The organism is Actinoplanes sp. URMC 104 (assembly GCF_051386375.1).
In the GTDB taxonomy this organism is placed as follows: Bacteria; Actinomycetota; Actinomycetes; order Mycobacteriales; family Micromonosporaceae; genus Actinoplanes.
The window spans coordinates 617,035-673,331 of record NZ_JBPQTO010000002.1; the positions used below are offsets into that span (position 1 = coordinate 617,035).

Genomic DNA, 56,297 nt, shown 5'->3' on the forward strand with positions numbered 1-56,297 from the left:
ACCGAGATGGGAATGCCGCAGTGACCGACCCCGCCGCCCTCGACGCAGCCGATCCGCTCGCCGCGTATCGGGACCGGTTCCTCACCCCACCCGACTTCGACGTCGTGTCCTACCTGGACGGCAACTCCCTGGGTCGTCCGCTCGTCGCCACCGCCGCGCTGATGGCGTCGTTCATCGAGAAGCAGTGGGCCGGGCGGCTGATCCGCGGCTGGACCGACGAGTGGATGGAGTGGCCGCTCACGCTCGGCGACCGGCTCGGGTCGGTCGCGCTGGGCGCCGCGGCCGACCAGGTGGTCGTGGCCGACTCCACCACCGTGCTGCTCTACAAGCTGGCGCGGGCGGCGGTCGACGCGCGGCCCGGGCGGCGCAAGGTGCTGCTCGACACCGACAACTTCCCGACCGACCGGTACGTCCTGGAGGGCATCGCGGCCGAGCGCGGGCTCGAGCTCTCGTGGATCACGACGGACCCCGCCGCCGGCATCGAGCCCGCCCAGGTCGCCGACGCGGTTGACGAGGACACCGCGCTGGTGCTGTTCAGCCACGTGGCGTACCGGTCGGGGTGGCTCGCGGACGTCGCCGGGATCAACCGGATCGCGCACGCGGCCGGGGCGCTGACGATGTGGGACCTGAGCCATTCGGCCGGCTCGGTGCCGATCCGGCTCGACGAGTGGGGTGTGGACCTGGCCGTCGGCTGCACCTACAAGTACCTCAACGGCGGGCCCGGCGCGCCGGCCTTCGCCTATCTGCGTGCGGACCTGCAGGGCGAGCTGCGCCAGCCGATCCAGGGGTGGATGGGCCACCGGGCGTCGTTCGAGATGGGCCCCGGATACGAGCCGGCCAAGGGCGCGCGGGCCCTGCTGAGCGGCACGCCGCCGATCCTGGCGATGGTGCCGCTGCACGCCAACCTCGACATGCTGGCCGCCGCGGGCATCGAGGCGGTCCGCGAGAAGTCGCTGGCGCTGACGACGTACGCCCTCTCGCTGGCCGACGAGTGGCTGGTGCCCCGCGGCGTCGCCGTCGTGAGCCCCCGCGACCCCGCCCGCCGCGGCGGCCACGTGACGCTGCGCCGGCCCGGCTTCGAGTCGCTGCTCGAGCCCCTCTGGGACCGCGGCGTGATCCCCGACTACCGCCGCCCCGACGGCCTGCGGATCGGGCCCGCGCCGCTGAGCACGAGTTTCGCCGAGGTCCACCGGGGCCTCTCCGTCCTGCGCGACCTGCTGTGACCGAGTACCTCCTGGCCGACATGGTGTGGTGGGAGGGCCACCTCCGCCCGGGTGCGCCCTCCCCCGGCTCTGCCGTCTCCTCCGCCCCGCTCACTTCCCCGCCCGGGCCCGCCGTCGATGCTCCTGCACCGGACCCCTTCACCCGCGTCGCCATCCGCGTCGACGACGCCGGCCACCCCTCCCTCGTGCCCATTTCGGAGGTTTCGGAACCTTCTGGTGTCCGGCGCCTTCCCGGGACGCTGCTGCCGGGGCTGGTCGACGCCCATGTGCACTCGGCGCTGGTCGATCTGGGCACGCTGCGCGCGGGCGGGTTGGCCGGCGTGTGGGACCTGGGCGGCGTACCGGCGCAGCTCCGAGCCCTCGCCGGACAACCCGGACTCCCCCGGATGCGGTATGCGGGGCCGTTCCTGATCCCGCCGGGCGGCTATCCGAGCGACCGCGCCTGGGCGCCGCGCGGCAGCTGGCGCGAGGTGCAGTCGGAGGCGGACGCCGCGGAGGCGGTCGGCGAGGTGCAGGCGTGCGGGGCGTCGCTGGTCAAGGTCACCGCGCACGCCGGTGGGCCCTTGCTGGCGCAGTCGACGCTGTCCGCGGTGGTGGACGCCGCGCACTCGGCGGGGCTGCCGGTGGTCGTCCACGCCGAAGGGCCCGGGACCGTCGCCGCCGCGTTGGCCGCCGGCGCCGACTGGCTGGCGCACACGCCGTGGACCGAGGAGCTCGACGCGGGGCTGGTCCGCGACTGCGCCGCGCGGATGGGCTGGATCAGCACGCTCGACATCCACGGCTGGGGCACGCCGACGCCCGCCCAGCAGACCGCCCTGCACAACCTCCGGCTGTTCCTGGGCGCGGGCGGCCGGGTGCGCTACGGCACCGACCTGGGCAACGGTCCCCTGCCACCGGCGATCAACCCCCGGGAGGTACGGGCGTTGCAGGCGGCCGGCCTCTCCCCGCACGACGTGCTGGCCGCCATGACCGAGCCGGGCGCCGTCTCGTGGATCCCCGGCGGGCTCGACCTCGACCCGGGCCGGTTCGCCGACGTGCTCGCGACCGCCCGGGTGCTCGACGACGCCGTACGGCCGCGGCCGCACGGCTGAGGCTGTCGCGCTGCGTGATATCGCGCCGCCTTTTGTCGCGCAGCGTTATGCCGCCGGCTTCAGCAACGCCCGCAGGGAGGGCAGGAGTTCGTCGAAATCGGCTTTTCGGCCGGTGAAGAACTCCGAGTAGAGAAACGGCCCCACCATCCGGACGTAGAGATACGCGAGACGACCCAGATCAGCGTCGGGCGGCAGCTGCGCGGCCAAGCCGGTCTCCCGGAAGATCTCGACCTGCCTCGCGACCGCGTTGTCGTGAACCGCACCCGATGGAGTGAACAGAATGCGCGCCGCCGCCTCCGCGTCGTCCCGCAGGAAACGCTCCAGGATCGGGGTGCGCAATTGCTCGCCGAAGTAGCGCGAGATCTCGATCACGCCCTCGAAACCGGGCCGCGTGCGCGCCGCCCGGGCGCGGTCGAAGATGACGTTCGCGATCACCACCATGACGTCCTCGAGCAGGGCGTCCCGGCTGCCCGCGACCCGGTAGAGGGTCGCCCGGCTGATCGCCATCTCGCCGGCCAGCGCCTCCATGTCCAGCGTGGAGTTCTTCACGAAATGATCGACCCCGGCGCGTACCACCTGATCATGATTGACGACACGCCGACTGGCCGCGCCGCCGTCCGCGGACGCTTTTCCGTCACTCATGTACCGCCGCCACTACGTGATCTAGAACCGGCGCTCACTGTAGCAATCTCCTGACGCAATGTGCAGACCCCTCTTTAGCCTGTTTCCCATCTCCTCGAAGCGTGATGCCCGGATCGCCCGTACGTATCGAAACGCTTCTCTGCGACCGCCGTCTCACGATTCCCGTCCGTCTTGAACACGGATCAGCCGTCGCTCAGGATCGATTCCGGCACGCGCCAAGCAATTCCCCTCGTGCTTCACGAAAGGCCTTCCATGTCCCAGACGCAGACCTCCCCGGCCGTCCGGCGCCGGCGGCGTCCCCTCCGCGCCCGCCTCATCGTCGGCGCCACCGCCGCGGTGGCGACCGCGGTCGGCGGGGTCACCCTCGTGCCGTCCGCCGAGGCCGCGACCAACCCGTTCGAGCGGGGCCCCGCGCCCACCGTCTCCAGCATCCAGGCCACCCGCGGCTCGTTCGCGGTCTCCCAGACGAGCGTGTCGTCGCTGAGCGTCAGCGGCTTCGGCGGCGGCGACATCTACTACCCGACCAGCACCAGCGCGGGCACCTTCGGCGCGGTCGCGATCGCCCCCGGCTACACGGCCAGCAAGTCGAGCATGGCCTGGCTGGCGCCGCGCATCGCGTCGCAGGGCTTCGTCGTCTTCAACATCGACACGCTGACCCGCTCGGACCAGCCCGCCAGCCGGGGCCGCCAGCTGCTCGCCGCGCTGGACTACCTGACCCAGCGCAGCAGCGTGCGCACCCGCATCGACCCCGACCGGCTCGCCGTCGTGGGCCACTCCATGGGCGGCGGCGGCACGCTCGAGGCCGCGAAGAGCCGCCCGAGCCTGCAGGCCGCGGTGCCGCTGACCGCGTGGAACACCGACAAGACCTGGCCCGAGATCCGGACCCCCACGCTCGTGGTCGGCGCCGAGAGCGACACGGTGGCGCCGGTGTCCTCGCACTCGATCCCGTTCTACAACAGCCTGCCGAGCTCGCTCGACAAGGCGTACCTCGAGCTCAACAACGCGTCGCACTTCGCGCCGAACAGCAGCAACACCACGATCGCGCAGTACACCATCACGTGGCTCAAGCGCTTCGTCGACGACGACCTGCGGTACGAGCAGTTCCTCTGCCCGGCCCCGCGCGTCTCCACGACGATTTCCGACTACCGCAACACCTGCCCGCACTCCTGAGCCGTCGCCCGCGGAACCCCACCCCTTCGAGGGTGGGGTTTTCCGTAGCGACCTCCACCGCGCTCGACCCCGAGGTCGTCCGCCGGCTCGCGCTGGGCGTCGCCGCCGGATGCAGCCGCCGCGTGCCGGCCGTGCTGCGCTACCTGGGCAGTTGAGCGACGTTCAGCCGATGCGCGTCCAGGTGGCGCAGCGGCTCGTCTGGAACACGCCGCCCGGCCCGATGGTGACGACGAGCTGGCCCTTCGAGATGTCGTTGGCGATGATGCTGCTCGACGCGCCGTCCGCGGAACGGGACCGCTCCCAGTAACAGAAGTCGGCGTTGCCGGTGGAACGGTAGGTCCCCGGCACGAAGTCCGAGCCGACGAAGTACACGCCGTTGCCCGGGATCGCCGTCCTCTTCGACTTGGAGTTGATGACCGCGCTCGTCACCCGCGTCCACGTCTTGCAGCCGCTCGTGCGGAACACCTTGTCCGTCGGCTTGACGTAGACCAGCCGCTGCCCGCTGCCGATGTCGTTGGCGATGACGCTGCCGATCGACCCGCCGGCGTCACTGGCGCGCGCCCAGTAGCAGGAGCTGTTGCCCACCGACCGATACACGCCCGCGTTGAAGTCCTTGCCGACCAGATAGGTCCCCGCCCCCGGGATCGTGTTCCTCGGAGCCGCGCCCTTCAGCGCCGCCACCACCGCCCCGGCGGCCATCGGCTCAGCGGCCACCGCCCTGACCCCCACCGCCCTGACCCCCACCGGCGCGGCACCCGACGGCTCGGCGACTGCCGGCCTCACTGAAGCTGACGGCTCGGCGGCCACCTGGCTCGCCGCTACTGCCGCGGTGAGCATCGGCTGAGCCGTTACCGAGCGGGCCGCCGGCGACGGCGCGCTGAGCATCGGCTGGGCTGCTACCGAGCGGTCAGGCAGCGACGGCGCGCTGAGCATCGGCCCGGCGGCGGCCGGCCCGGCCATCGACTGCGCGGCCACCACGCCCGCGACGGTGAGCACCAAGATCGCACCCGGCCGTCGCCGCGGCAGAGAACCCGTCATGTGACTCCTTCCTCCAGCAGGGCCCGACGCCCAAGTGCTCCAACACAGCGGCCCACCATCCGCGAACCCCGCGGAACGGCGGCCGACCGACCTACGCCCGCGGCGCCTGCGGGTCGTTGGTCGACACTCCCGAGCGCCCGGAACAACGGGCCGCCTGCGGGAGCCGCGAAACAACCCGCCAGCACGGGCGCCCGGACCACGACGCGGCTGTCGAGCCCGCCTCCGAGCACCCGACGTCCGCAGGTACGAGTGCGTCCCGGCGCCCAAGCGCGCCGAGCACCTCAGCACGCCCCGCGGCCGGCGCCCAACGCACCTCGAGCACCCGGCGCCGGGCACCCACCACGTCCAACCCTCGAACCACCCAGACGCCCGATCTCCGCACCCGCCGGGACTCCCGCCCAGCCAGCTCTCGACGAACAACCCGACGCCCGGAGAAGCCCGCCGCGGCGGCCCGGCGCTCGCGATCGCGCCGAGGCTGCGTCCCCGACACCGCAAGTGCCCTGAGTATGCCGCCACTCGGGCCTTACCGGTCAATCCCGACAAAGAGTGATTCGGGGGTGGGCCCGCCCATACCCCCGCCCACCCGGGGCGGTGGTGAGCCTACGCCGCTGACGATGGGGCGAGCGGGTTATCCACAGGCGGCGCGGGCGGACGGCGCGACGGGCCTGTGGGGAAAACGCGCGGCCGAGGGGGCGTACAACTGGGGTATGGGTTTGATCGTGATCTCGGGGGCCGGCGGGCGCCTCGGTGGCCGGGTGGCTCGGCGAATCGGTGGGGAACCGCGGCTGCTGGTGCGGGATGCGAAGCGGGCGCCGGAGATCGCCGGGGCGGAAGTGGCGGTGGCGGAGTACGGCGACGGCGAGGCGATGCGGTGGGCGCTGGACGGGGCGGAGACCGTACTCATGGTGTCGGCCTCGGAATCGCCGGACCGGGTGGAACGGCACCGCAGCTTCGTGGACGCGGCGGCGGCCGCGGGGGTGCGGCATCTGGTCTACACGTCGTTCGTGGGGGCGGGGGCGGATGCGACGTTCACGCTGGCCCGCGATCACGGGGCCACCGAGGAGCACATCCGGCGCAGCGGTCTGGCGTTCACGTTTCTGCGGGACAACCTGTACGCCGACTTCCTGCCGGGCATGGTGGGCGCGGACGGCGTGATCCGCGGGCCGGCGGGTGACGGGCGGGCGGCCGTGGTGGCGCAGGACGACATCGCGGACGCGGCGGTGGCGGTGCTGCGGGAGCCGGCGGCGCACGCGGGGAGGACGTACGACCTGACGGGTCCGGCGGCGATCAGCATGGCCGAGGCGGCCGCGATCATCGGCGCGGCGATCGGGCGGGAGGTGCGCTATCACGACGAGACCCTGCCGGAGGCGTACGCGTCGAGGTCCTCGTACGGGGCCCCGCAGTGGCAGGTCGAGGCGTGGGTGAGCACCTACACCGCGATCGCGGCGGGCGAGCTCGCGGCGGTCAGCACGGCCGTTCCGGAGCTGACGGGCCGTCCCGCCACCACGCTGGCCGAGGTTCTGTCCTGACACCACGAGCCTCGATATGACATCATTGTTGTCATGTTATCGAGGCGAGGACAGCAGCTGTACGAGGTGTTGCGGAACGTCCGGCCGCTCGTGCTCAACTCCGCACGGGTGGTGGAGGCGTCGCTCGCGGCCGACGGGGTGAGCGTGGGCATGCGCGCCGTGCTCGAGGTCCTCGCCGAGGCGGGGCCGGCGACCGTACCGGCCATAGCGGAGCGGCTCGACCTCGCGCGGCAGGGCATTCAGCGCCACGTCAACGACCTGGCGGCGCTCGGGTTCGTCGATTCGCGCGCCAACCCGGCGCACCGGCGGTCCGTGCTGATCGACCTGACGCCGGCGGGGCGCGACCGGTTCGACCGCATCCGCGGGTACGAGCTCGCTTCGCTCGACCGGATGGCGGCGGAGTGCACCGACGGCGAGATCGACGCGGCGATCCGGGTGCTGCGGGCGCTCAACCGCGACGTACGCCGAAGGGTGGTGGGCGCATGACGACCGATCCGGAGATCTACCGGCTGACCACCGCGAACCGGCTCATGATCGCGGACGTGCTCGACGGGCTGGGCGACGCCGAGTGGGAGCACGCGACGCTGTGCCGAGGGTGGACCGTACGCCATCTGGCCGCGCACTTCGTGCAGCCCATGCTGATCGGGTTCGGGCAGTTCTTTCTGGCCGCGCTGCGGTTCCGGGGCGACACCGACCGGACCGTCGACCACTTCACCCGGCGCCTCGCCCGGCGCCCACGGGCGGAGCTGATCGGGTTGCTGCGCGCGCACGCCGCCGACGAGGTGAACCCCCGGCGCGTCGGGCCGATGGGGCCGTTCGCCGAGACGTGCATCCACCTGCGGGACATCGCGCGGCCGCTCGGCCTGGCCGCCGACGTGCCGGTCGAGCACTGGCGGATCCTGCTCGACTACCTCACCTCGCCCGCGGTCGCCCCGGCACTGGTGCCACCCGGCCGGCTCGACGGGCTGCGGCTGGTCGCCACGGACGTCGAGCTGAGCCGGCAGGGCGATGCCGGAGCCCTGGTGAGCGGGCCGGCGGAGGCTGTCGGCATGGCCGTCACCGGGCGCCGGGCCGCCCTCGCCGACCTCGACGGGCCGGGCGTGGCGCAGCTCGCCGCCCGGCTGCCGCCGCCGTGAGGCGCGTCCGGCTGACGCCTCGGCCGGTGGCGGGACGGATCAGGGCTTCCAGACGTCCTGGTTGGCCTCGTACATCTCGCGCAGGATGGCGGGCACGTCGTAGGTCAGCTTCCAGTCGGGGTAGTGCTGCTCGAACCGGGCCGTGCTGCTGATCCACCACTGGTGGTCGCCGGTGCGGGCCTGGTCGACGTAGTCGGTGCGGGCCTCCAGCCCGGTGATCTCCGACGCGATCGCGAACGCCTCGATGTGGCTGCAGTTGGAGTAGCGGCCGCCGCCCATGTTGTAGACCTCGGCGACCCGCGGCGCGCGGTGGAACGCCTCGAACGCGGACACCAGGTCGTGCGAGTGGATGGCGTCGCGGACCATTTTCCCCTTGTAGCCGTAGATGTGGTATAGCCGCTGCTCCATCACGCAGCGCATCACGTACGCCAGGAAGCCGTGCAGCTCGGCCGCCGAGTGGCCCGGACCGGTGAGCGTGCCACCGCGGAACACCGCCGTGGGCATGTCGAAGTAGCGGCCGTACTCCTGCACCAGCACGTCGGCGGCGACCTTGGACGCGCCGAACACCGAGTGCAGCGTCTGGTCGATCGACATCTGCTCGTCGATGCCGCCGTACCACTGGTGGTCCTCGGGCAGCTCGTACCGCGTCTCGTGCTCGACCAGCGGAAGCCGGTTGGGCGTGTCGCCGTACACCTTATTGGTCGAGGTGAAGATGAACGGCGCGTCCGGGGCGGACCGGCGCGCGGCCTCGAGCATGTTGAGCGTGCCGACCGCGTTCACGTCGAAGTCGGTGAACGGCTCCTTGGCGGCCCAGTCGTGCGAGGGCTGCGCCGCGGCGTGGATGACCAGGCCGATGTTCCTGCCGTACTGGGCGAACAGCGCCGCGAGGCCGTCCCGGTCGCGGATGTCGAGCTCGTGGTGGGTGTAGCGGTCGCCGACCTCCTTGGTCAGGCGGTCCAGGTTCCACCGGGTGGAGCCGTCCTTGCCGAAGAAGTAGCTGCGCATGTCGTTGTCGATGCCGACGACGTCCATGCCCAGGCCGGCGAAGTGCCTCACCGATTCGGAGCCGATCAGCCCGGCCGATCCGGTCACCACGACGACATTGCTCATCAAACAACCTCCCGGTGAGAGTCCGGCCCGAGGCTACAGGGTGTGCGCATGCCGCCCGTCCACCGGCCGACATGTCGTCACAGTCATGCATGGCGCAGACGTGAAACGGGCACGTGACAGGTTCGGCACATGCGATGGCAAGGCTCCGACAAGGCAGTTCGGGCCATGAGGAGGGCGGTCCCATGACGGAGTCTCTGAGCGTCACGTCGGACGGTGCTACGGCGAGCAACGGTCTCGACCTCGGCGTCGAGGAGGAGTTGCACGTCGTCGATCTGACGACCAGGGAGTTGGTGCCCAGGGCGCAGGAGATCCTCGACCAGCTGGATCCGCAGCACTTCTCGGCCGAGCTGCATCGCTCGGTGGTCGAGACCAACACACCGGTGGCGGGCACGCTGGACGGCCTGCGCGACGCCATCGTCGAGCGGCGGCGCACCGCGATCACCGTCGCGGAGTCGCTCGGGCTCGGCCTGGTGGCCGCCGGCACGGTGCCGCTGGTCGACCTCGAATCGCTGCCCGTGACCCCCACCTCGCGCTACCGGCGCATGCTGGACGACTACCAGCTGCTGGCGCGCGAGCAGCTCATCTGCGGCGCCCAGGTGCACGTCGGCGTCCCCGACCGCGACGAGGCCGTCGCGGTCGCCCAGCGGGTCGCGTCGGCGCTGCCCACGCTGCTCGCGCTGAGCACCTCCTCGCCGTACTGGATGGGTGAGGACTCCGGCTACGCCAGCGTGCGCTCGCTGGTCTGGATGCGCTGGCCCACCGCCGGCGACCCGGGCGCGCTGAGCAGCGCCGCGGAGTTCGACGCGCTGGTCGGCGACCTCATCTCGTCGGGCACCATCACCGATCCCAAGATGGTCTACTTCGACGTACGGCCCTCGGCCCACCTGCCGACCGTGGAGCTGCGCGTCACCGACTCCAGCCCGGACGTCGACACGGTCGTGCTGCTCGCGGGCCTGTTCCGCGGTCTGGTGCTGCGCGCCCAGCAGGACCACCGCGCCGGCCGCCCGCACGTGCCCACCCGGCCGCCGCTGCACCGGGCCGCGATGTGGCGCGCCGCCCGCTCGGGCCTCGAGGGCGACCTCCTCGACCTTCCCCGCTCGCCGGAGCCCGTGCCCGCCGCGGTCGCCGTGGAGCGGCTCGTCGGCGACCTGCGCCCGCAGTTGGAGGAGCTGGGCGACTGGGAGCAGGTGTTCGACCTGTCGGTGCGGGCGCTCAGCCGGGGCAGCTCGGCCGCCCGCCAGCGCCGGGCCATGGCGCGGCGCGGCCGCATCAGCGACGTGGTCGACCTGGTCGTGGCCGACACGCGCGGCGGCGCGACGGGCATCGGCCCCGAGGGGCAGACGGTTCCGGGCGGCCTGTTCCCGTACGCCCGGGCCGGCGACGAGGCCTTCCCGGACGGCGAGACCACACCGGCGTACGCGGGGATCGTCAACGTCCTGACGGCGCTCGGCTCGGCCGGTCTGCGCCGCCGCGAGGACGCTCGCGACGACGAGCAGCGCCAGCGCGGCATCACGTTCAGCGTGGCCGGCGAGGCCGCGACCCGGCTGTTCCCGTTCGACCTGGTGCCGCGCGTCGTGCCCGCCCGGGACTGGTCGTCGCTGGCAGGCGGGCTGGTGCAGCGGGTGCGCGCGCTCGACCTGTTCATCCGGGACGTGTACGGCGAGCGCGAGGTGGTCCGCGACGGCATCGTGCCCGAGTGGGTGATCGACGGGTCGCCGGAGCTGCGGCCCAGCGGCGCCCTGGTCGCCCACGAGGGCGTACGGGCGCAGGTGGCCGGCGTCGACCTGGTGCGCGACGCCGACGGCAGGTGGTGCGTGCTCGAGGACAACCTGCGCGTCCCGTCCGGCATCGCGTACGCCATGCAGAACCGGCGCCTCACCGAGGCCGTGCTGCCGGAGCTGCCCGAACCGGCCGGGCTCATCCCGGTCGAGCGCACGCCCGAGCTGCTCAAGCGCGCGCTGCTCGACGCGGCGCGCCCGGCCGCCGGCGACGACCCGCGGATCGTGGTGCTCAGCCAGGGCCCTGACGACTCGGCGTGGTTCGAGCACCGGATGCTCGCCGAGGAGATGGGCGTGCCGGTGGTGCGCAGCACCGAGCTGTTCGTCGACGGCGACCGGGTGTACCGGCTGCGCGACGGCAAGCGCCACCCGGTCGACGTGATCTACCTGCGGATGGGCGAGGACAGCCTGGTGCACTCCCCCGGCGCCGACGGGATGCCGCTGGGGCCCAACCTGGTCACCGCGCTGCACGCCGACACGGTGGTGCTGGCCAACGCGCTCGGCAACGGCATCGGCGACGACAAGGCCGTGTACGCGTACGTGCCCAAGCTGATCGAGTACTACCTGGGCGAGAAGCCGCTGCTCGCCGACGTGCCCACCTATCTGTGCGGGATCCCCGAGCAGCGCGCCGAGGTGCTCGACCGGCTCGACCAGCTGGTCTGCAAGCCGGTGGACGGCTACGGCGGCGACCGCATCGTGATCGGCCCGCACGCGACGCCGGAGGACCTGGCGGCCGTACGGCGGCAGATCCGCACCGCCCCGCACCGGTGGGTGGCGCAGGAGGTCGTCCAGCTGTCGACCGCGCCGGTCTTCGACGGCCACCAGCTCACGCCGCGCCACGTCGACCTGCGCGCGTTCGTCTTCACCGGTACGGAGTCGGTGGTCGCCCCGGCCGCGCTCACCCGGGTCGCGCCGGCCGGCTCGATGATCGTCAACTCGTCGCGCGGCGGCGGTTCCAAGGACACCTGGCTGCTGAGCTGATTCCAGCCAGGACAAGAGCGTTACGGCGCGGTTACCCGATCGAAACCGACGACAGGGAGGTTCGAACAATCATGTGCGGAATCGCGGGCGAACTGCGGTACGACGGACGGCCGGCGGACACCGAGGCCGTCCGCCGCATGCTGCCCTGCCTGGAGTCGCGCGGCCCGGACGGCGAGGGGCTGTGGTCCCGCGGCCCGGTCGCCCTGGGCCACCGCCGCCTGAAGATCATCGACCTGTCCGAGGCCGGCGGCCAGCCGATGACCGACGACGAGCTGGGCCTGTCCATGGTGTTCAACGGCTGCGTCTACAACTACAAGCAGCTGCGCGAGGAGCTCCAGGGGTACGGCTACCGGTTCTTCTCCACGTCGGACACCGAGGTCATCATCAAGGCGTACCACCGCTGGGGCGCCGACTGCGTGCAGCACTTCCTCGGCATGTTCGCGTTCGTGATCGTCGAGCACGACACCGGCACGGTGACGATGGCCCGCGACCGGCTCGGCATCAAGCCGCTCTACCTGGCCGAGACGCCCGGGCGGGTGCGCTTCGCGTCGACGCTGCCCGCGCTGCTCGCCGCGGGCGACGTGGACAAGTCGATCGACCGGGTGGCGCTGCAGCACTACATGACGTTCCACTCGGTCGTGCCGGCCCCGCGCACGATCATCAACGGCGTCCGGAAGCTGCCACCGGCCACCGTGCGGGTCATCCGCACCGACGGCACCTCGTCCGAGCACGTGTACTGGGAGGCCTCGTTCACCCGCCGGCCGGACATCGCGGACGCGGAGTGGCCCGAGCTGGTGCACGAGAAGCTCAAGCTCGCGGTGGAGCGCCGGATGGTCGCGGACGTGCCGGTCGGCGTGCTGCTCTCGGGCGGCATCGACTCCAGCTACATCGTGGCGCTGCTCGCCGAGCAGGGGCAGCGCGGCCTCACCACGTTCAGCATCGGGTTCGAGGCGGCCGGCGGCGAGACCGGCGACGAGTTCGCGTACTCGGACATCGTGGCCAAGCAGTTCGACACCGTGCACCACCAGATCCGGATCGGCCGGGACAGGTTCCTGCCGGCCGTCGACCGTACGGTCGCCGCGATGAGCGAGCCGATGGTTTCGCACGACTGCATCGCGTTCAACCTTCTGAGTGAAGACGTGTCAAAGCACGTCAAGGTCGTACAATCGGGCCAGGGCGCGGACGAGATCCTGGCGGGCTACAGCTGGTACCCGCCGCTCGCGGACGTGCCCCTCGACGGGGCCGTGGACGCGTACGCGAAGGAGTTCTTCGACCGCCCGCACAGCCGCCTCGCCCAGCAGCTCAACCCCGAGTGGCTGGTCGACGCGGACGTCAGCCGGGACTTCGTCGCCGCGAGCTTCGGCCGGCCCGGCGCCGAGACAGCGGTGGACGCGGCGTTGCGGCTGGACTCCCAGGTGATGCTGGTCGACGATCCGGTCAAGCGGGTCGACAACATGACTATGGCGTGGGGCCTCGAAGCTCGCGTACCGTTCCTCGACCACGAGTTGGTGGAGCTGGCCGCGGCCTGCCCGCCCGCTCTGAAACTGGCGCACGGCGGCAAGGGGGTGCTCAAGGAGGCCGCCCGCGGCGTCGTGCCCGACGAGGTGATCGACCGGACCAAGGGATACTTCCCGGTTCCCGGCATCCGGCACCTCGAGGGAACGATGCTCGACAAGGTTCGCGACGCGCTCACGGCGCCCGCCGCGCGCCAACGAGGGCTGTTCCGGCAGGAGTACGTCGACTTCCTGCTGGCCGACCCGAACACGCCGCGCACCACGCTCGGCGCGAACCAGCTCTGGCAGCTCGCGCTGCTGGAGATGTGGTTGCAGGACAAGGGGATCTAGCTATCGAGGGAGGACCCGTATGACCGGTCAGTTCAACCGTGTCGATGTCACCGTCTTGCCGATCGGCTGGACGAATCGGGATACGGGCACCTTCCCCTCCGAGGTCTCCGGAAGCTGGTCGCCGGCGTTGTCGCCGGACGGCCGCCACGCCGCGTACGTCTCCGACCGCAGCGGCCGGCCCCAGGTGTGGGTGCAGCCGGTCGGCAGCGACCTGACGTTCCTGGTCGACACCGGCGAGGCGCCGGTCGCCGCCGTGCAGTGGTCGAGCGGCGGCGGCTGGCTGGCCTGCCTGGTGGCGCCGGGCGGCGCGCCCCGCCACGAGGTGTGGCTGGTGCGCCCGGACGGCTCCGAGCTGCACCAGGTCGCGGGCTTCGGCGCAGACACCGCCGACAACATGCGCTGGCTGCCGGGCCGGTCGCTGCTCGCGCTCACCGAGAACCTGAGCACCGCGCTACTGATCGACCCGGTCACCGGCGACCGCTCGATCGTGGCCCGCGGCGAACTGATCTCGCTGCTCGACGTGTCGCCCGGCCGCGACCGCGCGCTGCTGCGCATCGGCCCGCGCGGCGACCGGCACATCGTCGTGCGCGACCTGCTCACCGGCGTCGACGAGTTCGTCACCGCGGGCGAACAGGCGGTCTTCGGGGCGGACGGCACGACGGTGTACGCCCGCAGCGAGTCCGGCGAGCTGCCGGTGCTCATCCGCGTGGTCAAGGGCGCCGTGGACGTCCTCGCCTCCTCCGAGACCGATGAGGTCGAGTCGTTCACCGTCACCGCGGACGGGCGTACGGCCGCGGTGCTGTGGAACGTGCGCGGCGGCGAGTCGGACGTCACGCTGCTCGACCTCGACTCGGGCGCCCGGCGCAAGCTGAGCCCGCTCCCCGGCTCGGTCGTCAGCGGCCTCGCGTGGTGTCACGACGGTTCGGCGCTGGCCTTCACCGCCGAGGGTCCCGGCCAGCCGCACGGCGTCTGGGTGTCCACGGCCGCCGGCATCGAGGCGGTCGCGGCCGACCCCGCCGCGCCGGGCGCGGTGCGCCCCACGCTCGAGACGTTCGCCGCGCACGACGGGCTCACGCTGACCGGGTGGCTGTTCCGGCCGCCGACCCCCGGCCCGCACCCGACCGTGTTGTGGTTCCACGGTGGACCCGAGGCGCAGGAACGGCCGGGGCACGGCCCGCTGTTCCAGTCACTGACCGACCGCGGCATCGCCGTGTTCGCGCCCAACGTGCGCGGGTCGTCCGGCTTCGGCCGCAGCTTCGTCAACGCCGACAACCTGGCGCTGCGCTACGCCGCGATCGAGGACGTCCGCAGCTGCGCGTCCTACCTCGTCGAGTCGGGCATCTCCTCCCGGCTGGGCATCATGGGCCGCTCGTACGGCGGGTATCTGACGCTCGCGGCGCTCACCACCTTCCCCGACCTGTTCGCGGTCGGCATCGACGTGTGCGGCATGTCCAACTTCGCCACCTTCTACGAGCACACCGAGCCGTGGATCGCCGCGGCGGCCGTCTCCAAGTACGGCGACCCGGTCGCCGACCGGGAGCTGCTCGCCGACCTGTCCCCGATCACCCGGATCGACCGGCTGCGGACGCCGCTGATGGTCGTGCACGGCGAGAACGACAGCAACGTGCCCGTGATCGAGGCCGAGCAGGTCGTCGCCGCGCTGGCCGAGCGGGGCGTGCCGCACCGGTATCTGCTCTTCCCCGGCGAGGGGCACGAACTGCTGAACCGGTCGTCGCGCGCCGACTATCTGCGCGAGACGGTGGACTGGCTGACCACGTACCTGTGACGCGGCCGGCGGCAACCTGTCCGGGCCGGCCTACCGCCGCGGGTGGTAGAGGTTGCGGCGGGGTCGCCGGCCCGGGTCGACGCTCGGCGGCGGGATGAAGTCGGGTTGCCGGTCGGCGCCGAGGCGGATCTGCCAGCCCGCGGCGGGCTGGTGGATCAGCCGGTGGTGGTGGCGGCAGAGCAGCACGAGGTTGTCCAGGCACGTCCGCCCGCCGGCGGTCCAGGCGGTGATGTGGTGCGCGTCCGTCCAGCGCGGCGGGCGGTCGCAGTCGGGGAACGCGCACCCGCGGTCGCGCAGGGTCAGCGCCCGGCGCAGGGGGCCGGTGACGAGCCGGTTGGTGCGGCCGACGTCGAGGATCTGCCCCGCGCCGCCGAGGACCGCGGGCAGCAGGCGGGCGTCGCACGCGAGCCGGCGGGCGGTGTCGCCCGACAGCCGCTGGCCGGTGTCGGTGGTGGCGCCGCCCAATGTCTGCGTGAGCGGGTCGTACGCGACGGTCACCGCCAGCTGCGGCGCTTCGCCACCGGACTCGGGCAGCTCACCGGTGCGCAGCGCGAGCCGGCAGACGTCGACCAGGGCGTCGGCCCGGCGCTGAGCGGGGCGGCGTTGGTCGTCGGGGGTAGGGGCGCACAGTGGCTGCAGGGCGGCATGCACGACGGCGGCGTCCTCGAGGCCCAGCGTCCCCGACAGGCGCACCTGCCCGTTGACCGGGTAGGACAGCGTGAAGCCGCGCGCCTGGTGGGCACGGGCCTCCTGACGCGCCAGCGCAGCCTCGTCGGCGCGCTCCGCGATCTCGGGGGCGACGTGGGCGAGGATGCGGTCGCCGACCCGGCGCAGCTGGTTGGCGGACAGCCGGGCGGCCATCTCGATCAGCGTGTTCTCCGCCTGCTCCACGATCCGGGCCGTCTCGGCCGGGCCCACGTCGGGCAGGTCGTCCGGCAGCTCCTCGACGACGTTCGCGATCACCGAGGCCTGGCGCCCGTCGACGTGGCCGTCGAGCAGCGCCTGTTCCACCACCGGCCGCCTGCGTAGCGCCTCGGCGCGTTCGGCTAGCTCCCGCGCGGGCAGCGGATCGAGCAGCAGCCGCGACCGCAGCCAGCCTGCAGTGGTGCGGTGACCCTGCGCGGCGGGCAGCCCTCGGCTGTCGGCCTGCTGCACCAGCCGCATCTGCAGGGCGGCGGCCGCCTGCTCCACCCGGTACGCCGTCTGCAGGCAGTCGACGATCTCCCCGTCGGCGAGCGTCCACAGCGCGGCCGCGGCGAGCTTCGCCGCGTCCTCGCTGAGTTGCTGCACCTCTGCCAACACGGGAGCGAGTATCGAACACCCGTACGACAACTTCGAACGCCCGATGGCGCACCAGAAGATCCATGTGCACCATCTGCAAAGCCGAACCGGCCCCTACTTGGTGACGTACTCGTTGAGCAGCAGATATAGATAGCGATCGGAGACGGTCGTGGCGATCGTGTCGCCGGACCCGAGCGGGATGACGTTCGGGCACCGCACCACGTCGCCGTTGATCTGCCGCTGCGCCAGCTTGCGGCCGGTCGCCACCTCGTAGACCGCGAGCGCGTGGACACCCCGCTTCAACGTGACCTTGCCGCAGGTCTTCACGACGTCGGTGGTCCTGGTCAGCGTCAGGCAGGCGACCAGTTCGGACTTGGCGGGATCGCTGGGCATCCAGGCCTCGCGGGTGTCGGCGCCCAGGTTGTGCGGCACGTCGAGCGCCGCCTTGATGCGGTGGGTGACGGGCTCGGGCTGGTCGCTGACGCCGATGCTGATCGGGTGCGGCCCCCGGCCGGAGTAGCGGGGCGAGGCCGGGTAGTACCAGCCCTCGCAGACGCGGCTCAGATCGTCGCTGACGCGCACCGGCGTCCGGCTGGCTCGCGGTCCGGCCTGCACGGCTGCGCTGGGACGCGAGGACGGCTGTCCTTCGGCCCAGCCGGCGGTCGTGCCGGAATCGTCGCCGCCGAGGATCTGCGCGAGCGCCGCCCCGAGGCAGGCCACCAGCACGACGGCGAGCCCCCCGGTCAACGCCCATCGGGGTAAGGCCGGAAGCGCCGGCCGCCGCGGGGTCCCCTCCCCCTGCGGCTCGGCCGGCGCTCCCGTCTGAGGCACCCGGCGACTGTATCGAATCGCCGGAGCCTTCTGTTACCGGTGAGTTCGCGCAGAACAGCCCGGGCGGCTAGAACGGCGTCATCGTGATGCCGGCGGTCCGCGGGTCCCCGCTGTGCACCAGCGACTCCTGGTTCTGCACGTCGTCGAAGGCGAACGCGTACGCCTTGCCGTCCACCATGTTCTCGTGGATCACCTTGGCGTACAGGTTGGCCGGGTTGCCCTGGTAGAAGTCGGCCGCCGTGCCGCTGGGCTGGGTGTCGAGCCGGCCCAGGGTCGTACGGGTCAGGGCCGCGCAGAGGGTGCGGGCGATCGGGCCGACCACCAGGTCGTTGGGCGCACCGAGCGCGCCGTCGCAGCCCCACACGTTCGCGGTCGTCGGCTTGGTGAACGACGCGACCGTCTTGCCGCTGCCGTCGGTGAAGTTCATGACGTTGCCCGACGTACGGCCCAGGTACTTCGTGTTCGGCTGGTCGGTGAACGGCACGACGGTCAGCGTCTTGGTGGCGTACGCGTTCCAGGCGCTGCTGATGTACGGGTCCAGGTACGTCGGGCTCATCAGCCCCGCGTCGGCCGCCTTGCCCGGGGCCAGCACCCGCAGCACCGTGCCGTCGGCCCGGGTGACCACGCTCTTCGCGAAGTCCGGCGACGCCTTGACCGCGTCGATGACCCGCTGCCGTCCGCCCGCCTTGACCTCACCGGTCCGGCTGGTGGCGCCGTTGCCGCCAGTGACGCTCACGACGTGCGGCACCGCGAACATGTCCACCTGGGAGCTGTTGAGCCACAGCCCCGAGTCGTTGAGCGTGAACTCGCTCCAGTCGAACAGGATGTCGTGGTTGGGGTCGCCGCCCGCCCACGGCGCCGGCTGCACCAGGCCGTCGGTGCTCAGCCGGAAGTCGAGCTTCTTGCCGAACGACATGTAGAGCCGGCCGGACAGGTTCTTCGGCAGCCTCAGGGTGGTGCTGCCGCCGTTGGCCGGTCCGGGGATCGACACGTCCGGGGCCGGTACGGGCACCGCCGCGCCGCCGGTCCACGCGGTGAACGCGCCGCCCGCGTCGACGTAGCCGAGCTTGCCCGTCGTCAGGTTCACGCCCAGCACGTACAGGAAGACGTTGTCGTTACGGCCGGTGTTGTTGGTGACCGTCACCGGCAGCACGTTGCTCGCGGGCGGCACCTCGACGGGGGCCGCCGGGCGGGTCGTCGTGGGGGCCGGAGCGGGCGGGTTCGTCGTCGGCTTGCTCGTGGGCACGGCCGTGGGCACCTTTGTGGGCACGGCCGTCGGCACCTTGGTCGTGGCCGTCACGGCCGGCGCGACCGTCGCCTCTCCCCCGCTGCAGGGGACGCCGTTGAGCTTGCAGTTGCCCGGCTTGCCCCCTCCGCCGACGAAACCGAACGTGACGGTCCCGCCGACCGGAACGCTGCCGTTCCAGGGCCGGTTCGAGAACGTACGGTGACTGCCCGCGGCGACCATGTCCGCGTCCCAGAAGCTGCCGACCGTGCCACCCGCGGGCAGGTCGAACTCCACCTTCCAGGAGCTCATCGCATTAGCGCCGGTGTTCTTGATCGTCACCTCGCTCTGCCGGCCCGAGCCCCAGTCGGAGACCGTCCGCACCGTGGCGGTGGGCGCGGCCGCCGACGCCGGCAGGGCGATCCAGGTGGTGGCCCCCACGACCACCGCGGCCACGGCGGACAGGACGAACGTTCTCTTGCGACGCATCAGGTGAAGCCTCCGTAGTGAGCGAGCCAGCCCATCCTCGGCAGGCCCACCGGCGATCCGCCCACCCCGGGTTGATCTTTAAGGTCGCTTTAAGCTCGTTTTGCCCCCGAGCCCTCGCCCGTCTGCCCCGGCTGCCCCAACCGTGCGGCCGCGCGCTCCGAGGTTCACCGTGCGTCACCACCGCCCGGCCGCGGGTCCTCGTCCTCGTCCTCGTCCTCGGGCACGTGGACCGCGCCGACCAGAGCGTCGGCCAGCAGGTCGGCGGACTGCTCGTCGAGCCCGAGCGCGGCGCCGTGCTCGCGGGCCGCCTCGCGCAGCCGCTCGGCCTGCGCCTCCGTGACGACGATCCGCCCGTCGACCGCGGGCAGCGTCGCCTCGACCAGCTCCCGCGCGTTCTCCCCGGCCCTGCGGCGCTTCTTCATCCGGGCGCGGACCACTTCGGCGCCGATGCCCAGTGCGCCGCCGACCGCCGCGGAGATCACCTCGAGGATGACCGAGCTGAGCATCGCGTCGTCGAACCCCAGCCCGACCCCGCCCGGCACCCACCCGTGCGGCCCGGTCAGCCACGCCTGCGCCACCTGGTCGAAGACGCCGGACTCGTCGGGGGCGAGCCGCGCACTGACATCCCGGGCCAGCGCGACGACGAACTCCGCCGCGCTGACAGCAGTCTCCCGCACCGAACGCCTCCCGAGGGCCGACCACGCTTCGACGTCAGCCTATCTTCGCGCGACAACGACACGGTGCTGATCGGACGTGACGAAGCCGGGGCGACCCGGGTCAGGTCAGCGTGGCCAGCTCGGCCTCGAGCAGCGCGGTCACATGCTGCTGGCGGCCGTCGGTCAGCGCGATGCCGCGGCTGGGACCCTCCGCGAGCATCAGCACGTAGAGGTGCACCCGGTACAGCGCCAGCCGGGTCAGGGCGGACCCGTCGAACGGGCCGGCGCGGTAGCCGGCCAGGAACGGGTGGCCGGGCTCGTCCTCGATGCGGCGGAACAGCGCCGGCGACACCAGGTCGAGCAGCGGATCGCCGTACAGGTAGCGCTCGCCGTCGACCACCCCGCCGAGCGACCCGTCGGCGGCGACGAGCACGTTGCCGTCCCACAGGTCGAAGTGCAGCAGCGCGGGCCGGGTGACCGAGGCCAGGACGGCGTGATGCCGCGCGACCAGCCCGTCGAGCGGCGGCAGAGGCACCTGCCACACGGCCGCGTCGGCCCGCAGCGCCTCGATCATCGCGTGGAAGGCCGACGGCCAGTCGGGCCCGGACGGGCGGTCGCCGGTGTAGCCGAAGCGCGGACCGGTCAGGGTGTGGATGCGCGCGACCGCGGCGCCCAGCTGCCGCCGGGCCGCGGGTGCGTCGCCGGCCGTCAGCGGGCGCCCGGGCAGGAACGACGTGATGATCCAGTTGTCGCCGAGCGCCAGCACCTCGGGCACGGGCGCCTTTTCCCGTACGAGCGTGAAGTACTCGGCCTCGGCGGCGATCAGCCCCGCCTCGTACGTGAGCAGCCGTGCCCACCGCGGCGGCCCCACCTTGACCACCACGTCGCGACCGTCGGCCAGGGTGACCCGCCACACGGACGCGAACCCGCCCCCGCCCAGCTCCTCGCCCCCGGACACGGCGACGCCGAGACCGTCCAGGACGATGCCGGCGACGTCGCCGGCATCGAGCACCGGCTGAGTGGGACTGCGCATCCCGGCAGACTAGTGCGCGACCACCATCACCGGCTCGCTCGTTTCGACCGGCAACGTGCGGGGCCGGACGACCGTCCACAGCACCAGGACCGCGGCGAGCATGCCCCCGGCGACCACGATCGCCATGCTGGTGGAGCCGTTGCCGAGCACGCCGACCACCGGGGCCGCCAGCGCGCCGACGCCGAACTGCACCGCGCCGAGCAGCGCCGCGGCGGTTCCGGCCGCCTCGCCGTGGCGGGAGAGCGCCAGCGCGGGAGCGTTGGGCATCGCCAGGCCGACGGCGGCGAGCACCAGCCAGAGCGGGATCAGCACGCCGGGCAGGCCGCCGAACCCGGTCAGCGCGAACACCAGCAGCACCACGCCGAAAACGGAGCCGGCGGCCAGCGCGGTGGCCAGGATCTGCACCGGCTGCCAGCGGCGCAGCAGCCGCACGTTGAACTGGGTGGCGCCGATCAGCCCGATCGCGCCCGCGGCGAAGACGTACGCGAACTGCTGCTCGTCCATCCCGTACTCCTCCTGGAACACGAAGGAGGAACCCGAGACGTACGCGAACAGCGCGGAGAACGCGAGCCCGGCCACCAGGATCAGGCCCACGTATGTGCGGTCGGTGAACAGCCGCCCGTAGTCGCGCAGCGTGCCGCCCACCCCGCCGTTGCGGCGGCGTCCGGCCTCCAGCGTCTCGGGCAGGACCAGCGCGGTCGCCGTGAGGATCGCGATCGAGGCCAGCGTCAGCACCACGAACACGCCGCGCCACGAGGTCCAGTTGAGCACCGTGCCGCCGATGGTCGGGGCGAGGATCGGCGCCACGCCGATGACCAGCATCAGCCGGGAGAACAGCTTCGCGGCGGCGAGCCCGCTGAACAGGTCGCGCACGATCGCCATGGCGACCACCGAGGCGGCCGCGGCCCCCAGGCCCTGCAGCACCCGCAGGGTGCCGAGCACGGCCAGGTTGGGCGCGACGACGCACAGCACGGACGCCAGCACGTGGACGCCGACGCCCGCGAGCAGCGGCACGCGCCGCCCGATCGCGTCGGAGAGCGGCCCCACCAGTAGCTGCCCCAGCGCCAGCCCGAGCAGCGTGCCGGTCAGCGTGAGCTGCACGGCGGCCTCGGTGGTGTGCAGGTCGGTGGTGATCGTCGGCAGCGACGGGAGGTACATGTCGATCGTGAGGGGACCCAGCGCGGCGAGGAACCCGAGCACGAGGACTATCCGGAGTCGTCGGCCCGCGGGCAGGAGTTCACCGGGTGAGAGTTCTACTTCGCGCATATTCAGCGACAAGTCCCCGCGGGGCCGGAATCTTCCGCCGGGTAATGGTGATCACAAACCGGCCGTATCGCGGAAATCGGCTTGACGACCTGCGCAAACGATCAGTGACCCGACGCACGTGTGGTCTGGGCCCCGATCGGTTGTGACGATCGGCCGGGCGGAGAAGGCTTGAGCGCAGTACGTGTCCGAAAGCTATCGAAAGGTGCTCCATGCCCCTGCGTTCCTCAGCACGGGCCTGGGTGGTCTGGTCCGTCGCTCTGGCCGCGTACATCGTCGCAGTGCTGCACCGTACGTCGCTCGGCGTCGCCGGGCTCGACGCCCAGCACCGGTTCGGCATCGGCGCCGGAGCGCTCGCCTCGTTCGCCGTGCTGCAGCTTCTGGTCTACGCCGGCCTGCAGGTGCCGGTCGGGCTGCTGCTCGACCGGTTCGGCTCGCTGCGGCTGATCGTCACCGGCGGCGTCCTCATGGCGGCCGGCCAGGCTCTGATGGCGACCTCCGACCACGTCGGCGGCGCGGTCCTCGCCCGCGTGCTGGTCGGCGCCGGCGACGCGATGACGTTCATCAGCGTGCTACGGCTGGTGCCCCAGTGGTTCCCCGCCCGGCGCGTGCCGATCCTCACCCAGATCACCGGGCTCGCCGGGCAGGCGGGGCAGGTGCTCTCCGCCGTGCCGCTGGCGGCCCTGCTCGCCGGCCGCGGCTGGACCACCTCGTTCCTGGCCGCGGCGGCCGCCGGGGTGTTCGTGTCGCTCGCGGCGCTCGCCGCGCTGCACGACAGCCCGCAGCAGCGGGTCAGCAACGGCCCGCCGGTCACGCTGCGGCAGGTCGGCGAGGACCTGAGCAACGCGTGGCGGCACCCGGGCACCCGGCTCGGCCTGTGGACGCACTTCACCACCCAGTTCACCGGCACGGTGTTCGCACTGATGTGGGGCTTCCCGTTCCTCATCGCCGGGCAGGGCCTGCCGCAGGAGACGGCCAGCTCGCTGCTCACGCTGTTCGTGCTGGTCGGCATGGCGGCCGGGCCGATGATCGGGATGCTGGTGCAGCGGCACCCGCTGCGCCGCTCGTGGCTGGTGCTGGGCGTGGTGGCCGCGAACGCGGGCGGCTGGGGGCTGGTGCTCGCCTGGCCGGGGCACGCACCGCTGCCGGTGCTGGTGGTGCTGATCGTCGCGCTGGGCCTCGGCGGCCCGGGCTCGATGATCGGCTTCGACTACGCCCGCACGTTCAACCCGCCGAACCGGCTGGGCACCGCCACCGGCGTCGTGAACGTCGGCGGCTTCGTCGCGTCGCTGTTGTCGATCGAGTTGATCGGTTTGATCCTCGACGCACGTACCGGTGGGCGGGCGACGTACGACATCACCGACTTCAAGGTCGCCATGTCCGTGCAATACCTTTTCATGCTCGTCGGCGTGGCCGGGATCCTGCGAACCCGCAGGCTGGCCCGGCGGCGCATGGCGGAGGAGGGCATCGTGGTGCGTCCCCTGCGAGAGGTGTGGGCGCAGCGGAAGGGTTTAGCGATCGACCGTACGGAGAAGGCCAAGACCTGACGAGACAGGAACAACCGTGCACGACACAGGATCAACAGGGCAGAGGAGGACATGACCGAGCAAGCACCGGCCAAGATGTTGTCCGGTATCGACATCCCCAAGACCATCGCAGGAACCCTGGCGGCGGTCTCCGCCGCGGTGGTGGGTTCCTTCCTAGGCGTCGCCGGCACGCTTGTCGGCGCGGCTGTGGCCAGCATCGTCGGCTCAGTCGGCACCGAGCTCTACCAGCGCTGGATCAACCGGGGCAGCGAAAAGATCAAGAGCACGTTCGTGACCGCGCCCGCCGCGGTGGGCACGCCCCCGGTGGTGGCGGCCGAGCACGAGGTTCCCTCCGAGGAGCCACCCGTGGCCTCCCCCCGGCGTGAGGTGCGGTGGGGCCGGATCGCCGCGGTCGCCGGCGCGCTGTTCGTGCTGGCGATGGGCACGCTGACGGCCTTCGAGCTGGTCAGCGGCCGCAGCATGGCCGACGCGGTGGGTCACCGGACGAGCTCGAGCACCACGCTCGGCTCGGCGATCCGCGGCGACAACGGCACGGACGAGAAGGCCACCCCGTCGGAGTCGGCGTCCACCGAACCGTCGGCGGAGCCCAGCGACGACCCGACCGGCACGCCGAGCCCGAGTGCCGAGCCCAGTGAGACGGCCACCGAGGAGTCCCCCGAGCCGCAGCAGACCGGCGGCACGGATTCCGGCACGACGCCCACCCAGGCGCCCACCGGGGACCCGGCCCAGCAGGACGGCACCGACGGCACCGACCAGCAGGACGGCGACACCCAGCAGGACGGCACGCAGCAGGACGGCACGCAGCAGGACGGTGTCGAGCAGCAGCAGATCACGCCCGGGGGAGAGTAGGCGGATGGACTCCAAGGACGTACTGATCGAGGCCTTCGGCCGCCTCCCCGAGCTGGTGCACACGGCCGTGCACGACCTCACCCCCGAACAGCTGCGTTGGCAGCCGGCCGAGGGGGCCAACCCGATCGGCTGGCTGGTCTGGCACCTCACCCGGGTGCAGGACGACCACGTCGCCGAGGTGATGGGCGCCGAGCAGGTCTACGCGAGCGGTGGCTGGGCGCCGCGGTTCGGGCTCAAGGACCCGGACGAGACGGGGTACGGCCACACCGCGGCGCAGGTCGCGGCGGTCGCTCCGGAGAGCGCGCAGGTGCTGCTCGACTACTACCAGGCGGTCCACGACCGTACGGTCGCCTGGCTCGCCGGCCTCAGCGACGCCGACCTCGATCGCGTGGTCGACGACAACTGGGATCCGCCGGTGACGCTGGGGGTGCGGCTGGTCAGCGTGTACGACGATGACGCGCAGCACGCCGGACAGGCTGCGTACGTCCGCGGTTTGCTGTGAGGCTGTGAGAAAGGGCGGGGGCTAGAGGCCCCCGCCCTTTTCCTATGCGCTGGCCGGCTCGGTGAGCGGCAGCCGCACCAGGAACCTCGTGTCGCCCGGCTTCGAGTCGAGCTTGATGTCCCCGCCGTGCCCGTTGACCACGATCCGGTACGAGATGTCCAGGCCCAGCCCGGTGCCCTCGCCGACCGGCTTGGTGGTGAAGAACGGCTCGAACACGCGCTTCTTCAGCTCGTCCGGCACGCCGGGCCCGGTGTCGCCCACCGACACGACCACGTGGTCGTCCTCCCGGTACGTGCGGATCGTCAGCGTGCCGGCGCCGTTCATGGCCTGCACCGCGTTGTCGATCAGGTTGGTCCACACCTGGTTGAGCTCGGCGGGGTGGGCCGGCACCTGCGGGAGCGTACGGTCGTAGTCCTTCACGACCTTGACCCCGTCACCGATCTTGTGGTTGAGCATGACCAGCGTGCTGTCGAGCCCGGTGTGCACGTCGATCCACTGGTGCGCGGCCCGGTCCATCTGCGAGTACTGCTTGGCGGCCGACACCAGCGACGACACCCGGCCGGTGGAGTCCTCGACGTCGCTCATCAGCTGCTCGGTCTCGAGCGCGTACCCGATCCAGTGGATGGCCTGGTCGAGCAGCTCGCGCGAGCCGACCCGCTCCTCGATCAGCGTGAGGCACTCGATGTCGAGCCCGCCCTGGGCGAAGACGGGCGCCAGGTCCCAGCCGCCGGTGACGCCGCGCTCGTCCATCCAGTCGCCGAGCTCGTCCTCGCGGTCGGCGGTCTCCATCGCGGTCAGCGGCTTGGCCTTGGCGGCCCGCTCGATCACGTCCTCCTGGAGCTCGACCAGCGCGACCAGCCGCTCCGGGTCGACCTTGCCGGCGGCGAGCATGGCCAGCTTGTGCCGCATGCCCGCGACCCGCTGGCGCAGCGCCGCGGTGGCCCGCGAGGCGGCCGCGGCCGGGTTGTTGAGCTCGTGCATGAGCCCGGCCGAGAGCGCGCCGAGCGCGGTGAGCCGCTGGCGCTCGCTGACCGCGGCCTGGCTGTTGCGCATGCCCAGCGTCAGGCCCTCGAGCAGGTGGATCGCCATCGGGAACCAGTCGCGCATCATCGAGCCGAAGTCGGTCGCCGAGAGCACGAAGAAGTCGGAGTCGTCGAGCGCCCGCATGCTCGCCATGTAGCTGCGCGGGACGCCGTCGTCGCGCAGGTAGGCGTTGGTCGCGCCCATGTAGACACCGCGCTGCTCGGTGCGGCTCACCCGGACGTCGTCCTGCCCGACCCGGCGGGAGAGCTCGATGGTGCCGCTGAGCAGGATGAGGAACAGCTCGGCGGGGTCACCCTCGCGGATGATCGTGCCGCCGGCCGGCATGTGCATGGTGCAGCCGTGCTCCGAGATCCAGGCGAGCTGGTCGTCGGTCAGTTTCTCGAACAGGAACAGGGTACGGAGCTCGTCCGGGCTGAGCTGCCCGGGTTCACAGGGAACGAGCTTGACCTCGTCGCTCATGGCTTACTGCGCCTCCAGGTAACGATGGACCAGCGTGACGGCCATCGCGCCCTCGCCGACCGCCGAGGCCACCCGCTTGACGGAGTTGGCCCGGACGTCGCCGGCGGCGAAGATGCCGGGAACACTGCACTCCAGGTAGAACGGATCCCGGTCCCGATCCCATCCCTTCGGGCGGGTGCCGTTCGCGATCAGGTCGGGGCCCGTGTAGACGAAACCCTTCTCGTCGCGCGCGACGGTGCTGCCCAGCCAGTCGGTGCGCGGCTCGGCGCCGATGAACACGAAGAGGTAGCCGCACTCGACGGTGGTGCTCATCCCCTCCTTGCTGTCGCAGATCGTGATCGCCTGCAGGTGCCCGTCGCCCTGCGCGCCGATGACCTCGCAGCGGGTCCGTACCTTGATGTTGTCGATCTTGGCGAGCTGCTGGATCAGGTAGTACGACATCGACGCCTCGAGCGAGTCGCCGCGCACCAGCAGCGTGACCGTCCGGGCGTACTTGGAGAAGAACAGCGCCGCCTGCCCGGCCGAGTTCGCGCCGCCGACGATGTAGACGTCGGTGCCCGCGCAGGACGGCCCCTCGGTGGACGCCGAGCCGTAGTAGACGCCCGAACCGGTGAGCTCGGCGACGCCGTCGGCGACCAGCGGGCGGTACGCGACGCCGGTGGCCAGCACGATCGAGTGCGCGGAGACCTCGCCGCCGTCCGCGAACGTCAGCGTGCGCGCCGAGCCGTCCTGGCGCAGCCCGGTGACGTCGCGGGTGGTGAGCACCTCGGCCGAGAACTTGCCCGCCTGCCGCCGCGCGCGGTCGGTGAGCTGAGCGCCCGAGATGCCGTCGGGGAAGCCCAGGTAGTTCTCGATCCGCGAGCTCTGCCCCGCCTGGCCGCCGACCGCGCGACGCTCGACCAGCAGCGTCCGGAGGCCCTCGGAGGCGCCGTAGACCGCGGCGCCGAGCCCGGCCGGCCCGCCGCCCACGATGATCAGGTCGTAGAAGTCGCGGCCCGGCGCGGTGGACAGCCCCGCGGCCTCGGCCAGCTCGGTCGTGGTCGGCTGGGCGAGCGTACGCCCGTCGGCGGTCACCACCAGCGGCACCGCCTCGGGACCCACGCTCGCGGCCTCGAGCAGCCGGCGCCCCTCGGGCTCGTCGGCGCCCAGCCACTTGTAGGGCACCAGGTTGCGGGCGAGGAAGTCGCGGATCTCGTACGACGGCTCGCTCCACCGGTGCCCGACGACGCGGATGTCCTCCATCTCGCGATCGCCGGTGGCCTGCCAGGCGTCGATCAGCGCGTCGATGACCGGGTAGAGCTTCTCCTCCGGCGGGTCCCACGGCTTGAGCAGGTAGTGGTCGACGTCGACCACGTTGATCGCCTGGATCGCGGCGTCGGTGTCGGCGTACGCGGTCAGCAGCGCGCGCCGGGCGTTGGGGAACAGGTCCATCGCCTGCTCGAGGAACTCGATGCCGTTGACCTGCGGCATCCGGTAGTCGGCGAGCATCACGGCGACCCGGCCGCCGCGCAGCTTGAGCTCCTTGAGCGCGTCGAGGGCCTCGGCGGCCGAGGAGGCGCGCAGGATGCGGTACTGGTCGCCGTAGCGGCGGCGCAGGTCGCGGGCGATGGCCCGGGAGACCGCGGGGTCGTCGTCGACGGTCAGGATCGCGGGGTGGCCCATGGGCAGTTACCTCAGCTATCCGCAGTGGTGGTGGCCAGGAGGTCGGCGAACTCGGGGTGCCGGTCGAGGTATCCGAGGACGAAGGGGCAGGAGGGGACGACCGGCGTGGCCCGGGCGCGCGCGTCCTCGAGCGCGGCCGACGCGAGCCGGCCGGCCAGGCCGCGGCCGGAGAACGACTGCTCCACCTCGGTGTGCAGCAGCTCGATCCGGTCGCCGTGCCGGCGGTAGTGCAGCACCCCGGCGACCTCGCCGCCGAGCAGCAGCTCGTAGCGCCGCCGCTCGAAGTTGTCGACCACCGAGGCGTCGGACGCGTCGGCCACGCTCACCTGGGCGCTGCCCTCGACGCGCAGCTTGCGGCGGGCCCGCTCGTAGAAGCTGGTGCTGCCGAGGCGGATCACCTGGGCGGCGGACGGGATGGGCTCGATCGACAGCTTGTCGCCGGGACCGGCGTACCCCTCGATGATCCCGTCGACCTCGATCGCGAGCCGGCCGCTGGTGGGCAGCACGTCGATGTCGAGCTGCTCCTGCAGGGCCAGCATCAGCGGGCGGTTGAACGAGGAGTGCGCGGCCGAGGCGGTGACGATGAGGCCCTCGACGTTGGGCGAGACGATCGGGCCGCCGGCCGAGAAGCTGTACGCCGTCGAGCCGGTCGGCGTGGCGACGATCACCGCGTCGGCGGCGTAGTTGACGAAGTTCTTGCCCTCGACGCAGATGCCGATCGCGGCGAGGCCGTCGCCGGGCACTCGCACCATCGCGATGTCGTTGAACGCCGAGACCTGCTTGCCGTCGGGCAGCGTGGTCCGCACCGCCGTACGGGACTCGATGGTGAACTTGTGCTCGTCGATCGCCGAGAGCGCGTCGGGCAGGTCGGGCAGGTCGACCTCGGCGAGGAAGCCGAGCCGGCCCACGTTCACCCCCAGCACCGGGGTCTTGCGGCCCTCGACCAGCCGCATGGTGCGCAGCATCGTGCCGTCGCCGCCGAGGCTGACCAGCAGGCCGGCCCGCTCGACCATCTCCTCCGCGGTGACCGACACGGCCTCGCAGTCGATGCGGTCGATCTCGTCGTGCAGGCCGAGCACGGTGACGTTGCGCCGCTCCGCCCAGTTCACGATCGCGTCGATGGCGGAGCCGCAGTCGCGCCGCGGGTGCAGCACCAGGCCGACGACCTTGACCATGCCCATGCCGGGTCACCGCCCTTCTGTTTCCGGAGCACAGCTCGGTTTCGCCACACAGCCTTGCACGTCCGCGCCCCGATCGGCGAGCACGGGCGATCGAGCACACGGTGTTCGTTCGGGCAGGTTTCCTTCATGTTTCTTGACAGCGTTGTCAGAGATAGACAGCCTCCGATTCATCCCCGCGTTTCCCCGGCGCACCGAAAGGACCCCCGACATGCGCCCACGTTGGCTGGCGATCGCCGCTGCGGCGATCACGCTCGGCACCCTGAGCCCCGCCCCCGCGGCTCAGGCCGCCCCGCCCTCCTTCGACATGGACCCCGGCATGCTCAGCGCCCTGCGGCGCGACCTGCGGCTCGACGACAACCAGATCGCCGCCCGGCTGCGCACCGAGGCCGCCGCCCCCGCGGTCGAGAAGCGGCTGCGGGCCGAGCTCGGCGCCGCGTTCGCCGGGGCGTGGATCCCCTCCGGCGGCTCCCGGCTGACGGTCGCGGTCACCTCCCCCGCCGCGGCCGGCACCGTACGGGCCGAGGGCGCCGAGCCCTCCGTGGTGGCCCGCAGCGCCTCGGACCTCACGAAGTCGCGGGCGGCGCTCGACAAGCACGCCGCCAAGGCCCGCGCCTCGGCCGTCCGCGGCTGGTACGTCGACACCCCGAACAACCGGGTCGTCGTGATGGCGGCGCCCGGCTCCACGGCCGCCGCCCGCGACTTTGCCGCCGACGCCGGCGCGGGCGCCGTGACCGTCGTCACCTCCGAGCAACCGCGCCCGATGTACGACATCCGCGGCGGCGACCAGTACGTCATCAACGGCAACACGCTGTGCTCGGTCGGCTTCGCGGTCGCCGGCGGCTTCGTCAGCGCCGGCCACTGCGGCGGCACGGGCAGCCCGACGCTCGGCTACAACAACGTCGCCCAGGGCACGTTCGCCGGGAGCTCGTTCCCCGGCAACGACTACGCCTGGGTCCGCACGAACGCCGACTGGACCCCGCAGCCGTGGGTCAACAACTACGCCGGCGGCAACGTCACCGTCGCGGGCTCGCAGGACGCCGCGATCGGCAGCTCGATCTGCCGCTCCGGGCGCACCACCGGCTGGCGCTGCGGCACCCTGCTCGGCCGCGACGAGACGATCGTGTACGCGCAGGGCTCCGTCTCGGGCCTATCGCGCAGTAACGCGTGCGCCGAGCCGGGCGACTCCGGCGGCTCCTGGATCTCGGGCAACCAGGCCCAGGGCGTCACCTCCGGCGGCACCGGCAACTGCTCCAGCGGCGGCACGATGTGGTTCCAGCCGGTCAACGAGATCCTGTCCGTGTACGGCCTGTCGCTGACCACCACCGGCGGCTCGTCCGGCTCCGCGCTGATCAGCAACCTGAACGGCAAGTGCCTCGACGTGCCCAACGGCAACTTCTCCGACGGCGTACGGGTGCAGATGTGGACCTGCAACGGCACCGCCGCACAGCGGTGGACCTTCGTCAACGGCACCCTGCAGACCTCCAACAACAAGTGCCTCGACGTCGCGTGGGGCTCCACCGCCAACGGCGCCGTCATCCAGATCGTCAACTGCAGCGGCAACCCCGCCCAGCAGTTCGTCCTCTCGGCGGCCGGCGACCTGGTCAACCCCCAGGCCAACAAGTGCGTCGACATCGACGCCTGGAACCCCAACGACGGCGCGGTCCTCATCCTCTGGGACTGCACCGGCGGCGCCAACCAGAAGTGGCGCCGCGGCTGATCACGCCGGCCCCCCACCTGGGACAGCGGCTGTGGTGGCCGTTGTCCCAGGCTCGGCGGATCGACCCGACATTCACAGTCACCCGAGAACCTCGTCGTGCCCGGCTCCGCCGTCGGCCGACCGGCGACAATCGCGGCTGGACAAGTGGTGGGACAACGTGGCGCTGTTCGCGCCATCGCTGATGTTCTTCATCGCCGCGACCCTCAGCGTCGCCGTCCGAGGTCCGGTGCCCGTCCAGATCTCGCTGGCACTGGCGACGGCCTTCTGGCCCGCGCTGTTCGTCATGGCGGGAGTGGTGGCGGACGTCATCCACTTCGCGAGCTGGTTCATCCGCCGACCGTCCGGTGACGGCAACTGGTCGACGTCGACCGCGCCTTCGATGCCAACTGGTCGATCATCCTGCATCACCTCGACGACACCGCCGACGTGGTGAGCGTCATCGCGAGGCTCACGGTGGACGCGGACCCGGTTCTCATTCCCACCGAGGCAGTCACCCCCGAGCACACGTTGTCGCGGTGGCGGGCGGCGCCGCAGACGAGATCGCTCGACGAGTCAGATTCGATGGTGGTGATCGTCCGCGATGCGAGCCGACGGATTCAGGGACGGCGAGGAACGACGTCGCGGACGCGGTCGTCGCGATCATGATTACCTTTAGCGTCACCATGCTGATCGCAGTCGGCGCTTGGGGAGTGACCACCGCGGAGAAGAAAGCGTGCGGAGACTCCTGCTCGGATCGGCCGGCAACCTACGGCGACGCCGTCTATTGGCTTCTCAACCGCCTGTCCGGCGGGAATCCCAAACGACTTGGGCGCCGAGACGTTCCTCGGCCACCTCGTGGATCACTCGGCGATCGCATTCGTCGCCGGGGCCGCCTCCACCCTGATGCTTGCTCTTCAGCTCCGCCGCTCCCGCTCGAGGTGACGTTCCGCGCCGTCGCCAACCTCTGCCGAAGCCCTGACCAAACCCGTAACCCATGAGTTACGCTTCTGTGGTGGACGACGTCGCGGCGGCGATCGCTGATCCGGTGCGCCGGCAGATCCTGGAGCTCCTGCGGGAGCGGCCGCTGGCGGCCCGGCGGATCGCCGAGCGATTCCCGATCAGCCGGCCGGCCATCAGCCGGCACCTGCGTGTCCTGCGCGAGTGCGGGCTGGTCCGGGACACGCTCGTCGGCCGCGAGCGCCTCTACCGGCTCGACCCGGCGCCGCTGGGCGAGCTCCGCGACTGGCTCGCCGAGCTCGCCTCCGCGCCGATCGCGGGCGACGCCGACGTGTGGAGCCGGCGCCTGGACGCGCTCGAGACCGAGGTCCACCGCACCCGACGCGACCGCCGGCAAGGACGTACGGCGGGCGACCGACAGGAGAAGACGGCATGACCAACCCACCCACCGGCCGCCTCGACGGCGACGACCTCGTGATCACCCGCAGCTTCCGCGCCGGCATCGACGACGTGTGGGCGAGCGTCACCGAGCCCGGCCGCACCGCCCGCTGGTTCGGCCGGTGGACCGGCGAGGCCGGGCCCGGCCGGACGATCAAGGTGCAGATGGCGTACGAGGAGGGCGCGCCCTGGATGGAGGCGCGCATCGACGCCTGCGAGCCGCCCCACCGCCTGGCCGTGTCCACCGTCGACGAAGCCGGCGCCTGGCACCTCGAGCTGCAGCTGACCGCCGCCGGCGACCGCACCGAACTCCGCCTGGTGCACCACCTGACCACGACCGAGGGCATCGGCGAGGTGGGCCCCGGCTGGGAGTACTACTTGGACAACCTGGTGGCCGCCCGCGACGGCACGTCGCTGCCCAGCTTCTCCGACTACTACCCGTCGATGAAGGAGTACTTCGAAGGCCTGCTCCCCGGATAGGGCGCCTACCGGCAGGTCTATCCGTGTCGGCCATCCGCTAGCGTTCTCCACTCTGGTCACACGGGCGGAGGACCCCCCTTGCGCGCAGTCCGACACTTCCACTGGTCCGGGGCTCTCCTGCTCATCGTCGTGCCGGTGGTCATCAACCTCCTGACGGCTCTGGTCAACATCGACTGGTACCGGAAGTGGTGGTGGGTGCTGGTCGCGATCCTCGTGGCCGCCGCGTTGCCGTCCCTCTACCTCAGGCGCGGTCAGCGGACCATCGCCGTACGCCGGGTCGCCGCAGTCTCCGACCGGGCGGGCACCCTGTATCTGTTCGTGGTCACGACGGCCGGTGAGGTTCTGCGCCGCCAACTGCGCGAGGAGGGCGCGTGGTCCGACTGGGAGGACCACGGGTTCACGTTCGGCCGGGCCGCGGACGTCGCCGCGGCAGTGCCGGGTCACGGCCGGCTCGAGACCTTCGTCGCGGACAGCAAGGGCACGCTGTGGACCCGGCGGCGCGACCGGGACGGCTGGACGGCCTGGGCGCCGGTGGAGATCTCGCAGGACGTACGGGCGGTCGCCGCGCTGGACGCCATGTCGGGGTGGCCCGGGCATCGGGAGGTGTTCGTGGTCAGCGAGCAGGGCCGGCTCTTCCACCGCTGGCAGTGGGACGGGGAACCCTGGAGTCAGTGGTACCCGGCCGACCGCGCCGGCTGCCGTGATGTGGCGCTGTCGGTTCCCTCGCCCGGTGTCCTCGAGTGCTTCGTCGTGAACCGGGACGGGGAGACGTGGCACCGCTGGTTCGTCAAGGAGGCCTGGCACAGCTGGCACACGCTGGACCGCCCCGAGACGCGCTCCCCCAGCGTGGCGATATCCGCGCTGAACAGCAAGGAGGGGCATCAGGAGATCTACGTGGTCGGCTCGGCCGGCGACGTGGCGCACCGATGGCACTTCCAGCGGCGGCCCTGGGAGCAGTGGTATCCGATACCGGCCGCAGGCGAGCAACTCGAGGACATCGCGGCGTCCGCCACCAGCCGAGGTCGCTACGAGATCATCGGCGTGGGCCAGAGCGGCGCGCTGTGGCGCCGCTCGTACCGGGCAAAGGGCGACGGCTGGAGCAGCTGGCAGCCGATACCGCAGTGAGCCGCCGCGGTGGCGCCGGCCGGATGCGTGACTGTGCATCCGGCCGGCTGGCGGTCAGCGGACCGCTCGGTACGCGTCCACGATGCCGTGGCCGTAGAAGCCGTTGAACTGCGTCGTTCCCTCGCACGCCGGGGTGTCGGCGGGGCAGGGGCGTTCGGTGGCGCTGGCGAGGAGCCTGCGCTCGACGGCGTCCGGGTTCATCGTCTTGCCGCCGTGCCGGTGGTCGGACCTGCCGAACCGGCTGGCGATCAGCGCGGCCACACCGGAGGCGTGCGGGGCGGCCATCGAGGTGCCCTGCAGGTACGTGTAGTAGCCGCACACGCCGGCCTCGGTGCACGACTTGAACACCGACGCGGCGCGCGCCGGGACCACGTTGCCCTCGGCGTCCACCCAGCCGCGGGCCTGCAGGACGCTCTTCGGGTAGGTGGAGAGGATCTCGTTGGTGATGCTCTGCGACGTGCCGTCGGTGAAGGCGCCACCGGGTGCGGCCACCGAGATCTGCTCGAGGCCGTAGTTCGAGTAGTAGGAGCGGTTGCCGGACGGGCCGACCGCCGAGACGCCGATGACGTGCGGGCCCTCGACGGGCAGGTCGAAGCAGCTGGCGTTGTCGATCGGGCGCGGGTAGGCGGCGCCGTCCGGGTAGTCGGGGCTTGAGGTGTCGACCGGCGGCTTGCCCAGGTCGGTGTTCTCGTTGCCCAGCGAGCCGACGAGCGTGACGCCGTTGTCGTGCGCGTAGTTCAGGGCGCGCCGCATGCCGGCGATGATGGCCTGCTGCTCGGCCTGCTGCTCCGGCGAGTCGGCCGGGTTGGCGCGGCAGTTGTAGAGCCACGGGTCCACGTAGAACGACATGTTGACCACGTCGATGCCGGCCCTGCCCGCGTACACCAGGGCGTTGACCACCGGCTCGAGGAAGAAGTAGCCGGAGTCCTGGCCGCCCTTGAGCTCGACCAGCGTGACGTCCGGCGCGACACCGGAGACGCCGACCCCGTTTGCCGCGGCGCCGATCGTGCCGGCGACGTGGGTGCCGTGGCCGTTGTCGTCGGTGCCGATCGGGTCGACGCAGCTCGCGACCTCGCAGGGGCCGTCGATGTCGGTCATGTCGGCGGCGAAGTTTCGGCTCAGGCGCCGGCTGAAGTGCGGGGCGAGGTCGGGGTTGCTCGCGTCGAGGCCCGAGTCGAGCACGCCGACGGTGATCCCGCGGTCGCCGGACTCGATGCGGTGCGCCCGGTCGGCGCGGATCATGTCGAGGCCCCAGAGCTTGTCGTCCAGGGGGTCGGCCTTGACGCCGCCGTGCTTGCCGTTGCTGCCGGTCGGGCCCTGATGGGGCTGCTCCAGCTTGGGCGCGCCCGGCGCGTACCCCATGGCCTTCTGGGTGACGCCGATGAGCTTGGCGTCCGCCGTGGCTTTCGCCCGGAAGTCGGCGCCGGCGGACTTCACGGTGTACATCCCGGCGGCGTCGTTGCGGGCGACGACCGACCCGCCGGCGGCCTGGATGGCGGCGATCGCGGCGTCGGGGGCGACACCGTCCTCGGCGACGACGACGTATTCGATCGAGGTCGCAGCGGTCGCAGGCCCCGAGGACACGGTCAGGAACGACGCCAGGCCGGTCGCGATGGCGACGGCGGCGGCAGCAGTTCTTCTCATCGGTCCATCAGATCGAGAAGTGTCGAACCCCGCAAGGCCGCGGGCGGCTCGGGGTGCGGACGGACCGGAAGTGAGGCGCTCCCCGCGGGGAGCCCGCGGGGAGCCCGCGGGGAGCGCCTGACGACCGACCGGGACCTAGTCGATCGTCGGGGGAAGGCTTCGGGCCGCCTTCAGCGCCGCGGCGGCGCCGGAGTACGGGTTGTAGGTGTAGCCGCGGTCCAGCGACCCCGGCACCTTGTAGTACGAGGCGGCGAGCCGTGCCGGATCAGTTGCGATCTCACCTCGTGCGGGTACGTCGTTGCCGTCGTCCCAGCCCCACGGCGCGTTGGCCGAGTTCGTCCCGCAGCCGTACGTGCCGCTGCCGCACCCGCTCGTGGTGTCGCCCGCGAAGGTGCCCAGCGACGCGAACAGGCTGGTGTTGCTGCGCTGGGCCCACAGGCCGCCGTCCGCGAAGACGTCGATCAGCCGGTAGCGGACGTCGCGGTCGTTGGTGCCGGCCGGCGCCTCGGACACGCTCGCCGACGGGTAGTACACGACGCCGTCGCCGACGATGTCGTACTGCGGCCACGCCTTGAGCCCGTGCCCGCCCCGCTCCTGCGCGGTGACCGGGTGCTGGAACGAGTCGTGCGGCGACGACTTGAGCTGCAGCGTGCCGTCGATCGTCTCGCTGCCGTTGGTCCAGTCGCTGCCGCTGGGGACGTACGAGTAGAAGTCGCTGTGCGCCACGGTGACGGCGGCCTTGAGAACGCCGTACGCGGAGCCGTCCTTCTGCACGATCTCGAGCACACCCTCGCCGTCGTTCTCGTGCTCGGTCTCGAACAGCGGGTGGTCGATCCAGTCGCGCGGGTGGAAGAAGAAGTACGTGAGGTAGTAGTGCGTTCCCGTCTCGAGGACGGAGTAGTAGACCGCCGCCGAGGTGTTCGTTCCGGCGTTGTCCCAGTTGTCCCGTCCGTTCAGGTTGCCGTCGAAGTCGTACCTGGTAATGAAGTCGCTCTTGCCGGCGAGCGCGTGGGCGCCGGTGGCGTCCACGTCCTGGTAGTGGATCGGGGCCCAGCGCAGCGCCAGTTCGGCGCGGCTCGGCGCGGCCTGCGCCGGCGCCGCCATCCCGGCCGCCGCGAGCACTCCGGCCGCCCCGGCCGCGATCGTGCGAACGATACCCACCGTTCCTCCTTAGAGATCGATGTGCATGAATCTAAGGAGGGTGGATGTCCGGCAAGCGACGCTCATGTGGCCCTAAGCTGTGCGGGTGTTCAAGGTCAATCTGGGCGGCGACGCCGAGCTGCGCCCGCTCGAGCCCTGGCGGGCCGAGGAGTTCCTCGCGCACATCGACCGGGCCCGCGAGTCCGTCGACCCGTGGATCCCGTGGGCCAGCCGCAGCACCGACCTCGAGTCGGCGACCCGCACCCTGCAGCGGTACGCCGACTGGCAGGCGCGCGGCGAGGGCCTGATCCTCGGCGTCTGGCTGTCCGGCGAGCTCGTCGGCGGCGTGATGGCGTTCGGCTTCGACGCGCACTCCGGCGTCATCGAGGTCGGCTGCTGGCTCGAGCCCGCCGGCACCGGCCGCGGCCTGATCACCCGGGCCACCACCGTGCTGATCGACTGGCTGTTCACCGAGCGCGCCGTGCACCGCGTCGAGTGGCACTGCCGCCCCGACAACGTGGCCAGCGCCAACGTGGCCCGCCGGCTCGGCCTCACCCACGAGGCAACGCTGCGCGAGAACTTCCTCTGGCAGGGCAAGCGGCACGACACCGAGATCTGGGCCGTCCTGGCCCCCGCCTGGCGCACCGGCGGGTAACGGCTTCCCTCTCGTCACGGACCCTGCCGGGCCCCTGCTGTGGTCTACGTCACATCTGAAACACGGCGGTCGAGCCGACCCGTGCAGACACGGAAACCGTTGGCGACTTGAGGATGACCACCATGCGCGAAGAGTTTCAGAAGATCCAGTGGGCCGAGCCACCGATGGGCGACCTCGTCGGCGACGCCGTGGCGAAGGGCCGCCGGATGCGGACCGCGAAGCGGCTCCGGATCGGCGGGGCCGGTCTGGCCGCGCTCGTCGTGACCGGCCTGGCGGCGGTCCCCGTCGTTCGCAGCGCCGCGGCGCCGGCGCCCGCAGCGCCCGGAGCCGTCGTCGCGGCGGCCCCGGCCCCGAGCGCGAGCCGGGTCGCTCCGGCGACCGCGACCCCGCGGGTCAAGGGCACCCCGGCCGGCCTGCTGAAGCTGCTGCTGGAGAACCTGCCGGAAGGCGCGACCAGTCATTACGCCGGCGTCGTCGAGGGCGGCGACGTGTCGGTCCAGACCTTCCTGGACCGCGGCAACGGGCCGGGGATGATCCGGTTGCACGTGATGACGCGCCCGGCGTCGGCGTTCCGCGGCACCTGGACGCCGCTCGGCAACGGCGCCGAGTATCAGGTCAAGGCCACCGGCAACTGTATCCAGCAGACGATCGTGTTCGTCCACCGCGCCGACGACACGCTGCTGCAGTTCGACCTGTACGGGTGCCCCGACCTGAACGGCCGGAAGATGCGGCAGGTCCTGACCGCCCGCGAGACAGCCGAGCTGGGCGCGGACCCCCGGTGGGGTGTGAAGATCGACCCGGCCCTCAACCGGCAGGGCGCTGCCGCCTTCCCGCACCTGTCGACCGAGTTCGACAAGTGAGCAGGGCCGACGACGAATTCGTCGAATACGCCCGCGCCTCGGCCGGTCAGTTGCGGCGCACCGCCTATCTGCTGTGCCGTGACTGGGACCTGGCGGCCGATCTGACCCAGACGACGCTGGCCCGGATGTTCGTGCACTGGCAGCGGATCAGCCGGCGCGACAACCCGCACGCCTATGCCCGGCAGGTCCTCTCCCGCGCCTTCCTGGACCACCACCGGTCGAAGCGCTCCCAGGAGGTGGTGACGGCCGAGTTCAGCGACGTGCCGGCGGCGAGCGGCGACTCCGACCTGCGGCTCACGCTCCTCGACGCACTCGGCCGGATACCGCCGCGGGACCGGGCCATCGTGGTGCTGCGCTACTGGGAGGACCTCAGCGTCGAGGCGGTCGCCGAGATCCTCGACCTGCCGACCGGCACCGTGACCTCGCAGAGCGCCCGCGCGCTGGCCCGGCTGCGCCACCTGCTGGGCCAGCCGGCCGGACCCGCACCCGGGAATTCGTTGTTCGCTTGAACCGGGCCGGGGCGCACGCGGCCGAGGTCAGTGGTACGTGAGCTCGCCCGCCTCGATGGGGGCGCTCACAGTGTTCTCCGGCGGGGCGAGCGGGCACGAATAGGCGTCGTTGTAGGCGCACGACGGGTTGTAGAGGTAGTTGAAGTCGAGCCGCACCCGCGTATCGTCCAGGACTTCCAGCCCCCGCCCGTGGGTGCCCTTGACGGTGTCGGTGAGGTAGCGCCCGCCGCCGTAGGAGCCGTGGCCGCAGGTGCCGTCGCGCACCGGCAGGAACAGACCACCGCCGTACGCGGCGATCCACCACAGCGACAACTCGCCGAACGGGGTCGACAGGATGCCGACGCGGTCGTAGTGCACGACGCCGTCCACGCCGCCCGTGTCGATGTCGATCTCGCCGGGTGCGGGGCGCAGCGTGGCCTCCACGATCGCCGCGTCGCTGGGCGGGAAGTAGCGCAGACCGGTGAACGAGGCGCGATCCTCGACGGCCGACTGCGGATGCGTCGCGAACAGCTTGTCGCGTTCGGCGCGGAACTGCTCGAGGCTCGTGCCGGCCAGGTACATCCGGGCCACCGCGGCGCGGTAGTCGGCCAGTTCCAGTGCCTGCATCTAGCCCTCCAGGATCGACCAGCCGTGCGCGGGCACGGTGAGCACCTCACGGGAGAGGTCCTCGTCGTGGGTCTCGATCAACCGTAGGCCGTCGGGCGGGATCGGGAAGCCGTACGGCTGGTCGCCGATGTTGAGCAGCGTGACCAGCCGGTGCTCGCCGTCGGTCGCGACGAACGCGGCGGCCGTGTTGGTCAGGTGCTCCTCGCTCGTGTGCGCCCGCACGAGCCAGGCGTGCCGCCGCCGCATCCCGATCAGCCGCTGATGCAGGGCGAAGACCGGTTTCCCGTACGCCGAGAAGTCCGCCGGCCGCTCGGGGAACGGCGGGCGGACCTCGTCGTCCCCGCCGGGCCGGTCCTCCTTCACGCCGCGATAGCCCTGCTCGTCGCCGTAGTAGACGCTCGGCACGCCGCCGGTGGTGAACAGCACGACCAGCGCGTGGCCCAGGTGCCGTTCGTCGGTGAGCTTGCTGGCGATCCGGGTGACGTCGTGGTTGCCCACGAACGTCAGCGGCAGCCCCGCGGCGAGCACCTCGTTGTTGCGCTTGTGCGCCCACGCCAGCTCCCACAGGTTGCCGTCGTTGAGGCTGCTCCACACGGCCTTCCAGAGCTCGTACTGCGTGATCGAGTCGAGTCCGCTCTCGCGCAGCCAGGTCGCGTAGTCGCCGTGGATGACCTCGCCGGTGAACCAGGCCTCGGGGTGGGTCTCGCGCACCTGGCCGACGGCGGCTCGCCAGAACGCGGGCGGCACCCCGTACGCCACGTCGAGCCGCCAGCCGGAGACGCCGCGGTCCAGCCAGTGCCGCATCACGCGGACGACGTACGCCAGCACCTCGGGATTGTCGTGGTCGAGCTCGACCAGCGAGCCGTGCCCCTCGAACACCGTGCCCTTGAACCACGACTGCGGCGCCTGGAAGCCGCGGCCGACGTGGTTGAAGACGCCGTCGAGCAGGACGTGCAGCCCGCGCTCGCGGCAGGCGGCGACCAACGCGTCGAACTGCGCGTCGTCGCCGAGGCGCGGGTCGATGCGGAAGTGGTCGACGGTGTCGTAGCCGTGCGTCTCGGACGCGAAGACCGGCCCGAGCTGCAGCCCGTTGGCGCCCAGCTCGAGGGGGTAGTCGAGCCAGCCCGCCAGCTTGCCGAGCCCGCCGCCGAACCCCAGCGGATAGACATGCCACCAGATGACGTGGTCGACCCATTCGCGCATCCGACCACTATTCCCCTCCGGCGCGGTACGCACGCACCTCGGTTGCCTTGACCGTGGCCCACACCTCGCGGCCGGGCTCCAGACCGAGCTGCACCGCCGCCGCGGGCGTGACGTCCGCCGCGACCGCGGGCGGGCCGGCCAGCTCGATCCGCAGCGCGTCGCCGTGCCGCGAGACGCTGGTGACCGTGGCCCGCCAGGTGTTGCGCGGGCTGCCGTCGGGACGGCTCGCATAGAGCGCCACGGCCGAGGGCGGGAACGCCACGAACGCGTCGCCGTGCTCCTCGGACGCGGTGACCAGGGCGAACCCGTCGGGCAGCCGGACCGTGGTGCCCTCGGCGCGGCCCCGGTAGAGGTTGAGGCCGACCAGGCGGGCCACGTAGTCGGTGCGCGGCTGGGCGGTGATCGTGGCGGCGTCACCGGTCTGCACGACCCGGCCGTCCTCGACGATGACCAGGCGGTCGGCGAGCATGAGCGCGTCGAGCGGGTCGTGGGTGACCAGGACCGTGGCGCCCGCGAACGCGGCGAGGTGCCCGCGCAGCGCGGCCCGGGTGTCGAGGCGGGTACGGGCGTCCAGCGCGGCGAGCGGCTCGTCGAGCAGCAGCATCCGCGGCTCGCTCGCCAGCGCGCGGGCCAGCGCCACCCGCTGGGCCTGCCCGCCGGAGAGCTGCCGCGGCTTCTTGCGGACGTGCTCGGCCAGGCCCACCCGCGTGAGCCAGTCCTCGGCCGTACGCCGTGCCTCGGCCCGCGGCACCCGGCGGCAGCGGGGGCCGAACGCGACGTTGTCGAGCGCGCTGAGATGCGGGAAGAGCAGGTAGTCCTGGAACACCACGCCGATGCGGCGCTGCTCGGGCGGCAGGGTGTCCAGGCGTACGCCGTCGAGCGTGATGTGGCCGCCGTCGAGCCGCAGCAGGCCCGCGAGCGCGCGCAGCGTGGTGGTCTTGCCCGCGCCGTTCGGCCCGAGCAGCGCCACGACCTCGCCCGGGTGCGCGGTCAGCTCCACGTCGAGCGTGAACCCGTCCCGTACGACCCGCAGCTCCGCAACAAGGCTCACGCCGAGCCTCCCAAGGCATGCCCTCCTGGCCCTGCGCCTGCTCCGCGCGCTCCGGTGCAGTCGGTCATGCCGTGACCCACTTGTCGCGCAGCGCCGCCAGGATCACGACCGAGACGACGAGCAGGAGCAGGCTCAGCACGATCGCCGCGTCCACGTCCTGCTCGAGCGCCAGATAGACGGCGAGCGGCATGGTCTGCGTACGCCCCGGGAAGTTGCCCGCAAAGGTGATCGTCGCCCCGAACTCGCCCAGCGCGCGGGCCCAGCACAGCACCCCGCCGGCCGCCACCCCCGGCGCGATCAGCGGCAGCGTGACCCGCCGGAACGCCGTCCACCGCGAGGCGCCGAGCGTGGCCGCGGCCTCCTCGAAGCGGGCGTCGGCGCCGCGCAGCGCCCCCTCGACGGCGATCACCAGGAACGGCATCGCCACGAACGCCTCGGCCACCACCACCCCGGCGGTGGTGAACGGCAGGCTGACCCCGAACGTCCGGTCCAGCCACCCGCCGACCAGCCCGCGCCGGCCGAGCACGAGCAGCAGCGCCACCCCGCCCACGACCGGCGGCAGCACGAGCGGCACGGTGACCAGCGCGCGCACGAGGCGGCGGCCCGGGAACTCGGTGCGGGCCAGCACCCAGGCCAGCGGCACCCCGAGCACCAGGCACACGGCCGTGGCGAGGGTCGCGGTCAGCAGCGACAGGCGCAGCGCGGTCAGGATGCCGGGCTCGGTGAGGCGCTGCGGCAGCGTCGTCCAGGGCGCGCGGACCAGCAGCCCGGCCAGCGGCAGGATCAGGAACGCCAGGCCGAGCGCCGCCGGGACCGCCAGCGCGAGCGGGATCCTCGGGCGGTTCAGGGCTTCTGGAACCCTGCGTCGGTGAGCACCCGCAGCTCCTTCTCCGACCGGACGAACGCGACGAAGGCCGCCGCGGCCGACGGGTTGGGCGCGTTCCTCAGCGCCACGATCGGATAGTCGTTGATCGCGCGAGCCGACTCGGGGAACTCGACGCCGTCGACGTCCGCGGCCGCCGCCTTCACGTCCGTGCGGTAGACCAGCGCGGCGTCCACCTCGCCGAGCTTCACCTTGGCGAGCGCCGCCTTGACGTCCTGCTCGAGGGTCACGGGCTCGACGTCGACGCCGGCCTTCTTCGCGGCTGCGCCGCACGGCACCTGCTCGGCGCACAGTGCCACCTTGAGGCCGGGCTTGCGCAGGTCGCCCAGGGTACGGATGCCCCGGGGGTTGCCCTTGGCGGTGGCGATGACGAGCTGGTTGCGGACGAAGACGGCCGGATCGCCCGCGGCGTCGCCCGCGTCGACCACGGTCTGCATGGTGGCCGGGCTGGCGGCGGCGAACACGTCGGCGGGTGCGCCCGCGGTGATCTGCTGGGCGAGCGCGGAGCTGCCCCCGTACGAGATGGTGACCTGCAGGTCCGGATGCGCGGCCCGGAAGTCCTGCTGGATCCGGGTGAACGCCTCGGTGAGCGAGGCGGCCGCCAGCACCACGAGGTCCCCCTTCGGCGCGGTCGTCGTGCCCGCCTCGGGCTCGTCCGTGCCGCCGTCGCCGCAAGCCGCCGCGGCGAGGACCGCGACCGCCGCCAGCCCGGCCAGGACTCGTCTCATCTGTCGTCCCCTCGCTCCACGACCACGGTGGTCGACTTGATGACGGCAACCGCCGTGGAGCCCACCTCGAGCCCCAGCTCGTCGACCGCCTCGCGGCTCATCAGCGACACCACCCGGAACGGCCCGGCCTGGATGTCGACCTGCGCCATCACCGCGTCGCGGGTGATCGCCGTGACGATGCCGCGCAGCCGGTTGCGCGCCGACGAGCGCCCGGCGCCCGGGTCGGGCTGGTCGGCCAGCGAGCGCGCGAACGCGGCCAGGTCGGCGCCCGCCACGTGCCGGTGCCCGTGGTCGTCGCGGCCCGCCGGCAGCCGCCCCGCGTCGACCCAGCGGCGGACCGTGTCCACGCTGACGCCGAGCAGGTCGGCGGCCTCGCCGATGCGGTACGTCGTCACACCGCCACCCTAGGGCCGCATCTGCGAGGACGACAGGCCGAAGCAACTCGCAGATGCGGAACCGTTGCACAGCTCACACCCGCGACGGCATGCTGGGAGCGTGCCCGAACGCATCAGCCAGGTCACCGCGTTCCTCGCCGAGGTGCTCGCGCCGCGAGCCCCGCTGACCGTCATCGTCGACGGCGGCGACCACGGCGCCGCCGCGCAGTTCGCCGCCCGGCTCGCCGCCGCGTTCCCGCCCTCGGCCCGCGCCTGGAACGTCGACGCGGTACTCGGCCTCAGCGGCTCCTCGGGCGGGGTGTCCGACTCGGCGCTCAACGTGCTCGAGCCGGCCGCCGACCGCGTGATCGTCTATCTGCGCGCGAACGGCCGCGGCCCGGCCGGCGAGGGCGAGCGCCGGGCCCAGGTCGTGATCGACCACCAGAACCCGCAGTGGCCGGTGATCCGCCGCATGCACCCGCGGCTGGCCGACCCCGAGCGCTGGCATCTGCCCGAGAGCCAGGCGTTCTTCGCGCCCAAGGCGGCCGGCTGGGACGAGCGGTTCGGCGACGACCTTCCCGCGTACGCCGAGGCCGTCGCCGCCGCCCGGCTCGAGCCCGGCGACGTGGCGCTCGACGTCGGCTGCGGCACCGGCCGCGCGCTGGAGGCCCTGGCCTCCGCGGTCGGCCCCGCCGGCCACGTGATCGGCCTCGACTGCACCGCCGACATGCTGCACGAGGCCCGCGCCAAGGGCCGCGACAAGTCCGCCGGCCTGGTGCAGGCCGACGCCCGCCGCCTCCCGCTGCCCGCCGCCGCGGCCCACGCCGTCTTCGCCGCCGGCCTGCTGCACCACCTGCCCGACCACGCCGCCGGCCTGGCCGAGCTGGCCCGCGTCACCCGCCCCGGCGGCCGGCTGGTCCTGTTCCACCCCACCGGCCGCGCCGCCCTGGCCGCCCGCCACGGCCGCGAGCTCTCCCCCGACGAGCCCCTCCACGAGCCCAACCTGCGCCCCGCCCTGACCGCCGCCGGCTGGACCCTGTCCACATACGACGACGCCGAGGACCGCTTCCTGGCCGTGGCGGTGCGCAAGCCCTGACCAGCCGCCGATCCGGCTCGGCGTCACCGGACGAACTGGATCTCCGGGTATCGCGGATGCGGGGCACGCAGCAGCCGGCTGTCCCGGTTCTGCAGGTGCTGGTCGAAGAAGGCCCGCAGGTACGCGCGCTGGATGGTGACCGACCGTCGCGGTTCGATGGTGCCGAGCAGCCCGGCCAGGTCCTCCGGGGGCAGGCCGTACGGCGGGGCGGCCTGCGGGAAGAAGACCTGACCGTCGTTGAACGATCCGTGGCCCGAGCCGTTCAGCGTCAGCTGCCGCTTCCAACCCGTCTGGTTCGCCCAGAAGGTGTTCCAGGTGGGGTCTTCGGCGCCTGGGCCGTGGTCGCTGCTCAGCAGCAGGAACGGCCGGTCGGTGCCCGCGGTGGCGCTGTCGCCGACGAGGGTTCCGTCCAGGTCGGCGCCGGCCTTGACGCGGGGGTCGTCGTGCATCGTGGCCGCGGTGGTGCTGCCGCCGAGCGAGTGGCCGACCATGCCGACGCGGTTCAGGTCGAGGGCGCCGTTCAGCCCCCGCGGGAGCGGCCGGTTCGCGGCGTCGGGGTTGCGGCCGGCGTTGATGGCGGCCAGCTGGTCGAGGACGAACCGGGTGTCGGCTTCGCGGACCGCGGAAGCCTTCGCGATGAACTGATCATCGATCTCCTCCGGGAGGGCGGCGACCTCGACCCGGCCGCCGGGGAACTCGACCTCGCTCGCCTCGTGGGTGTGGTCGATGGTGACCACGACGTAGCCGTGGCTGGCCAGGTCCTCGACGAGGGCTGTGCTGGTGCCCCGGTCGCCGCCGAGGCCGGGTGAGTAGAGCACGACCGGCCTGCCTCCCGCCCGGTCGACCGGCGCGCCCTGCCGGCCGTGTGTGGTGGTTGCCCGCACGGCGGCGGCGGGCAGGTTCTGCGCCTCGGCGAGGTACGGCACCGCACCGGGCGACAGCCACGGCGCTGCCGGGTAGCCGCGGGTGTTCTTCGCCGGGTACCAGATCTGCACCATGATCTCGCGGGCCGGGTGGGTGGACACCCACGGGTCGGTGCGGGCGGTGTCGACCAGGTGCAGCGAGACGGTACCGAGCCGGGCGGAACCGGTGGGCTCCGGAAGGATGAAGCCGGCGGCGACCGGCGGGCGATGCGGACGGCTCGTCGCTGCGGCCACGGACGTCGGCGCGGCGACAAGCCCGAGACAAGTGGTCAGCGCGGCTGCCGTGAGCAGCAGGCGTGCGGCGTTCTCCGGCATGGCGGCTTCCTTTCGGGTCGGTCGAGCCGACCGGGGTGTGGTTGGCGATCAATCTGCCGGGACCGGGACGGGTTGTCCGTGGGGCCGGCAGCCGGTGGGGGGTGAGGTTTTCCGCACCTCCGGGAGGAGGCGGCCCTCATGTCCGCGCGGCGGCGGGGTGTCTACCTTGATCGACGTGATCTCGACAGGAGCCGCCGCGGCGCTGAGTGCCCTGTGGTCGGCGCGTAGCTGGCGCGCCACCGGCCACGTCCTGGTGGGGCTGCCGCTCGGCGTGGCGAGCTTCGCGCTCACCTGCGCCCTGCCGGTCGGTGTCGCCTACAGCGCGGGATGGAGCCTGATCTACGCGCCCGGCGACGACCGGATGGTGACCGCCGCGCTCGTGCTGCTCGCCGTGGTCGTGCCGGTGCCGGCGCTGATGACCGTACGGGGCCTGACCGCGCTGCAACGCCGGCGCTTCCGGGTGTTGCTGGGCGTCGAGATCCCGCCGCCGCCGCGCCACGGCGACCCGCGGCCACACCGGATGCTCCGCGAGCTGGGCACGGCCGACACGTGGCGGCAGGTCGCCTACCACGTGTCAGCGCTGGTCACCGGTGTGCTCGGGGCCGCCTCGGTGGCGGCCTTGTGGCTGGTTCTACCGCTGGTGCTCGCCGGCGTGTGGGACCGCACCGTGGCGCTGACGGTTCTCGCGCCGGCCGCGCTGCTCGCCGCCCCGTGGGTGGCGCGGGGCGCGGCCCGCGCCGACACGGCGGTGGCCCGGGCGCTGCTCGGCCCGAGCCGCAGCGAGGAGCTGTCCGTGCGGGTGGCGACGCTGGCTCGCAGCCGGGCCGACATCATCGCCGCCACCGACGCCGAACGCCGCCGCATCGAACGTGACCTGCACGACGGCGCCCAGCAGCGGCTGGTCTCGCTCGCGATGAACCTGGGCATGGCCCGCGCCACCCTCACCGACACGCCGGAACCCGCCCGGCGGGCCATCGAGGCCGCCCACGACGAAGCCACCCAGGCCCTCGCCGAGCTCCGCGAGTTCGTCCGCGGCCTGCACCCGGCCGTGCTCGACGACCGGGGCCTCGACGCGGCCCTGTCCGGCATCACCGCCCGCGCGCCGCTACCGGTAAGGCTGACCGTCGCCGTGCCGTCGCGCTGCTCACCGGTCATCGAGGCGATCGCCTACTTCGTCGTCTCCGAGGCCCTCACCAACATCGCCAAACACGCCCACGCCAGCCGCGCCGAGGTCACCGTCGAGCGCGTCGCCGACCGGCTCCGCGTCGTCGTCGCCGACGACGGCCGGGGCGGCGCGACCCTCGGCGCCACCCGCGGCCGCCCGGGGGACGGCGACGGCACCGGGCTGCGCGGGCTCGCCCAGCGCGCCGCCTCCGTCGATGGGACCTTCACCCTGCACAGCCCCGCCGGCGGGCCGACGACCATCACCGTGGAGCTGCCGTGCGTGTCGTGATCGCCGAGGACTCGGTCCTGCTCCGGGCGGGGCTGACCAAACTGCTCGCCGACGGTGGGTTCGACGTCGTCGACGCCGTGCCCGACGCCGAGCACCTGCTGCACGCGGTCGCCGAGCACCGCCCCGATCTGGCCCTCGTCGACGTGCGGATGCCGCCCACCCACACCGACGAAGGCATCCGCGCCGCCCTCGTCATCCGCCACCAGTACCCGGCTGTCGCCGTCCTGGTGCTGTCCCAGTACGTCGAGGAGCGGTACGCCACCGACCTGCTGTCCGTCCGGACCAGCGGCGTCGGATACCTGCTCAAGGACCGCGTCGCCCACGTGTCCGACTTCCTCGACGCCCTGCGGCGGGTCGCCGCCGGAGGAACCGTCCTCGACCCCGACGTCGTCGCCCAGCTGCTCGTGCGCCGCCGCACCGACCCCCTCGACCGCCTCACCCCCCGCGAGGCGCAGGTGCTGCGGCTGATGGCCGAGGGCCGCTCCAACAGTGGCATCGTCGACGCCCTGAAGGTCAGCCACAGCGCGGTCGAGAAGTACGTCAGCAGCATCCTCGCCAAACTCGACCTGCCCCACACCGACACCGACCACCGCCGGGTCCTCGCCGTCCTGAAGTTCCTGCGCGCCTGAGCGTTCAGTGCGGCTGCGCCTGGGGGCTGTAGGCCGCGAGGAACCGGTCGCGGAACTCGTTCATCGGCCAGACCGGCGCGCCCGGGTCGGGGGTGAGCCCGGCGGTCCAGTTCCACGACGCGACGCGGTCGAGCACCTTCGGATCCTTGGCGACGATGGTGACGGGCACGTCGTGGCCGGCGGTGGCGCCGACGACGACGGGGGCGGGCTGGTGGTCGCCCAGCAGGACGACCACGAGGTTGTCGTCGGCGTACTTCCCGACGTACGAGAGCAGGCTGTCGAGCGAGTAGGCGATGGACCCGGCGTACGCCTGCTTGACCTTCGCGCCGTCGGCGAGCAGCACCTGCGGGCTCTGGGTGCCGTTGGTCTGCCCGTGGTAGACCGAGCCGTCGCCGATCCGGTCCCACGGCAGCATCGTCGGCGTCGGCGTCCACGGGGTGTGGCTGGAGGTGAGCGTCACCTCGGCGAGCAGCGGGCCGTGCTTGCGGCCGAACTCGAAGTCGTGCACCTGCTTCATGACGAACTGGTCGGGCATCGGTGACCAGCTCATGGCCGGGCCGTGGTAGCCGAGCGTATGCGAGTCGTAGACCTGGTCGTAGCCGTAGAAGTCGGCCTCCGGCCACGCGTACGTCACGCCGGGCTCGAAGCCGGTGGTGCGGTAGCCGGCGCGCTTGAACGCGGAGGTCAGCGTCAGCCGGTCGGTGGCGACGAGGCTGCGGTAGCGGTTCTGGTTGTCGATCCACAGCCCGGACAGGAACGTGGAGTGCGCCAGCCAGCTGCCGCCGCCGAAGGTGGGCGAGGTCAGGAAGCCGCTGCGCGCCGCGAAGCCCTTCGCTGCGAGCTTCTGCTGCTGGGAGCGCAGCTGCTCGACGACGGGGGTGTTGAACGCGGGGTTCTCGAGGGCGTCGCGGCCGTAGCTCTCGACGAAACCGATGATCACGTCCTTGCCGCGCAGCGCGCCGAGCATCCGGTCGCCGGGCACGGTGCGGTACGCGTCGTCGCGCACCTCGCGCGCGAAGTCCTTGCGGTCCTGGATGTCCCTGGGCACCGCGAGCACCGTGTCGCGGGCCAGGTCGGCGGCGCTCTGGCTGGCGACCGGGATGCCGCCGACCAGCTGGAAGCTCATCACCGCGAGCGTGACCCAGGCGGCGGAGAGCGTGACCACGCCGCCGCGGACCAGGCGCGGGTGCGCGGGCAGCAGCCGGCTGAGCCGCCGTACGGCGTACGTCATCGTCACCACTGTCACCACCGCGAGCAGCACCGCGCCGGCGGCGGCCCCGATCGCGCCGGCCCTGCCGATCGCGCTGGTGAGGAAGTTGTAGCCGTCCTTGAGCAGCGTCCAGTCGAGCACCGGGTCGAACTGGCGGGCCAGCACGGCGAAGAAGCCGATGTCGATGATCTTCAGCACGGTGAGGACGCCCAGCACCGCGCCGAGCACGGTGGCCGTCACGCGGCGCGCCCGGTCGGGCAGCGCCAGCAGCAGCGCGACGGCGGCGAGGCCCTCGATCGGCACCCGGACCAGCGCCTTGCCCCAGAAGTTGCCCGGTGGCAGGCGGGTGATCTGGTCGGGCAGCACCAGCGCGAGGATGACGAGGAGGGCGGCGAGGACGGTGACCACCGCCGCGCCGATCCGGCGTACGTTCTTGTTGACCGACACTGGGCGTTTCCTCACCGCTGGATTACATACCTGCCACCAGGTACACGCCGGTGCGGGGTCCCGGGTTCAGCCCGCGGTGGAGACGGCACTCACGCCGTCGAGCAGCGCGCCGATGTCGGCGGGGCTCGCGGGCCGGCCGAACAGGTAGCCCTGGCCGTGGTCGATGCCGATGCGGCGCAGCGTCGTCCACTGGGCGTCGGTCTCGATGCCCTCGGCCACGGTCTGCATCTTGAGCGCCTGGCCGAGCCCCGCCACCGCGTCGACCAGCGCCACGTCGTCGGCGTCGGTGTCCACCTCGTCGACGAACGTCTTGTCGATCTTGATGACGTCGACCGGGAGCTGCTTGAGGTAGCTCAGCGAGGAGTAGCCGGTGCCGAAGTCGTCGATCGCCAGCCGTACGCCCAGCTCGCGCAGCGCCTGCAGGGTGCGCTTGGCGGTGTCGATGTCCTCCATGAGCATCGACTCGGTGATCTCGAGGGTGAGCGAGGCGGGGTCGATGCCGGCGTCGCGCAGGGCCGCGGCGACGTCGTCCACCAGGCCGGCGTACTGGAACTGGCGGGCCGACAGGTTGACGTTGACCTTGAGTTGCGCGGCGGCCGGGGAGGCGGCGCGCCATCGGGCGAGCTGCTCGCAGGCCTCGCGCAGCACCCACCGGCCCAGCGGCACGATCAGCCCGTTGGCCTCGGCGGCGGCGATGAAGTGGTACGGGCCGAGCAGCCCGTCGCGCGGGTGCTCCCAGCGCACCAGCGCCTCGACCGAGGTGACGCTCTGCGTCTGCATGTCGACGACCGGCTGGTAGAGCACCACGAACTCGTCGTGCTCCAGCGCGTGCTCCAGGTCGCTGCGCAGCTGCGCCTCCTCGAGCACCGACATCGTCATGGTGGGGTCGAAGATGGCGTAGCCGTTGCGGCCGGCCCGCTTGGCGGCGTACATGGCCAGGTCGGCGTTGCCCAGCAGGTGGTCGGCGCAGACCTTGCCGTGCTCGGTGCGCCCGCACGGCAGCGAGCTGGCGATGCCGATGCTCAGCGAGCAGGTGACGTCGCGGCTGGCCAGGCGCACCGGTTCGCGGACCGCGCGCAGCAGCCGCTCGGCCAGCGCGGCCGCGTCGCCGGGCTCGAGGTCGTGCATGAGGATGGCGAACTCGTCGCCGCCGAGCCGGGCGAGCACGTCGGAGGGGCGCACGTGCCGGCGCAGGCGGTCGGCGATCGTGGTCAGCAGCTCGTCGCCGGCGCTGTGCCCGAGGTTGTCGTTGACCAGCTTGAAGTCGTCGAGGTCGAGCAGCAGCACGGTGACCGGCCGGCCCTCGTTCGCGCAGACGTCCTCCTCGAGCCGCCGGCGGAACAGCGCGCGGTTGGGCATCCCGGTGAGCGAGTCCGTGTACGCCTGCAGGTGCAGCTTCTCCTCCAGCGCGCGGCGGGCGCCGATGTCGCGCAGGCTCACCACCGCGGACTGGATGTCCGGGTCGTCGATCCAGTTGGTGGCGAGCACGTCGACGGCGGTCCACTCGCCGTCAGCGGCGCGCAGCCGCGACTCGCCGCGCAGGCTCTGCCCGACGGGCACCGCGAACAGCCTCGCGAAGAACTGCTCCACCTGCTCCTGCCGGTCCTCGGGCAGCAGGCTGCCGACGGGCCGGCCCGCCAGCGCCCGGCGCGGGATGCCGAGCAGCTGCTGCACCGAGTCGGTGGCGTACGTGATCCGCAGGTCCCGGCCGACCGCGATCACCGCGTCGGCCGAGGCGGCGAGCATCGTCTCGGCCCGGTGCTCGGCGGCCTGGCGGCGGTCGTCCAGCGAGCGGCGGCTGCGGGCGTAGACCGCGGTGAGCCCGACCGCGCAGCCCATCATCGCGACCAGCACGAACGTCGTGCCCAGGTCCGCGCCGGCGCGCACGGGCAGCAGCACGGCGTACCCGCCGACCGCCGTCACGCCGAGCAGGATGACGAACCGGGGCGACCACAGCGCTGCCGCGGTGACCACCAGCAGCACGGCGGCGGGCACGTACAGCATCCAGCCGTCCGGATCCACCCAGCCGAACAGCAGCATCACCGGCACCTCGCCGAGCCACCAGATCCGCAGCAGGCGCCGCTTGCGCCCGTCGCGCACCAGGCGGGCCCAGGGCAGCGGGAACACGCAGACCTGCGCGAGCACCGCCAGCATCACCGGGATCACCCACCAGCGCGAGTCCGGCGCCCAGCTCAGCGCGATCCGGATCCCGCCGATCGCGGTCATCACGGCCGCGATGCCGGTACCGATGCGCAGCTGGCGCGCCCAGTACTCCGCAGTGTGATCGTCCATCTCGAGTCGCCGCACGAGCGCTGAGATCGTCCTCCCGGACGGCAACCTGAGCGAAACCCCATGACAAATGTCAGTGGATGAGTGAGCGCTCGCTCAGTAGAGTCTGCTCTCGTGGAGAAGCGCAGACGCGTGCGGGCGCTGGCGCCCGAGGAACGCCGGGCGGCACTGATCGCCGCGACCATCCCGCTGCTGCACGAGCACGGGGTCGACGTCAGCACGCGGCAGATCGCCGAGGCCGCGGGCGTGGCCGAGGGCACGATCTTCGGCGTGTTCGAGACCAAGACGTCGCTGGTGGTGTGCTCGGTCATCAAGGCGCTCGACCCGCAGCCGACGCTCGACGCGCTGGCCGCGATCGACCGCTCGCTGCCGCTGCGCGACCGGCTGGTCCGGGCGGCCGAGCTGCTGCACGCGCGGTTCTCCGAGAACGCCCAGATCATGACGGCCGCCCGCAAGCTCGTGCTGACCGGCGACGCCTCCGGGCAGATGCTCGCGAACCGCGAGACCCTGCACGCCGCGCTGACCGACGTGATCGCCGCGGACGGCGCGCAGCTGAGGCGCACGCCGGCGGCCGTGGCGTCGCTGCTGCTGCTGTTCTGCGGCGCCAACACGTACGGGCCGTTCGGCGACCCGGACAACTTCAGTGGCGAGGAGACCGTCTCCCTGCTGCTCGACGGACTGCTCATCCGACGGGGGAACTAGTGCTCATCCAGCTGCTCCGGGGCGCGTTGCGGCCCTACCGGCGCGACATCGGCCTCGTCGTGCTGTTCCAGCTCGTGCAGACCATGGCCACGCTCTACCTGCCGACGCTCAACGCCGACATCATCGACAAGGGCGTGGTGGTGGGCGACACCGGCTACGTCATGCGGGTCGGCGGCTGGATGCTGGCCGTCACGCTGGCCCAGATCGCCGCGCAGGTGGTCGCGGTGTACTTCGGCGCCCGTACGGCCATGGCGGTCGGCCGCGACGTGCGCGCGTCGATCTTCGGGCGGGTGCAGGAGTTCTCCGCCCGCGAGGTGGGCCAGTTCGGCGCGCCCTCGCTGATCACCCGCACCACCAACGACGTGCAGCAGATCCAGATGCTGGTGCTGATGACGTTCACGCTGATGGTGTCGGCGCCGATCATGTGCGTCGGCGGCATCGTGCTGGCGCTGCGGCAGGACGTGCCGCTCTCCGCGCTGCTGCTGGTCATCGTGCCGGTCCTGGTCACCACGGTCGGCCTGATCATCGTGCGGATGCGGCCGCTGTTCCGCTCGATGCAGAAGCGCATCGACCGGGTCAACCGGGTCATGCGCGAGCAGATCACCGGCATCCGGGTGATCCGCGCGTTCGTCCGCGACGAGCGCGAGCAGGCCCGCTACGAGGAGTCCAACGCCGACCTCACCGACGTGTCGCTGCGGGCCGGCAAGCTGATGGCGCTGATGTTCCCGACGGTCATGCTGATCGTGAACCTGTCCAGCGTCGCGGTGCTGTGGTTCGGCGGGCACCGCATCGACTCCGGCGCGATGCAGGTCGGCGCGCTGACGGCGTTCCTCAGCTACCTCATGCAGATCCTCATGTCGATCATGATGGCGACGTTCATGTTCGTGATGATCCCGCGGGCGGAGGTGTGCGCCGAGCGGATCGAGGAGGTGCTCGGCACCGAGTCGAGCGTCGTCCCGGCTGCGGACCCGGTCACCGCGGTCACCCAGCACGGCCGGCTCGACCTGCAGGGGGTCGGCTTCCACTACCCCGGCGCCGAGGTGCCCGTGCTCGGCGGCATCGACCTGGTCGCCCGGCCCGGCGAGGTCACCGCGATCATCGGCAGCACGGGCAGCGGCAAGACCACGCTGCTCAACCTGGTGCCGCGGCTGTTCGACGCGACCGAGGGGCGGGTGCTGGTCGACGGCGTCGACGTGCGCGACCTCGACGGGGCGCTGCTGTCGCGGCTGGTCGGGCTGGTTCCGCAGCGGCCCTACCTGTTCTCGGGCACGGTCGCCTCCAACCTGCGGTACGGCAACCCCGGCGCGACCGACGACGACCTGTGGCGCGCGCTCGAGATCGCCCAGGCGCGCGACTTCGTCGAACGGATGGAGGGCGGCCTCGACGCGCCGATCGCGCAGGGCGGCACCAACGTGTCGGGCGGCCAGCGCCAGCGGCTGGCGATCGCCCGGGTGCTCGTGCACCGGCCCGAGATCTACCTGTTCGACGACTCGTTCTCGGCGCTCGACTACGCCACCGACGCGGCGCTGCGGTCGGCGCTCACCGAGCACATCGCCGACGCCACCGTGGTGATCGTCGCCCAGCGGGTGAGCACCATCCGCGACGCCGACCGGATCGTCGTGCTCGACGACGGCCGGGTCGCCGGCACGGGCACGCACGCCGACCTCATGGACACCAACCCGACGTACCGGGAAATCGTTTTGTCGCAGCTCACGGCTCAGGAGGCCGCGGCATGAGCGACTGCACCGGAGTAAGCGAAGCGGCCGTAGGGCCAGGAGAGCATGCCCAGGAGGCTCAGTCATGACCGCGCCCGCCCGGGGTCCCCGTCCGATGGGCGGCCCTCCCGCCGTACGCATGATGGCCGGACCCGCCCCCACCGAGAAGCTCCAGGACTTCAAGGGCTCCACCAAGCGCCTGCTCGGGCTGCTGCGGCCGCAGCGGCTGCTGGTCGGCTTCGTCGTGCTCGCCGGCGCGGTCAGTGTGACGCTCTCGGTGATCGGCCCCTACCTGCTCGGCCACGCCACCGACGTGATCTTCGCCGGCGTGATCGGCCGGATGTTCGGCGCCGACCTGACCAAGCCCGAGGTGGTCGCCGGGCTGCGCGCCCGCGGCGACGACACCCAGGCCGACCTGATCGCCTCGGTGGACTTCACGCCCGGCCGCGGCATCGACTTCGACCGGCTGGGACACGTGCTGGCCTGGGTCGCGCTGGTCTACGTGCTGGCGTGGGTGTTCGGCGTGCTGCAGGGCCGGCTCACCGCCCACGTCGTGCAGACCGCCGTCTACCGCCTGCGGCAGGACGTCGAGGCGAAGCTGTCGCGCCTGCCGCTGTCGTACTTCGACCAGCAGCCGCGCGGCGAGGTGCTGAGCCGGGCCACCAACGACACCGACAACATCGCGCAGACCCTGCAGCAGTCGTTCGCGCAGCTCATCACCGCGCTGCTGACGATCGTCGGGGTGCTCGGCGCGATGTTCTGGATCTCGCCGCTGCTCGCGCTGATCGCGCTGGTCACCGTCCCGGTGTCGTTCTTCGTGACCACGGCGGTCGGCAAGCGCTCGCAGCCCAACTTCGTGGCGCAGTGGGCCACCACCGGCAAGCTCAACGGCCACATCGAGGAGATGTTCACCGGGCACTCGCTGGTCAAGGTGTTCGGCCGGCAGGACGAGGCCGCCGAGGTGTTCCGCGAGCACAACGACAAGCTGTACGCCTCGTCGTTCCGTGCGCAGTTCATCAGCGGGCTGATCCAGCCGGCCATGATGTTCATCAGCAACCTCAACTACGTGCTCGTCGCGGTCGTCGGCGGTCTGCGGGTCGCCTCCGGCTCGCTGTCGCTGGGCGAGGTGCAGGCGTTCATCCAGTACTCGCGCCAGTTCAGCCAGCCCCTGACCCAGGTCGCGTCGATGGCCAACCTGATCCAGTCCGGCGTCGCGTCGGCCGAGCGGGTGTTCGCGCTGCTCGACGCGCCCGAGCAGTCCGCCTCTCCCCCGCCGGTCGACCTCGGGCGGGTCCGCGGCGAGATCGCGTTCGAGAACGTGTCGTTCCGCTACGTGCCGGACAAGCCGCTGATCACGGATCTGAGCCTGCGCGTCGCGCCGGGGCAGACCGTGGCGATCGTCGGCCCCACGGGCGCCGGTAAGACCACGCTGGTGAACCTGCTGATGCGGTTCTACGACGTGGACTCCGGCCGGATCACGCTGGACGGCGTCGACATTGCCACCATGCCGCGCGAGCAGCTGCGCGAGACGATCGGCATGGTGCTGCAGGACACGTGGCTCTTCGGCGGGACCATCGCGGAGAACATCGCGTACGGGGCCGACTCCTTCGACATGGCCGCCGTGGAGCGCGCCGCCTCGGCGGCCCACGTCGACGCCTTCTGCCGGATGCTGCCGGACGGCTACGACACCGTGATCGACGAGGAGGGCTCCAACGTCAGCGCCGGGCAGAAGCAGCTGATCACGATCGCGCGGGCGTTCCTGGCCGAGCCCTCGATCCTGATCCTCGACGAGGCGACGAGCTCGGTCGACACCCGTACG

Annotated in this window: 51 protein-coding genes (2 of these 51 only partly in view); 28 read left to right on the forward strand and 23 right to left on the reverse strand. The window is 72.2% G+C overall.

The window, feature by feature from the left end:
* The 3 genes in view from ACSNN8_RS03810 to ACSNN8_RS03820 are tightly spaced (each overlapping or abutting the next) and all read left to right on the forward strand, a layout consistent with a single transcriptional unit that may run on beyond the window.
* On the forward strand, nucleotides 1-24 hold the final stretch of the coding sequence (locus tag ACSNN8_RS03810) for a tryptophan 2,3-dioxygenase (protein ID WP_436646985.1). Its footprint begins 831 nt before the window's first position; the window shows 24 of its 855 coding nt (coding positions 832-855); its start codon lies off the left edge, out of view; it ends in the stop codon at nucleotides 22-24.
* Nucleotides 21-1,223, forward strand: coding sequence for a kynureninase (gene kynU, locus ACSNN8_RS03815; protein WP_436646986.1), 1,203 nt, complete (start codon nucleotides 21-23; stop codon nucleotides 1,221-1,223). Before ACSNN8_RS03810 ends, kynU begins: the two co-directional genes overlap by 4 nt.
* The gene (locus tag ACSNN8_RS03820; RefSeq protein ID WP_436646987.1) at nucleotides 1,220-2,314 is read left to right on the forward strand and encodes an amidohydrolase; all 1,095 of its coding nucleotides are present in this window, start codon (nucleotides 1,220-1,222) and stop codon (nucleotides 2,312-2,314) included. The genes kynU and ACSNN8_RS03820 overlap by 4 nt, the downstream gene beginning before the upstream one ends.
* Before the next feature lie 45 nt (nucleotides 2,315-2,359).
* On the opposite strand, the gene ACSNN8_RS03825 is transcribed toward ACSNN8_RS03820, so the two are convergent.
* Nucleotides 2,360-2,956, reverse strand: coding sequence for a QsdR family transcriptional regulator (locus ACSNN8_RS03825; protein WP_436646988.1), 597 nt, complete (start codon nucleotides 2,954-2,956; stop codon nucleotides 2,360-2,362).
* Between the two features lie 252 nt (nucleotides 2,957-3,208).
* Between ACSNN8_RS03825 and bdeA the strand changes: the two genes are divergently transcribed.
* Both bdeA and ACSNN8_RS03835 read left to right on the forward strand, forming a co-directional pair.
* Nucleotides 3,209-4,126 carry a bis(hydroxyethyl) terephthalate hydrolase gene (bdeA, locus tag ACSNN8_RS03830; protein ID WP_436646989.1) on the forward strand — a complete coding sequence of 306 codons (918 nt, stop codon included), beginning with the start codon at nucleotides 3,209-3,211 and terminating at the stop codon, nucleotides 4,124-4,126.
* A 32-nt stretch (nucleotides 4,127-4,158) separates the two neighbouring features.
* A complete protein-coding gene (locus tag ACSNN8_RS03835; protein ID WP_436646990.1) occupies nucleotides 4,159-4,281 on the forward strand; it encodes a hypothetical protein in 123 nt (40 codons plus the stop codon).
* 7 nt (nucleotides 4,282-4,288) lie between these two features.
* Here ACSNN8_RS03835 and ACSNN8_RS03840 read toward each other — a convergent pair whose 3' ends face one another.
* Nucleotides 4,289-5,164 carry a hypothetical protein gene (locus ACSNN8_RS03840; protein WP_436646991.1) on the reverse strand — a complete coding sequence of 292 codons (876 nt, stop codon included), beginning with the start codon at nucleotides 5,162-5,164 and terminating at the stop codon, nucleotides 4,289-4,291.
* A 707-nt stretch (nucleotides 5,165-5,871) separates the two neighbouring features.
* On the opposite strand from ACSNN8_RS03840, the gene ACSNN8_RS03845 reads away from it, so the two are divergent.
* From ACSNN8_RS03845 to ACSNN8_RS03855, 3 genes are read left to right on the forward strand one after another with little or no spacing between them, the layout of a single operon-like run.
* Complete coding sequence (locus tag ACSNN8_RS03845; protein WP_436646992.1) at nucleotides 5,872-6,693, forward strand: SDR family oxidoreductase; 822 nt, start codon at nucleotides 5,872-5,874, stop codon at nucleotides 6,691-6,693.
* Nucleotides 6,694-6,726: 33 nt separating this feature from the next.
* A complete protein-coding gene (locus ACSNN8_RS03850; protein ID WP_436646993.1) occupies nucleotides 6,727-7,179 on the forward strand; it encodes a MarR family winged helix-turn-helix transcriptional regulator in 453 nt (150 codons plus the stop codon).
* Nucleotides 7,176-7,829: a maleylpyruvate isomerase family mycothiol-dependent enzyme gene (locus ACSNN8_RS03855; RefSeq protein WP_436646994.1), complete on the forward strand. Its 654-nt coding sequence runs from the start codon at nucleotides 7,176-7,178 to the stop codon at nucleotides 7,827-7,829. Before ACSNN8_RS03850 ends, ACSNN8_RS03855 begins: the two co-directional genes overlap by 4 nt.
* A 39-nt stretch (nucleotides 7,830-7,868) precedes the next feature.
* Here ACSNN8_RS03855 and ACSNN8_RS03860 read toward each other — a convergent pair whose 3' ends face one another.
* Entirely contained in the window at nucleotides 7,869-8,939 is a 1,071-nt protein-coding gene (locus tag ACSNN8_RS03860) for an NAD-dependent epimerase/dehydratase family protein (protein WP_436646995.1), read from the reverse strand.
* Between the two features lie 182 nt (nucleotides 8,940-9,121).
* Between ACSNN8_RS03860 and ACSNN8_RS03865 the strand changes: the two genes are divergently transcribed.
* From ACSNN8_RS03865 to ACSNN8_RS03875, 3 genes are all read left to right on the forward strand, one after another.
* Nucleotides 9,122-11,698, forward strand: a complete 2,577-nt coding sequence (locus ACSNN8_RS03865) for a glutamate--cysteine ligase (protein WP_436646996.1) — start codon at nucleotides 9,122-9,124, stop codon at nucleotides 11,696-11,698.
* Nucleotides 11,699-11,769: 71 nt separating this feature from the next.
* On the forward strand, nucleotides 11,770-13,542 hold the full coding sequence (locus ACSNN8_RS03870; protein WP_436646997.1) for an N-acetylglutaminylglutamine amidotransferase: 1,773 nt from the start codon (nucleotides 11,770-11,772) through the stop codon (nucleotides 13,540-13,542).
* Between the two features lie 19 nt (nucleotides 13,543-13,561).
* Entirely contained in the window at nucleotides 13,562-15,328 is a 1,767-nt protein-coding gene (locus ACSNN8_RS03875) for a S9 family peptidase (RefSeq protein WP_436646998.1), read from the forward strand.
* A 30-nt stretch (nucleotides 15,329-15,358) separates the two neighbouring features.
* Here ACSNN8_RS03875 and ACSNN8_RS03880 read toward each other — a convergent pair whose 3' ends face one another.
* The 6 genes from ACSNN8_RS03880 to ACSNN8_RS03905 form a co-directional block, all read right to left on the reverse strand.
* A complete protein-coding gene (locus ACSNN8_RS03880) occupies nucleotides 15,359-16,630 on the reverse strand; it encodes a DUF222 domain-containing protein (protein ID WP_436646999.1) in 1,272 nt (423 codons plus the stop codon).
* 93 nt (nucleotides 16,631-16,723) lie between these two features.
* Complete coding sequence (locus ACSNN8_RS03885) at nucleotides 16,724-17,440, reverse strand: hypothetical protein (RefSeq protein ID WP_436647000.1); 717 nt, start codon at nucleotides 17,438-17,440, stop codon at nucleotides 16,724-16,726.
* Nucleotides 17,441-17,507: 67 nt separating this feature from the next.
* Nucleotides 17,508-19,154, reverse strand: coding sequence for a beta-1,3-glucanase family protein (locus tag ACSNN8_RS03890; RefSeq protein ID WP_436647001.1), 1,647 nt, complete (start codon nucleotides 19,152-19,154; stop codon nucleotides 17,508-17,510).
* A gap of 164 nt (nucleotides 19,155-19,318) precedes the next feature.
* The gene (locus ACSNN8_RS03895; protein WP_436647002.1) at nucleotides 19,319-19,831 is read right to left on the reverse strand and encodes a hypothetical protein; all 513 of its coding nucleotides are present in this window, start codon (nucleotides 19,829-19,831) and stop codon (nucleotides 19,319-19,321) included.
* Nucleotides 19,832-19,931: 100 nt separating this feature from the next.
* A complete protein-coding gene (locus tag ACSNN8_RS03900; protein WP_436647003.1) occupies nucleotides 19,932-20,843 on the reverse strand; it encodes a phosphotransferase in 912 nt (303 codons plus the stop codon).
* A gap of 9 nt (nucleotides 20,844-20,852) precedes the next feature.
* Nucleotides 20,853-22,109 carry a multidrug effflux MFS transporter gene (locus ACSNN8_RS03905; protein WP_436647004.1) on the reverse strand — a complete coding sequence of 419 codons (1,257 nt, stop codon included), beginning with the start codon at nucleotides 22,107-22,109 and terminating at the stop codon, nucleotides 20,853-20,855.
* A 209-nt stretch (nucleotides 22,110-22,318) separates the two neighbouring features.
* On the opposite strand from ACSNN8_RS03905, the gene ACSNN8_RS03910 reads away from it, so the two are divergent.
* The 3 genes from ACSNN8_RS03910 to ACSNN8_RS03920 are packed head-to-tail and all read left to right on the forward strand — an operon-like array spanning nucleotide 22,319 to nucleotide 25,004.
* Entirely contained in the window at nucleotides 22,319-23,653 is a 1,335-nt protein-coding gene (locus tag ACSNN8_RS03910; protein ID WP_436647005.1) for an MFS transporter, read from the forward strand.
* Between the two features lie 51 nt (nucleotides 23,654-23,704).
* On the forward strand, nucleotides 23,705-24,502 hold the full coding sequence (locus ACSNN8_RS03915; protein WP_436647006.1) for a hypothetical protein: 798 nt from the start codon (nucleotides 23,705-23,707) through the stop codon (nucleotides 24,500-24,502).
* Between the two features lie 4 nt (nucleotides 24,503-24,506).
* Nucleotides 24,507-25,004, forward strand: a complete 498-nt coding sequence (locus tag ACSNN8_RS03920) for a mycothiol transferase (protein ID WP_436647007.1) — start codon at nucleotides 24,507-24,509, stop codon at nucleotides 25,002-25,004.
* A 42-nt stretch (nucleotides 25,005-25,046) separates the two neighbouring features.
* Here ACSNN8_RS03920 and ACSNN8_RS03925 read toward each other — a convergent pair whose 3' ends face one another.
* From ACSNN8_RS03925 to ACSNN8_RS03935, 3 genes are read right to left on the reverse strand one after another with little or no spacing between them, the layout of a single operon-like run.
* Complete coding sequence (locus ACSNN8_RS03925; protein WP_436647008.1) at nucleotides 25,047-26,507, reverse strand: ATP-binding protein; 1,461 nt, start codon at nucleotides 26,505-26,507, stop codon at nucleotides 25,047-25,049.
* A 3-nt stretch (nucleotides 26,508-26,510) separates the two neighbouring features.
* A complete protein-coding gene (locus ACSNN8_RS03930; protein ID WP_436647009.1) occupies nucleotides 26,511-28,169 on the reverse strand; it encodes an FAD-dependent oxidoreductase in 1,659 nt (552 codons plus the stop codon).
* 11 nt (nucleotides 28,170-28,180) lie between these two features.
* A complete protein-coding gene (locus ACSNN8_RS03935; RefSeq protein ID WP_436647010.1) occupies nucleotides 28,181-29,350 on the reverse strand; it encodes an NAD(+)/NADH kinase in 1,170 nt (389 codons plus the stop codon).
* Nucleotides 29,351-29,558: 208 nt separating this feature from the next.
* Between ACSNN8_RS03935 and ACSNN8_RS03940 the strand changes: the two genes are divergently transcribed.
* The 5 genes from ACSNN8_RS03940 to ACSNN8_RS03960 all read left to right on the forward strand — a co-directional run bounded on the left by ACSNN8_RS03940 (nucleotide 29,559) and on the right by ACSNN8_RS03960 (nucleotide 34,046).
* A complete protein-coding gene (locus ACSNN8_RS03940) occupies nucleotides 29,559-31,067 on the forward strand; it encodes a ricin-type beta-trefoil lectin domain protein (RefSeq protein ID WP_436647011.1) in 1,509 nt (502 codons plus the stop codon).
* Nucleotides 31,068-31,224: 157 nt separating this feature from the next.
* Entirely contained in the window at nucleotides 31,225-31,500 is a 276-nt protein-coding gene (locus ACSNN8_RS03945; RefSeq protein WP_436647012.1) for a hypothetical protein, read from the forward strand.
* Between the two features lie 558 nt (nucleotides 31,501-32,058).
* On the forward strand, nucleotides 32,059-32,439 hold the full coding sequence (locus tag ACSNN8_RS03950) for an ArsR/SmtB family transcription factor (RefSeq protein WP_436647013.1): 381 nt from the start codon (nucleotides 32,059-32,061) through the stop codon (nucleotides 32,437-32,439).
* Nucleotides 32,436-32,921 (forward strand): SRPBCC family protein, encoded by a 486-nt coding sequence (locus ACSNN8_RS03955; protein ID WP_436647014.1) that lies wholly within the window; start codon nucleotides 32,436-32,438, stop codon nucleotides 32,919-32,921. Before ACSNN8_RS03950 ends, ACSNN8_RS03955 begins: the two co-directional genes overlap by 4 nt.
* 78 nt (nucleotides 32,922-32,999) lie before the next feature.
* Nucleotides 33,000-34,046: a hypothetical protein gene (locus ACSNN8_RS03960; RefSeq protein WP_436647015.1), complete on the forward strand. Its 1,047-nt coding sequence runs from the start codon at nucleotides 33,000-33,002 to the stop codon at nucleotides 34,044-34,046.
* Between the two features lie 54 nt (nucleotides 34,047-34,100).
* On the opposite strand, the gene ACSNN8_RS03965 is transcribed toward ACSNN8_RS03960, so the two are convergent.
* Both ACSNN8_RS03965 and ACSNN8_RS03970 read right to left on the reverse strand, forming a co-directional pair.
* Complete coding sequence (locus ACSNN8_RS03965; RefSeq protein ID WP_436647016.1) at nucleotides 34,101-35,690, reverse strand: S8 family serine peptidase; 1,590 nt, start codon at nucleotides 35,688-35,690, stop codon at nucleotides 34,101-34,103.
* Nucleotides 35,691-35,825: 135 nt separating this feature from the next.
* Nucleotides 35,826-36,851 (reverse strand): hypothetical protein, encoded by a 1,026-nt coding sequence (locus ACSNN8_RS03970; RefSeq protein ID WP_436647017.1) that lies wholly within the window; start codon nucleotides 36,849-36,851, stop codon nucleotides 35,826-35,828.
* A gap of 85 nt (nucleotides 36,852-36,936) precedes the next feature.
* Between ACSNN8_RS03970 and ACSNN8_RS03975 the strand changes: the two genes are divergently transcribed.
* The 3 genes from ACSNN8_RS03975 (at nucleotide 36,937) to ACSNN8_RS03985 (ending at nucleotide 38,854) form a co-directional block, all read left to right on the forward strand.
* The gene (locus ACSNN8_RS03975; protein ID WP_436647018.1) at nucleotides 36,937-37,485 is read left to right on the forward strand and encodes a GNAT family N-acetyltransferase; all 549 of its coding nucleotides are present in this window, start codon (nucleotides 36,937-36,939) and stop codon (nucleotides 37,483-37,485) included.
* 122 nt (nucleotides 37,486-37,607) lie between these two features.
* Nucleotides 37,608-38,345 carry a hypothetical protein gene (locus tag ACSNN8_RS03980; RefSeq protein WP_436647019.1) on the forward strand — a complete coding sequence of 246 codons (738 nt, stop codon included), beginning with the start codon at nucleotides 37,608-37,610 and terminating at the stop codon, nucleotides 38,343-38,345.
* A complete protein-coding gene (locus tag ACSNN8_RS03985) occupies nucleotides 38,342-38,854 on the forward strand; it encodes a SigE family RNA polymerase sigma factor (RefSeq protein WP_436647020.1) in 513 nt (170 codons plus the stop codon). Before ACSNN8_RS03980 ends, ACSNN8_RS03985 begins: the two co-directional genes overlap by 4 nt.
* A gap of 27 nt (nucleotides 38,855-38,881) precedes the next feature.
* Here the strand turns inward: ACSNN8_RS03985 and ACSNN8_RS03990 are convergent, their stop codons facing one another.
* The 6 genes from ACSNN8_RS03990 to ACSNN8_RS04015 form a co-directional block, all read right to left on the reverse strand.
* Nucleotides 38,882-39,460 carry a DUF1684 domain-containing protein gene (locus ACSNN8_RS03990; protein WP_436647021.1) on the reverse strand — a complete coding sequence of 193 codons (579 nt, stop codon included), beginning with the start codon at nucleotides 39,458-39,460 and terminating at the stop codon, nucleotides 38,882-38,884.
* Nucleotides 39,461-40,663, reverse strand: coding sequence for an alpha-amylase family glycosyl hydrolase (locus ACSNN8_RS03995; protein WP_436647022.1), 1,203 nt, complete (start codon nucleotides 40,661-40,663; stop codon nucleotides 39,461-39,463).
* Between the two features lie 7 nt (nucleotides 40,664-40,670).
* Nucleotides 40,671-41,714, reverse strand: coding sequence for a sulfate/molybdate ABC transporter ATP-binding protein (locus ACSNN8_RS04000; protein ID WP_436647023.1), 1,044 nt, complete (start codon nucleotides 41,712-41,714; stop codon nucleotides 40,671-40,673).
* 64 nt (nucleotides 41,715-41,778) lie between these two features.
* The gene (locus ACSNN8_RS04005) at nucleotides 41,779-42,561 is read right to left on the reverse strand and encodes an ABC transporter permease (RefSeq protein ID WP_436649399.1); all 783 of its coding nucleotides are present in this window, start codon (nucleotides 42,559-42,561) and stop codon (nucleotides 41,779-41,781) included.
* Complete coding sequence (modA, locus tag ACSNN8_RS04010) at nucleotides 42,558-43,325, reverse strand: molybdate ABC transporter substrate-binding protein (RefSeq protein ID WP_436647024.1); 768 nt, start codon at nucleotides 43,323-43,325, stop codon at nucleotides 42,558-42,560. Before modA ends, ACSNN8_RS04005 begins: the two co-directional genes overlap by 4 nt.
* Nucleotides 43,322-43,720, reverse strand: coding sequence for a TOBE domain-containing protein (locus ACSNN8_RS04015; protein WP_436647025.1), 399 nt, complete (start codon nucleotides 43,718-43,720; stop codon nucleotides 43,322-43,324). The genes modA and ACSNN8_RS04015 overlap by 4 nt, the downstream gene beginning before the upstream one ends.
* Nucleotides 43,721-43,820: 100 nt before the next feature.
* On the opposite strand from ACSNN8_RS04015, the gene ACSNN8_RS04020 reads away from it, so the two are divergent.
* Entirely contained in the window at nucleotides 43,821-44,795 is a 975-nt protein-coding gene (locus ACSNN8_RS04020; RefSeq protein WP_436647026.1) for a class I SAM-dependent methyltransferase, read from the forward strand.
* 23 nt (nucleotides 44,796-44,818) lie between these two features.
* Here ACSNN8_RS04020 and ACSNN8_RS04025 read toward each other — a convergent pair whose 3' ends face one another.
* Nucleotides 44,819-46,033, reverse strand: a complete 1,215-nt coding sequence (locus ACSNN8_RS04025; RefSeq protein ID WP_436647027.1) for an alpha/beta hydrolase family protein — start codon at nucleotides 46,031-46,033, stop codon at nucleotides 44,819-44,821.
* 175 nt (nucleotides 46,034-46,208) lie between these two features.
* Here ACSNN8_RS04025 and ACSNN8_RS04030 point away from each other — a divergent pair, with 175 nt between their 5' ends.
* Together ACSNN8_RS04030 and ACSNN8_RS04035 are read left to right on the forward strand one after the other, a co-directional pair.
* Entirely contained in the window at nucleotides 46,209-47,486 is a 1,278-nt protein-coding gene (locus ACSNN8_RS04030; protein ID WP_436647028.1) for a histidine kinase, read from the forward strand.
* A complete protein-coding gene (locus tag ACSNN8_RS04035; protein WP_436647029.1) occupies nucleotides 47,474-48,115 on the forward strand; it encodes a response regulator in 642 nt (213 codons plus the stop codon). Before ACSNN8_RS04030 ends, ACSNN8_RS04035 begins: the two co-directional genes overlap by 13 nt.
* A 4-nt stretch (nucleotides 48,116-48,119) precedes the next feature.
* On the opposite strand, the gene ACSNN8_RS04040 is transcribed toward ACSNN8_RS04035, so the two are convergent.
* Both ACSNN8_RS04040 and ACSNN8_RS04045 read right to left on the reverse strand, forming a co-directional pair.
* On the reverse strand, nucleotides 48,120-49,787 hold the full coding sequence (locus tag ACSNN8_RS04040) for a sulfatase-like hydrolase/transferase (RefSeq protein WP_436647030.1): 1,668 nt from the start codon (nucleotides 49,785-49,787) through the stop codon (nucleotides 48,120-48,122).
* Between the two features lie 51 nt (nucleotides 49,788-49,838).
* Nucleotides 49,839-52,064: a putative bifunctional diguanylate cyclase/phosphodiesterase gene (locus ACSNN8_RS04045; RefSeq protein WP_436647031.1), complete on the reverse strand. Its 2,226-nt coding sequence runs from the start codon at nucleotides 52,062-52,064 to the stop codon at nucleotides 49,839-49,841.
* Nucleotides 52,065-52,175: 111 nt separating this feature from the next.
* Between ACSNN8_RS04045 and ACSNN8_RS04050 the strand changes: the two genes are divergently transcribed.
* The 3 genes from ACSNN8_RS04050 to ACSNN8_RS04060 form a co-directional block, all read left to right on the forward strand.
* The gene (locus ACSNN8_RS04050; RefSeq protein ID WP_436647032.1) at nucleotides 52,176-52,763 is read left to right on the forward strand and encodes a TetR/AcrR family transcriptional regulator; all 588 of its coding nucleotides are present in this window, start codon (nucleotides 52,176-52,178) and stop codon (nucleotides 52,761-52,763) included.
* Entirely contained in the window at nucleotides 52,763-54,499 is a 1,737-nt protein-coding gene (locus ACSNN8_RS04055; protein ID WP_436647033.1) for an ABC transporter ATP-binding protein, read from the forward strand. The genes ACSNN8_RS04050 and ACSNN8_RS04055 overlap by 1 nt, the downstream gene beginning before the upstream one ends.
* A 94-nt stretch (nucleotides 54,500-54,593) precedes the next feature.
* Nucleotides 54,594-56,297, forward strand: the 5' portion of a protein-coding gene (locus ACSNN8_RS04060; protein WP_436647034.1) for an ABC transporter ATP-binding protein. Its footprint extends 222 nt past the window's final position; 1,704 of the gene's 1,926 nt are visible here — the first part of the coding sequence; it begins with the start codon at nucleotides 54,594-54,596; its stop codon lies beyond the right edge, outside the window.

What these genes read in the sequence shown, in the direction of transcription:
- ACSNN8_RS03955 (WP_436647014.1), top strand. Translation starts at nt 32,436, where the DNA reads ATGACCAACCCACCCACCGGCCGCCTCGACGGCGACGACCTCGTGATC.
- ACSNN8_RS03990 (WP_436647021.1), bottom strand. Translation starts at nt 39,460, where the DNA reads ATGCAGGCACTGGAACTGGCCGACTACCGCGCCGCGGTGGCCCGGATG.
- ACSNN8_RS03930 (WP_436647009.1), bottom strand. Translation starts at nt 28,169, where the DNA reads ATGGGCCACCCCGCGATCCTGACCGTCGACGACGACCCCGCGGTCTCC.
- ACSNN8_RS03920 (WP_436647007.1), top strand. Translation starts at nt 24,507, where the DNA reads ATGGACTCCAAGGACGTACTGATCGAGGCCTTCGGCCGCCTCCCCGAG.
- ACSNN8_RS03825 (WP_436646988.1), bottom strand. Translation starts at nt 2,956, where the DNA reads ATGAGTGACGGAAAAGCGTCCGCGGACGGCGGCGCGGCCAGTCGGCGT.
- ACSNN8_RS03865 (WP_436646996.1), top strand. Translation starts at nt 9,122, where the DNA reads ATGACGGAGTCTCTGAGCGTCACGTCGGACGGTGCTACGGCGAGCAAC.
- ACSNN8_RS03855 (WP_436646994.1), top strand. Translation starts at nt 7,176, where the DNA reads ATGACGACCGATCCGGAGATCTACCGGCTGACCACCGCGAACCGGCTC.
- ACSNN8_RS03890 (WP_436647001.1), bottom strand. Translation starts at nt 19,154, where the DNA reads ATGCGTCGCAAGAGAACGTTCGTCCTGTCCGCCGTGGCCGCGGTGGTC.
- ACSNN8_RS03925 (WP_436647008.1), bottom strand. Translation starts at nt 26,507, where the DNA reads ATGAGCGACGAGGTCAAGCTCGTTCCCTGTGAACCCGGGCAGCTCAGC.
- ACSNN8_RS03910 (WP_436647005.1), top strand. Translation starts at nt 22,319, where the DNA reads ATGCCCCTGCGTTCCTCAGCACGGGCCTGGGTGGTCTGGTCCGTCGCT.
- ACSNN8_RS03870 (WP_436646997.1), top strand. Translation starts at nt 11,770, where the DNA reads ATGTGCGGAATCGCGGGCGAACTGCGGTACGACGGACGGCCGGCGGAC.
- modA (WP_436647024.1), bottom strand. Translation starts at nt 43,325, where the DNA reads ATGAGACGAGTCCTGGCCGGGCTGGCGGCGGTCGCGGTCCTCGCCGCG.
- ACSNN8_RS03845 (WP_436646992.1), top strand. Translation starts at nt 5,872, where the DNA reads ATGGGTTTGATCGTGATCTCGGGGGCCGGCGGGCGCCTCGGTGGCCGG.
- ACSNN8_RS03980 (WP_436647019.1), top strand. Translation starts at nt 37,608, where the DNA reads ATGCGCGAAGAGTTTCAGAAGATCCAGTGGGCCGAGCCACCGATGGGC.
- ACSNN8_RS03995 (WP_436647022.1), bottom strand. Translation starts at nt 40,663, where the DNA reads ATGCGCGAATGGGTCGACCACGTCATCTGGTGGCATGTCTATCCGCTG.
- ACSNN8_RS03840 (WP_436646991.1), bottom strand. Translation starts at nt 5,164, where the DNA reads ATGACGGGTTCTCTGCCGCGGCGACGGCCGGGTGCGATCTTGGTGCTC.
- ACSNN8_RS03850 (WP_436646993.1), top strand. Translation starts at nt 6,727, where the DNA reads ATGTTATCGAGGCGAGGACAGCAGCTGTACGAGGTGTTGCGGAACGTC.
- bdeA (WP_436646989.1), top strand. Translation starts at nt 3,209, where the DNA reads ATGTCCCAGACGCAGACCTCCCCGGCCGTCCGGCGCCGGCGGCGTCCC.
- ACSNN8_RS03860 (WP_436646995.1), bottom strand. Translation starts at nt 8,939, where the DNA reads ATGAGCAATGTCGTCGTGGTGACCGGATCGGCCGGGCTGATCGGCTCC.
- ACSNN8_RS03935 (WP_436647010.1), bottom strand. Translation starts at nt 29,350, where the DNA reads ATGGGCATGGTCAAGGTCGTCGGCCTGGTGCTGCACCCGCGGCGCGAC.
- ACSNN8_RS04045 (WP_436647031.1), bottom strand. Translation starts at nt 52,064, where the DNA reads ATGGACGATCACACTGCGGAGTACTGGGCGCGCCAGCTGCGCATCGGT.
- ACSNN8_RS03915 (WP_436647006.1), top strand. Translation starts at nt 23,705, where the DNA reads ATGACCGAGCAAGCACCGGCCAAGATGTTGTCCGGTATCGACATCCCC.
- ACSNN8_RS03940 (WP_436647011.1), top strand. Translation starts at nt 29,559, where the DNA reads ATGCGCCCACGTTGGCTGGCGATCGCCGCTGCGGCGATCACGCTCGGC.
- ACSNN8_RS03965 (WP_436647016.1), bottom strand. Translation starts at nt 35,690, where the DNA reads ATGAGAAGAACTGCTGCCGCCGCCGTCGCCATCGCGACCGGCCTGGCG.
- ACSNN8_RS04025 (WP_436647027.1), bottom strand. Translation starts at nt 46,033, where the DNA reads ATGCCGGAGAACGCCGCACGCCTGCTGCTCACGGCAGCCGCGCTGACC.
- ACSNN8_RS03875 (WP_436646998.1), top strand. Translation starts at nt 13,562, where the DNA reads ATGACCGGTCAGTTCAACCGTGTCGATGTCACCGTCTTGCCGATCGGC.
- ACSNN8_RS03905 (WP_436647004.1), bottom strand. Translation starts at nt 22,109, where the DNA reads ATGCGCGAAGTAGAACTCTCACCCGGTGAACTCCTGCCCGCGGGCCGA.
- ACSNN8_RS03900 (WP_436647003.1), bottom strand. Translation starts at nt 20,843, where the DNA reads ATGCGCAGTCCCACTCAGCCGGTGCTCGATGCCGGCGACGTCGCCGGC.